48 protein-coding genes, 2 tRNA genes and 2 pseudogenes (2 of these 52 cut by a window edge) are annotated in these 57,671 nt (G+C 39.8%); 39 read left to right on the top strand and 13 right to left on the bottom strand.

Annotated features, from left to right (window positions below):
• The 5 genes from leuS to HW278_RS07230 form a co-directional block, all read left to right on the top strand.
• Nucleotides 1–151 carry the 3' portion of a leucine--tRNA ligase gene (gene leuS, locus HW278_RS07250; protein WP_178977411.1) on the top strand. Its footprint begins 3,209 nt before the window's first position, so only the last 151 of its 3,360 coding nucleotides appear in the window; its start codon lies off the left edge, out of view; the stop codon is at nucleotides 149–151.
• Nucleotides 152–266: 115 nt separating this feature from the next.
• Nucleotides 267–926, top strand: a complete 660-nt coding sequence (locus HW278_RS07245; protein ID WP_178977410.1) for a hypothetical protein — start codon at nucleotides 267–269, stop codon at nucleotides 924–926.
• Between the two features lie 20 nt (nucleotides 927–946).
• On the top strand, nucleotides 947–1,459 hold the full coding sequence (locus HW278_RS07240) for an STM3941 family protein (protein WP_178977409.1): 513 nt from the start codon (nucleotides 947–949) through the stop codon (nucleotides 1,457–1,459).
• Nucleotides 1,460–1,474: 15 nt separating this feature from the next.
• The gene (locus tag HW278_RS07235; RefSeq protein ID WP_178977408.1) at nucleotides 1,475–2,170 is read left to right on the top strand and encodes a hypothetical protein; all 696 of its coding nucleotides are present in this window, start codon (nucleotides 1,475–1,477) and stop codon (nucleotides 2,168–2,170) included.
• Between the two features lie 19 nt (nucleotides 2,171–2,189).
• Complete coding sequence (locus HW278_RS07230) at nucleotides 2,190–2,873, top strand: hypothetical protein (RefSeq protein WP_178977407.1); 684 nt, start codon at nucleotides 2,190–2,192, stop codon at nucleotides 2,871–2,873.
• A gap of 115 nt (nucleotides 2,874–2,988) precedes the next feature.
• Here HW278_RS07230 and HW278_RS07225 read toward each other — a convergent pair whose 3' ends face one another.
• Together HW278_RS07225 and brnQ are read right to left on the bottom strand one after the other, a co-directional pair.
• Nucleotides 2,989–4,215: an IS4 family transposase gene (locus tag HW278_RS07225; protein ID WP_178977050.1), complete on the bottom strand. Its 1,227-nt coding sequence runs from the start codon at nucleotides 4,213–4,215 to the stop codon at nucleotides 2,989–2,991.
• An 863-nt stretch (nucleotides 4,216–5,078) separates the two neighbouring features.
• Nucleotides 5,079–6,365, bottom strand: a complete 1,287-nt coding sequence (gene brnQ / locus HW278_RS07220; protein WP_178977406.1) for a branched-chain amino acid transport system II carrier protein — start codon at nucleotides 6,363–6,365, stop codon at nucleotides 5,079–5,081.
• A 367-nt stretch (nucleotides 6,366–6,732) separates the two neighbouring features.
• Here brnQ and HW278_RS07210 point away from each other — a divergent pair, with 367 nt between their 5' ends.
• From HW278_RS07210 to ilvA, 7 genes are all read left to right on the top strand, one after another.
• Nucleotides 6,733–7,554: a mechanosensitive ion channel family protein gene (locus tag HW278_RS07210; protein ID WP_178977405.1), complete on the top strand. Its 822-nt coding sequence runs from the start codon at nucleotides 6,733–6,735 to the stop codon at nucleotides 7,552–7,554.
• Between the two features lie 98 nt (nucleotides 7,555–7,652).
• Nucleotides 7,653–7,823, top strand: a complete 171-nt coding sequence (locus HW278_RS07205) for a hypothetical protein (RefSeq protein WP_009418193.1) — start codon at nucleotides 7,653–7,655, stop codon at nucleotides 7,821–7,823.
• A complete protein-coding gene (locus HW278_RS07200) occupies nucleotides 7,814–8,116 on the top strand; it encodes a type II toxin-antitoxin system RelE/ParE family toxin (RefSeq protein ID WP_178977404.1) in 303 nt (100 codons plus the stop codon). Before HW278_RS07205 ends, HW278_RS07200 begins: the two co-directional genes overlap by 10 nt.
• A 124-nt stretch (nucleotides 8,117–8,240) precedes the next feature.
• Nucleotides 8,241–9,077 carry a leucine-rich repeat domain-containing protein gene (locus tag HW278_RS07195; RefSeq protein ID WP_178977403.1) on the top strand — a complete coding sequence of 279 codons (837 nt, stop codon included), beginning with the start codon at nucleotides 8,241–8,243 and terminating at the stop codon, nucleotides 9,075–9,077.
• A gap of 699 nt (nucleotides 9,078–9,776) precedes the next feature.
• A complete protein-coding gene (locus HW278_RS07190; protein WP_178977402.1) occupies nucleotides 9,777–10,589 on the top strand; it encodes a leucine-rich repeat domain-containing protein in 813 nt (270 codons plus the stop codon).
• 8 nt (nucleotides 10,590–10,597) lie between these two features.
• Complete coding sequence (locus tag HW278_RS07185) at nucleotides 10,598–11,422, top strand: leucine-rich repeat domain-containing protein (protein WP_178977401.1); 825 nt, start codon at nucleotides 10,598–10,600, stop codon at nucleotides 11,420–11,422.
• Nucleotides 11,423–11,522: 100 nt separating this feature from the next.
• Nucleotides 11,523–12,710 (top strand): threonine ammonia-lyase, encoded by a 1,188-nt coding sequence (gene ilvA, locus HW278_RS07180; protein ID WP_178977400.1) that lies wholly within the window; start codon nucleotides 11,523–11,525, stop codon nucleotides 12,708–12,710.
• A gap of 350 nt (nucleotides 12,711–13,060) precedes the next feature.
• On the opposite strand, the gene HW278_RS07175 is transcribed toward ilvA, so the two are convergent.
• Both HW278_RS07175 and HW278_RS07170 read right to left on the bottom strand, forming a co-directional pair.
• A complete protein-coding gene (locus HW278_RS07175; RefSeq protein ID WP_255493809.1) occupies nucleotides 13,061–13,876 on the bottom strand; it encodes an IS3 family transposase in 816 nt (271 codons plus the stop codon).
• Between the two features lie 37 nt (nucleotides 13,877–13,913).
• Nucleotides 13,914–14,219 carry a transposase gene (locus tag HW278_RS07170; protein WP_255493553.1) on the bottom strand — a complete coding sequence of 102 codons (306 nt, stop codon included), beginning with the start codon at nucleotides 14,217–14,219 and terminating at the stop codon, nucleotides 13,914–13,916.
• 56 nt (nucleotides 14,220–14,275) lie between these two features.
• On the opposite strand from HW278_RS07170, the gene HW278_RS07165 reads away from it, so the two are divergent.
• From HW278_RS07165 to HW278_RS07140, 6 genes are all read left to right on the top strand, one after another.
• Nucleotides 14,276–14,614 (top strand): hypothetical protein, encoded by a 339-nt coding sequence (locus tag HW278_RS07165; protein WP_255493552.1) that lies wholly within the window; start codon nucleotides 14,276–14,278, stop codon nucleotides 14,612–14,614.
• An 88-nt stretch (nucleotides 14,615–14,702) separates the two neighbouring features.
• The gene (locus HW278_RS07160; protein WP_178977399.1) at nucleotides 14,703–15,170 is read left to right on the top strand and encodes an IPExxxVDY family protein; all 468 of its coding nucleotides are present in this window, start codon (nucleotides 14,703–14,705) and stop codon (nucleotides 15,168–15,170) included.
• A complete protein-coding gene (gene pyk / locus HW278_RS07155) occupies nucleotides 15,164–16,630 on the top strand; it encodes a pyruvate kinase (RefSeq protein ID WP_009419067.1) in 1,467 nt (488 codons plus the stop codon). Before HW278_RS07160 ends, pyk begins: the two co-directional genes overlap by 7 nt.
• A 262-nt stretch (nucleotides 16,631–16,892) precedes the next feature.
• Nucleotides 16,893–17,885 carry a gliding motility lipoprotein GldB gene (locus tag HW278_RS07150; protein ID WP_178977398.1) on the top strand — a complete coding sequence of 331 codons (993 nt, stop codon included), beginning with the start codon at nucleotides 16,893–16,895 and terminating at the stop codon, nucleotides 17,883–17,885.
• A 92-nt stretch (nucleotides 17,886–17,977) separates the two neighbouring features.
• Nucleotides 17,978–19,441, top strand: coding sequence for an NAD(P)H-hydrate dehydratase (locus HW278_RS07145; protein WP_178977397.1), 1,464 nt, complete (start codon nucleotides 17,978–17,980; stop codon nucleotides 19,439–19,441).
• A gap of 56 nt (nucleotides 19,442–19,497) precedes the next feature.
• Nucleotides 19,498–19,929: a hypothetical protein gene (locus HW278_RS07140; RefSeq protein WP_178977396.1), complete on the top strand. Its 432-nt coding sequence runs from the start codon at nucleotides 19,498–19,500 to the stop codon at nucleotides 19,927–19,929.
• A gap of 178 nt (nucleotides 19,930–20,107) precedes the next feature.
• Here the strand turns inward: HW278_RS07140 and HW278_RS07135 are convergent, their stop codons facing one another.
• The 7 genes from HW278_RS07135 to HW278_RS07110 form a co-directional block, all read right to left on the bottom strand.
• Nucleotides 20,108–20,722 carry a hypothetical protein gene (locus HW278_RS07135; protein ID WP_178977395.1) on the bottom strand — a complete coding sequence of 205 codons (615 nt, stop codon included), beginning with the start codon at nucleotides 20,720–20,722 and terminating at the stop codon, nucleotides 20,108–20,110.
• Between the two features lie 81 nt (nucleotides 20,723–20,803).
• Entirely contained in the window at nucleotides 20,804–22,129 is a 1,326-nt protein-coding gene (locus HW278_RS07130) for a DUF4302 domain-containing protein (RefSeq protein WP_178977394.1), read from the bottom strand.
• Between the two features lie 12 nt (nucleotides 22,130–22,141).
• Nucleotides 22,142–22,273, bottom strand: coding sequence for a hypothetical protein (locus HW278_RS12580; RefSeq protein WP_255493551.1), 132 nt, complete (start codon nucleotides 22,271–22,273; stop codon nucleotides 22,142–22,144).
• Nucleotides 22,274–22,338: 65 nt separating this feature from the next.
• Nucleotides 22,339–23,679, bottom strand: coding sequence for a DUF4302 domain-containing protein (locus HW278_RS07125; RefSeq protein WP_178977393.1), 1,341 nt, complete (start codon nucleotides 23,677–23,679; stop codon nucleotides 22,339–22,341).
• 13 nt (nucleotides 23,680–23,692) lie between these two features.
• Entirely contained in the window at nucleotides 23,693–24,535 is an 843-nt protein-coding gene (locus tag HW278_RS07120) for a putative zinc-binding metallopeptidase (protein ID WP_178977392.1), read from the bottom strand.
• A gap of 25 nt (nucleotides 24,536–24,560) precedes the next feature.
• Entirely contained in the window at nucleotides 24,561–26,045 is a 1,485-nt protein-coding gene (locus HW278_RS07115) for a RagB/SusD family nutrient uptake outer membrane protein (protein WP_178977391.1), read from the bottom strand.
• A 12-nt stretch (nucleotides 26,046–26,057) separates the two neighbouring features.
• A complete protein-coding gene (locus HW278_RS07110) occupies nucleotides 26,058–29,402 on the bottom strand; it encodes a SusC/RagA family TonB-linked outer membrane protein (RefSeq protein WP_178977390.1) in 3,345 nt (1,114 codons plus the stop codon).
• A 1,237-nt stretch (nucleotides 29,403–30,639) separates the two neighbouring features.
• Between HW278_RS07110 and msrB the strand changes: the two genes are divergently transcribed.
• From msrB to HW278_RS07075, 7 genes are all read left to right on the top strand, one after another.
• Entirely contained in the window at nucleotides 30,640–31,758 is a 1,119-nt protein-coding gene (gene msrB, locus HW278_RS07105) for a peptide-methionine (R)-S-oxide reductase MsrB (RefSeq protein WP_178977389.1), read from the top strand.
• Between the two features lie 230 nt (nucleotides 31,759–31,988).
• Nucleotides 31,989–33,110 carry an Mrp/NBP35 family ATP-binding protein gene (locus HW278_RS07100; protein ID WP_178977388.1) on the top strand — a complete coding sequence of 374 codons (1,122 nt, stop codon included), beginning with the start codon at nucleotides 31,989–31,991 and terminating at the stop codon, nucleotides 33,108–33,110.
• A gap of 67 nt (nucleotides 33,111–33,177) precedes the next feature.
• Nucleotides 33,178–33,417 (top strand): NifU family protein, encoded by a 240-nt coding sequence (locus HW278_RS07095; protein ID WP_009421579.1) that lies wholly within the window; start codon nucleotides 33,178–33,180, stop codon nucleotides 33,415–33,417.
• Between the two features lie 12 nt (nucleotides 33,418–33,429).
• Complete coding sequence (locus tag HW278_RS07090) at nucleotides 33,430–33,924, top strand: hypothetical protein (RefSeq protein WP_053581602.1); 495 nt, start codon at nucleotides 33,430–33,432, stop codon at nucleotides 33,922–33,924.
• Nucleotides 33,925–33,936: 12 nt separating this feature from the next.
• Complete coding sequence (locus HW278_RS07085) at nucleotides 33,937–34,653, top strand: pyridoxine 5'-phosphate synthase (protein WP_178977387.1); 717 nt, start codon at nucleotides 33,937–33,939, stop codon at nucleotides 34,651–34,653.
• A gap of 75 nt (nucleotides 34,654–34,728) precedes the next feature.
• Entirely contained in the window at nucleotides 34,729–35,754 is a 1,026-nt protein-coding gene (fbp, locus tag HW278_RS07080; protein ID WP_015782248.1) for a class 1 fructose-bisphosphatase, read from the top strand.
• 97 nt (nucleotides 35,755–35,851) lie between these two features.
• Nucleotides 35,852–35,924: transfer RNA gene (locus HW278_RS07075), tRNA-Phe, on the top strand.
• A 111-nt stretch (nucleotides 35,925–36,035) separates the two neighbouring features.
• On the opposite strand, the gene HW278_RS07070 is transcribed toward HW278_RS07075, so the two are convergent.
• A complete protein-coding gene (locus HW278_RS07070; RefSeq protein WP_009419037.1) occupies nucleotides 36,036–36,710 on the bottom strand; it encodes a porin family protein in 675 nt (224 codons plus the stop codon).
• Between the two features lie 131 nt (nucleotides 36,711–36,841).
• On the opposite strand from HW278_RS07070, the gene HW278_RS07065 reads away from it, so the two are divergent.
• The 3 genes from HW278_RS07065 (at nucleotide 36,842) to HW278_RS07055 (ending at nucleotide 41,606) form a co-directional block, all read left to right on the top strand.
• Nucleotides 36,842–38,143: a hydroxymethylglutaryl-CoA reductase, degradative gene (locus HW278_RS07065; protein ID WP_178977386.1), complete on the top strand. Its 1,302-nt coding sequence runs from the start codon at nucleotides 36,842–36,844 to the stop codon at nucleotides 38,141–38,143.
• A gap of 1,045 nt (nucleotides 38,144–39,188) precedes the next feature.
• Nucleotides 39,189–40,478, top strand: a complete 1,290-nt coding sequence (locus tag HW278_RS07060; RefSeq protein ID WP_178977385.1) for a leucine-rich repeat domain-containing protein — start codon at nucleotides 39,189–39,191, stop codon at nucleotides 40,476–40,478.
• Between the two features lie 45 nt (nucleotides 40,479–40,523).
• Nucleotides 40,524–41,606, top strand: a complete 1,083-nt coding sequence (locus HW278_RS07055) for an OmpA family protein (protein WP_178977384.1) — start codon at nucleotides 40,524–40,526, stop codon at nucleotides 41,604–41,606.
• Nucleotides 41,607–41,959: 353 nt separating this feature from the next.
• On the opposite strand, the pseudogene HW278_RS12825 reads toward HW278_RS07055, so the two are convergent.
• Nucleotides 41,960–44,028 (bottom strand): annotated as a pseudogene (locus HW278_RS12825) (GDSL-type esterase/lipase family protein).
• Nucleotides 44,029–44,591: 563 nt separating this feature from the next.
• Here HW278_RS12825 and HW278_RS12820 point away from each other — a divergent pair.
• The 11 genes and pseudogenes from HW278_RS12820 to rimO form a co-directional block, all read left to right on the top strand.
• Nucleotides 44,592–44,780: a phosphinothricin acetyltransferase gene (locus HW278_RS12820; RefSeq protein ID WP_317166215.1), complete on the top strand. Its 189-nt coding sequence runs from the start codon at nucleotides 44,592–44,594 to the stop codon at nucleotides 44,778–44,780.
• Between the two features lie 568 nt (nucleotides 44,781–45,348).
• Nucleotides 45,349–46,298 (top strand): annotated as a pseudogene (locus HW278_RS07045) (type IX secretion system membrane protein PorP/SprF).
• Between the two features lie 17 nt (nucleotides 46,299–46,315).
• The gene (gene folB / locus HW278_RS07040; protein WP_178977382.1) at nucleotides 46,316–46,681 is read left to right on the top strand and encodes a dihydroneopterin aldolase; all 366 of its coding nucleotides are present in this window, start codon (nucleotides 46,316–46,318) and stop codon (nucleotides 46,679–46,681) included.
• A gap of 45 nt (nucleotides 46,682–46,726) precedes the next feature.
• Nucleotides 46,727–46,797, top strand: a tRNA-Cys gene (locus tag HW278_RS07035).
• A gap of 47 nt (nucleotides 46,798–46,844) precedes the next feature.
• A complete protein-coding gene (locus tag HW278_RS07030) occupies nucleotides 46,845–47,225 on the top strand; it encodes a hypothetical protein (RefSeq protein ID WP_178977381.1) in 381 nt (126 codons plus the stop codon).
• A 114-nt stretch (nucleotides 47,226–47,339) separates the two neighbouring features.
• Nucleotides 47,340–47,819, top strand: a complete 480-nt coding sequence (locus tag HW278_RS07025; RefSeq protein ID WP_178977380.1) for a regulatory protein RecX — start codon at nucleotides 47,340–47,342, stop codon at nucleotides 47,817–47,819.
• A complete protein-coding gene (locus tag HW278_RS07020) occupies nucleotides 47,809–49,467 on the top strand; it encodes a DUF6909 family protein (RefSeq protein ID WP_106096032.1) in 1,659 nt (552 codons plus the stop codon). The genes HW278_RS07025 and HW278_RS07020 overlap by 11 nt, the downstream gene beginning before the upstream one ends.
• Before the next feature lie 151 nt (nucleotides 49,468–49,618).
• On the top strand, nucleotides 49,619–55,093 hold the full coding sequence (locus HW278_RS07015; RefSeq protein ID WP_178977379.1) for an alpha-2-macroglobulin family protein: 5,475 nt from the start codon (nucleotides 49,619–49,621) through the stop codon (nucleotides 55,091–55,093).
• A gap of 673 nt (nucleotides 55,094–55,766) precedes the next feature.
• Entirely contained in the window at nucleotides 55,767–56,852 is a 1,086-nt protein-coding gene (locus HW278_RS07010) for a hypothetical protein (protein ID WP_178977378.1), read from the top strand.
• 3 nt (nucleotides 56,853–56,855) lie between these two features.
• Complete coding sequence (locus HW278_RS07005) at nucleotides 56,856–57,473, top strand: hypothetical protein (protein WP_178977377.1); 618 nt, start codon at nucleotides 56,856–56,858, stop codon at nucleotides 57,471–57,473.
• 50 nt (nucleotides 57,474–57,523) lie between these two features.
• Nucleotides 57,524–57,671 carry the 5' end (the start) of a 30S ribosomal protein S12 methylthiotransferase RimO gene (gene rimO / locus HW278_RS07000; RefSeq protein WP_178977376.1) on the top strand. Its footprint extends 1,154 nt past the window's final position, so the window shows 148 of its 1,302 coding nt (coding positions 1–148); it begins with the start codon at nucleotides 57,524–57,526; its stop codon lies beyond the right edge, outside the window.

The following is a 57,671-nucleotide window of genomic DNA, read 5'->3' as shown; positions in this document are numbered from 1 at the left end:
ACGCTTTAAACGCGCTTATGCTACCAGTATGAGTGTGGCAGAGATAGAGCAAGCCATTCTCGCCGATCCTCAAACCGCAGAACAGCTACAAGGCAATACTCCTAAAAAGGTAATTGTAGTGCCTAATAGGATTATCAATATTGTAATGTAATAATACAAAGAGGCTTCTCCACTGAGGAGAAGCCTCTTTTTTTGTCGCAACCCTCATATTGAAAGTTTGAAAAATACAACTTCACAGTGAATCAAAAATTAAAAGTATGTATACAATGAATTCCACAATCATTTTCATATTCGTGCTTGTAGTTGTTTTGGTATATTTTATTGTGCAGTACAAAAGTAATTTCGAAAAACGCTTAGTCTATCATACTCCCCGACTTCTTTCCCCCGAACGACAGGAATATATCAGAGGGGCAGAGCAATATATCAAAAAAGCGAGCGTAGTTATAGGCTTGTTTGTTAGCTTTCCATTAATGGTTATATGCGCATTTCTATTAGCTGATGTTGGTATTCCTATCATTTTTCTTCTTCTAATTTTTCTAATAGCAATAGAGTGTTTGGCTATTTATTTACTATATCGTATTTTAAAAAGAAATATAAAAAACCAGCAAGCACTCTTAGAACAAATGAGTGATAGCGACTTTCGGCTATTGCAGAGTGTACAAAAAGAATTATTTCTCTTCAAATACTTTCCTCCTTTTATACTTTGCAAAGATAAGCTGTACTTATTTGTTTCTCTTACCGTTGAGGAGATTGATCCTACAACAATAAAAGAAGTATGTTTTGTTTATGCTAGGGGAGGGAGAGTAATTGTACATATTAAATCGATAAAATCTATTCGAATTACTATGTATAGGAATATATACCCTCTCTTGGTAGTGATTATCGAGAAATACAATCCTAATGCTCAAATAAAAACTTTAAAATAACCTATGAACTAAACAGAAAAATGAAAGATACTATCATTATCCCGTTCAGCAAAAAGAAAATGCTGAAACTCACAGGCATCTATGCTCTTATAATCCTTGGTGTAGCAGGTGTTATCGCTCTTATTTTATCAGCTGATACCCTAAACCTATACTATTTAGCATTCTTTTTAGTTTTATTGATAGTAACCATTATTCTCTTTTTTATGGGAATAAAAGGTCTATTATCGTTAAAGAGAAGCAAAGGAGGTGTAATACTCACTCCTGAGTACCTCAAAAGCAATGTGAATCTTGTAGGTAAATGGGTAGGTGAAATTCCTTGGAACGAAATAGCTGCTATAGGCAGAATGAAATTCTATGGAATACACATCCATATCAAACTCAAACACCCTGAAAACTACTTGAACAGAATCAAAAGTAAAGAGATAAGGAATAGGTTTGAAGGAATTCAAATCGACAATAGCGAACTCGAAATCACTTTTGAGGAATTAGAAAGGCTTATCAATGAGTTTTTTGCTAAATACGGTAATTCTTAACTCTTATCTAAAAAAATGGACACAGTTTACATTATCTGTTTGGCACCCTTAGTGATTTTTATAGGTATCTTTCTGTACCTTACGGTAGTACGAAAAAATGCCTTTGAAGAACGATTAGTGCTTTTCCGTCCTACTCACCAGCTTTCACAAAAGCGTGAAGCCTATATGCAGGGGGCGCACAAATACCGCAAATATGCTTCTATTGCTTTGCTGGTGCTATTTTCTTTTCTTTTATTAATTTTGATTTTTGTAATGTTCAAAGAGGATTTTGAGGAAATAGGCAGTGTATATATGGTAATCTTTAATAAAATTAAGAAACTCATATTGTTTGTCCTTCTTGTCCTTATACCTATTGTTCTGGCGTATTACCTTGCTACCTATGTGCTGAAACGCAATGAAAAAGCCCAACATATGCTGGTAGAACAAATGAGTGATACCGATTTTGAAACACTACTCAAAGTAAAAGATAGTTTGCCTTCTATCAGTAAGTATAGTCCTCCGTTTGTATTGTGTAACAAGAAGTTGTATATTTTTCTCTTCTATGCTATTAGAAAAATTGACCCTACTCAAATAACCGAAATTAATTGGGAAAATAATAAGAATAGTATTTTTATACGCCTCAAATCTCCTAAGAGAACAATGTTTACCCTATCCCCCACAACATTTTCTTATTTCTTGCCAATCGTTGAACAATATACAAAGCCCAAATAAATAACTCTTACTTAAAATTATGGACATAATTTATTTACTCTGTTTTGTTTCGTTGGTGCTTCTCTTGGTTTTTATGTACTTTATAATAGTGCGCAAAAACGAATTCGAAGAACGCTTGGCTCTTTATCGCCCTCAGCGCCAACTGTCACAAAAGCGGGAGGCTTATTTGAAAAAGGTACGTAAGTTCCGCTTGTGGGTTACCGGTATTATTATTGTGATTTTTTTAGCGCCTTTGTTTGTCTATCTTGTGCTGATGATACAAGAAGGTGTAGAGGTGCTACACTTGTTGTTTCCTGATGAAATAATAGGGGAAACCCTCCTTTCTTTACTTATTCCCTTTTTGGTGTATTACCTCCTTTCTTATGTGTTCAAGCGCAACGAAAAAGCTCTGTATATGCTGGTAGAACAAATGAGTGATAGTGATTTCGACTTGCTGTTAAAAGTAAAAGATAGTCTATTTGTTTTCACTCGCTACAATCCGCCGTTTGTGTTGTGTAACAAGCAACTGTACTTCTTTATTTTCTATGCGATTCGTGAAATTGACCCTGCTAAAATCACGGATATAGATTGGGGTTATAGCAAAAATGGTTTATATGTAAAAATCAAATCGCATAAAGTCACAAGGATTACGATGTCGCGCGAGGCATTGTCTTATCTCTTGCAAATTGTTGAACAATATAACCCGAAAATACGAACTTTCTAATTAGCAAACTTGGAAATTAGAAAATTAGCAAATGAGAGAATTAGCAAATGGGGGAAGTAACTTTTTGGAACATCAACTTTGCCAAAGTTTCAAACTAAGGTTGTAAGGAACATTTTTAACTATCTGAATAAGAATACATTTTTGAAGGATCTCCTCCGCAATGGATTACAATTTCTTTAATTATTTCATCTTGTAAACCATAACAAAATCGCCTTTTAGGGATTTTATAGCCTTTCAATCCTTCTTCTTTTATGTATGTCAATAGTAATATTGATGCTATTAATATTACATACATCATCACTTGTATACCATTGAGATTTCTTGAAAAGAAATGTTTAAAGTTAAGCTCTTGTTTTATGAAACGAAAATACTGCTCTATCTTCCAACGATTTCTATAAATTCCGGCTATTTGCTCATCACTAAAATCATCGGTTAAGTTACTTAAAAACAGTATCTTCTCTTCTTTAATTTCTCCTCTCTTCTCATCCTTCTTTAGCAGTCTACCCTCTATCAAACGAAAGGTATTTTTTGTCCTCCTTTGACTTTTAGTGAAAAGATGTACTTTCTGACTGCTAATTAAGCGCAGATGCTCATCTTGCTCAGCTAATTTCTTTACTTGACTCCCTTCTGCTAAAATATACTTTGAGTCTTTGTAAATTCGGGTGACAAAATATTGAGTCTGCTCATCTGAAAGCTCATCCATTACCTTTCTGTCTTTCATTCCTCTGTCGAACACTGCTATATCTTCCTTATTAGCAGTATGTTCCTTGAGAATATCACCAAGTGCTAAATCTTCACTTATCATTTCTTGCTGGTGATGAATTTTACACTTGAATGGTAAGTTTGAAAATCCAATGGTGAATTTTAAGCTTAGCTTTCCTTGCTCATCTTTTTTATTCTTCTGTCCATTTTGCATTCCTAAATGGAGTAGTTTGGATGAGATACTCACTATTGTAGAATCATAACTACTTATTTTAGAAGTAATTCCTTCTTCTAAAAAAGGTGCATACTTCTTTACGCAATAAGCAAAAAGTCTTTCAAAGAAAACTACATTTATTTTAGCAATCCTTTCTGCAATGCTACTGTGTGATATGACTTTAGTAAGTGATATCTTAGCAATCATTTTAAAGAAATTTGTGATATAAAAGTTTTCAAAGGTTCTTAGACTAGCTCTATCATCTGTCAAAGCACCGAAAATTAGCAACTTAAATATTTCTATTCCTTTAAGTTTTTTGCTATATTTATCGACTCCTGTTTCTTTTACAAGAAATTCTAACTCTTTATCTTCTATCTTAGAAAAGATATTTGAAATTCTTTTTCTATTCTTTATTATAGTGGTCATAACTTTTTTTTGCAAAGATAATACTTACACAGTATTCCTACAAAAAAACATAGTTAAAAATCAGTGCTTTATAAATCTTCCTTACAGTTTTGGTTTCAAACTTTGGCAAAGTTTGAGATGAAAAAGCGATAGTTGGGACTGTTAGAAGGATTCGGAAGGAAACAGAGAGTTTCGGAAGAGAGCTGAGAGAAGATTTGGTGAAAAAAGGGTGTAAGATGGGTGGGGTTAGCTTATAGAGAGCTTATAGGAAGCTTATACGAATCTTGGACGATTGGTATAGAAAGGGTGTGTAAAAAATTGATTCATAATATAATACAGCAACGCTAAAAATGTTAAAAAAGAGGTTTCGAGGCGAAAGAAAGAGGAAGAGGCACTAGGCCTTAGGCTATAGGCACTAGGGGGAGTGTGACAGAAAAGGGGGAATGTGGTGACGGAAAAAGTGAAGGGAATGTAGGGTCGTAGCATAATGGGAAATTATCTTTGGCAAAGTGTGTACGAGCTACAAGCTCGCACCAGCGAAGGAAACCTCCCCCTATTCACATACCCAGCTGTCGCTGGCTACCTTCAAAAGGGGGAATGTAGCGACGGGAAGTGGATGCTAAATTTTAGCACAACAAGCAGGTATGAGCCACGCGCGCAGGTGTAGCGCGATGGGTAATTAATTTAATATGAATCGGATATGAGGAAAATGTTATTAAAGTTATATATGTAAAACAAATAAATTGCTTCGCTACTTTAAAATCTCACACAAAGCTAGCGAGTGGTCTCTGCTAGGTATGTGAAAGATTGATTTCACTGATTACAATATACGTACAACTGTAAATCAGTATTATACATCGGACGGACTTTATTTATAAAAAATATTATACTCTCTTCACTATTATTGCCGTTATGATAAATGATAGAAAAGCAGGAATAAACCACTCTATTCGGTAGTCAGCCAAGGGTAATAACGTTTTGAAGTTATTAATCCACGTTATATGTAGCAAATCACCTATGATGAAAAGTCCTGATAATATAGCCGTGAGCGTTACCCCCACTATATAAGGAGCATTGCTCTGCACCCGTTTGCCAAAGAAAAGCACAAATAAGGTAAGTGCGATGGTAATAGGATATGAGAAATCTAACAGATAGCCAGCGTAATGAATGATTTCATCTACACTTCTGATAGAAAGCGCAAACGACACTAAGGAACAAATCCACACTCCCCATTTATAAGGGATACGCCCTTTGCTGATGTTCTCGAAAATCTCACCCATAGCCGATACAATAGCAATAGCCGAAGTAAGGCAAGCAAAAGCTACCGCTACCGATATTACAATACCACCATTGTCGCCTAATACGCTATAAGCTATATGCTTGAGAATATCTATATAGCTAATCCCTTCGGAAGAAGAAAGATTAGAGGTAGCTCCCAGATATAGCAATCCTCCGTAGATAAACACCAAACAGCCAGCGGCTATGACCCCAGAGAGTATGGTTACTTGCTTTTTTTCAGCCTCACTGCGGTAGCCCTCTCGCACGATTGACGAGATAATGAGCCCCGAAAAAATAACCCCTGCAAGCACATCTAAGGTTAAGTAGCCTTTTGAAAAGCCAAACGCAAACGCCTCTCCAAAGCTATAGCCGTTGTCTACCAATTCCTTAGGCGCATTGATGGTGCCCACGACTATCAGGATAGTAAGTGAAAGGATAAGAAAAGGTGTGAGTATTTTACCGATGATGTCTACTATTTTGGCTTTCGAGATAGAGAGCAAAAGCGTGATGCCAAAGTACAGCACCCCAAAAGTAATTTTGCCTATTTGAGGGAAGAAAGGTTGTACTGCCACCTCGTAGGTTGTAGACCCCGTACGCGGTACGCAGATAAGGGGACCTAAGGTAACAATGATTAAAAACACAAGCGCATTTACGAATAACGGAGGGAAGCGCTTGCCTAAATCGGTGAAAGTAAGTCCTACAGAGGCTACCATTACCACCGCTAAGAACGACAGTAGTATGTCCGACACAAAAAAACCTGCAAAAGCCACACCACTTAAAGCTCCTATTTTTAAGCCTATATAAGGGGGAATAACCAAATTGCCCGCCCCAAAAAACATCGCAAATAGAGCAAAACCTGCTGTTAGAATTGTAATGAATTTCTTTTTGTCCATAATAAATTAGGTTTATATAGGTTAGAATGCTACAAAGGTATAATTTTCTTTTTATAAAACAAATCTTTTCTTTAATTTCTTTTTAAAGTTTTTATTAGTAGCTTCGTAAATTATTCTTACTTTTGTCGCCAGAATCTTAATATTTAAATTGAAATGACAGGATTTTCAGCTATTGATTTCGATAGCCCAATCAGAAATTGGAAGAAAGGTGTTTTTAGCTACGCCTCTACAATGGCAAATGAAGGGGACGAGAAATAAATTTTGGGAGATTGGGAATTAGTTTGTATTTTTGCGCATCAATCGAGATAGGACAGAGAGAAGAGAGGGGCTGGTGAGATTTAGAAACTAAAAAATAAAACAAACAAAAATGAATGATTTTTCGACTGCGGATTTTGAAGGACTCATTAAAGAGTGGATTACCGGACTTATTAAATTTGCACCTACACTATTGTGGGCAATTGCGCTTTATTTTATAGGGCGATACATTATTCGGTTTATTGCAAAACTCCTTAAAGGCTTGATGGTACGCCGTGGAGTAGACGTGGCTTTGCAGGGATTCCTCTTGCAAGTAGTACGGTGGATACTCTATATTGCTCTGTTCCTTACTATCGTGCAAGTAATAGGTTTGCCTGCGACTCAGTTTATTGCGATTATTACCAGTGGTTTTGTAGCAGTGGGGTTAGCCTTACAGGGGTCGCTATCTAACTTTGCAAGCGGGATAATGATTCTTATCTTTAAACCTTTCCGCGTAGGCGATACCATTGAAGGTAATGGCGAAAAAGGGACAGTAAAAAACATTGGACTCTTTGCTACAACTCTTAACAAAGCCAATAACGAGCAGGCGATTATCCCCAATACCCAACTTTTTAGCAATAGCATTATCAATTACAGTAGGGAAGAGAAGCGCAGGGTGTACGTATTAGTAGGTATAGGCTACCGTTCGGATATTCAAAAAGCTCGCGAAGTGCTCTTGCAAATTGCGAAAGAAGAGCCCAAAGCCTTGCCTGACCCTGAGCCTGTGGTATACGTAGAGGAATTGGCTGATAGCTCGGTGAACCTTTCACTGCGCTATTGGTGCTTGACTTCCGAGCACGCAGGGTGTATATTCCGTACTTTAGAGACTATCAAAAACCGCTTCGACGAAGCGGGTATAGAGATACCATTCCCACAAGTGCAAGTGCATCAGTAGAGAGGCAATGATTAATGGTTAATGATTAAAAATTGTTCTTTATTCATTGTTAATTGGTCTTTATTTAGTACTTTTGCAACGTAAAAACATAAAAAACTATGGACGCAGAGCTTATAGATAATATCTTAACTGAAGACGACCTCCTTCTTAAACAACAAAAAGAAGCGAAAAAGTATAGTATACAAAAAGGTTTGGAGGAAGATAAGGCAGGGTTACATATTCCTCAAGAAGATGTAGAACAAGAAATGAATGCGATATTATGGTCGTAGTTTGGACTCCTAAAGCAAAGGAGGAGCTGAAAGAAATTCTTGTTTATTGGAAAAAACGGAACAAAAGTAATACTTATTCAGTAAAACTGAATACAGAGGCACAAAAAGTAGTTAAATCTCTTATTGATAATCCATACATCTGGCCTATAGAAGGAGGATATGAAGATGTCCGTTCTGTTTTAGTGTTTTATAATTACTCTATTTTTTACAGAGTAGAAAACAATATTATTCGTATTCTTTCTTTTTGGGACAATCGAAGAAATTCTAATAGCTTAGATTTATTTGATTTTTAAAAAGGAAAAACATACAGATACCGGCTATAAAGATAGTCGGTATTTTTTTGTGAATATTTCGTTGTTAATTGTTCTTTATTTAGTACCTTTGTGGCGTCTTTAACATCATAAAAATGATTTTACAATGAGAAAAGTCTTCTTTTTTGCCTTTGTGGCTATTACTTTGGTGAGTTGTCGTAAGAAAGATGACAACGGTAACGAGGTAAACGTATCGCCTAATGACTACACTCTCAGTGCCGATGGTCTTACCTTAATAAAATGGACTAATAGTAGTACTATTTCTATTGATATGCAAGGGGATAGCAATTTGCGGAAAGTAAACACTATTGCCGAAAATGCTTTTAAAGACCTTAAAAGTTTAAGGGCGATTACTTTTTCGGACAATTTAAAAGAAATAGGTTCTGATGCCTTTTCAGGAACGAACCTCAGTGATGGTGTAAACTTCAACTCTTATTCAGACGTTGTTTTTGGCGAGAGGGTTTTTTATCGTTCGAATATTAGAAAAGTGGTACTCCCCAATACTAAAGCGTTATCTAACCGGATTTTTGCTGAATGTAGAAACTTAAAAGAAGTTACTTTTAAAAGGACGGGTATTATAGGCGATGGGGCTTTTTCGTCTTGTGGAACTCTTGAATTAGTAGATTTAACAGATGCGGGAGTTACTCATATAGGGAAAGAGGCTTTTGCTAACTGTAAACTTTTAAAAAGGGCAATCCTTTCGGTAACTATGAACTTAAAGACGATAGGAGATAAATCGTTTGCGAACTGTACTTCGTTAGAGAATGTTACTATTCTTGCGCTTTACCCGCCGTATTTAGAGGGAGATCCTTTTTCTGGGATAGCTAAAACTAAGTTTCCTACTTTTTATATCCCCAGAAAACCTAAGGATTTATTGGATATATACAAAGGAGATAACAATTGGAAAAATTTAGTTGATAAGATTCAGTTGATACCAAAATAATTAGGTGCGAGCCGCACAGGCGGGGGAGAAATGAGAAAATGAGGAAATGAGGAAATGAGGAAATTAACAGATTAGTAAATGGAGTAAATGTCAATAATACCAGAAATGCTAATAATACTTACCGATAATCAACTTTGGCAAAGTTTAAAACTTTGCCAAAGTTTGAGATGAAAAAGTGATATGCTGGGACTGTTAGGAGCTTTCGAAAGATGTCGGAGAAGAACGGAAGAGAGCTGAGAGAAGTTTTGATGAAAAAAGGGTGTAAGAAGGGTGTGGTTAGCTTATAGAGAGCTTATAGCAAGCTTATACGAATCTTGGACGATTGGTATAGAAAGGGTATATAAGTGATTGACTCATAATATAATACAACAAGGCTAAAAACGGTAAAAACAGGGTTTCGAGGCGAAAGAAAGAGAAAAGGCAATAGGACTTAGGTCATAGGCACTAGGGGGGAGTATGACGGAAACGAGAAGGGGTAATTAGAGAATTAGCAAATTAGAAAATTAGCAAGGGAGAGCACGAGCTAAAAGCTCGCGCCAGCGGAGGGGAAGAAATGACGAATGACAAGAGATGAATGACGGAGGTAATGTGAGGTTATAGCGCGACGATCAGATGAGAAATTAGTGGATTAGTAAATTTGAAAATGAGAAAATTAGTAGCTTACAAAAATAGATAAATACGATAAAAAATAATTATACAATGAGAAAAGTTTTATTATTAGCTTTGGCAATGGTTGCTTTGGTGAGCTGTCGGAAGAGTGATGATGACAGCAATGGTAACTCTACCGCTGATTATGAGCTCAGCGCTGATGGGCGTACGCTTATCAAATGGAAAAACGCGAATACTACGGTGCTTGATATGCAAGCTGATGAGAAGCTCAGAAACGTGAACACTATCGGGAAAGAGGCTTTTAAAGAACATCAGAACTTACAGTCGATTACATTTCCGAATAACTTGAAGGAGATAGAAAAAAGTGCTTTTGAAGATGCAAACCTCAGCGGTGAGGTTGTCTTTAACACGAAAGCTACCGTTGATTTTGGCGAAAAGTGCTTCTACCACACTCATCTGAAAAAGATAACATTCCCCAATATGAGTGTGTTAGGTATCAATGCTTTTTCAGTTTGTAGGGATTTAAAAGAGGTTACTTTTAACAAAGTAAAGAAATTAGGTGATTTTGCGCTGAGAGATTGCAATGCTGCCTCGCTTACCTTCGAGGGGACGGGGCTTACTGAAATAGGACACGGCACTTTTGTGGGGATGTGGAAGCTAAAAGAGATTACTTTACCTGAGACGCTTGCCAGAATAGAATCAGATGCTTTTTGGCAATGCATAGTGCTGAAAAAGCTTACTATTAAAGCGGTAAATCCACCTGCCTTACATATTAATAGTATTTTTGGTACGAAAGATAAAAGTGTGATACCTACTATTTATGTGCCTAAGGGTTCGGTAGAACAATACAAAAAAGCGGCAGGGTGGAAAGATTTTGCGGAGAAAATACAAGCAATTAATTAAATTAAAGAATGAGAAAATTAGGAAATTTGAAAATGAGAAAGGTTTTATTATTAGCTCTTATAGGGATTGCTTTGGTGAGCTGTCGGAAGAGTGATGATGACAACAACGGTAACTCTACCGCTGATTATGAGCTCAGCGCTGATGGGCGTACACTCATAAAATGGAAAAACGCGAATACTACAGTGCTTGATATGCAAGCTGACGAGAAGCTCAGAAATGTGAACACTATCGGGAAAGAGGCTTTTAAAGAACATCAGAACTTACAGTCGATTACTTTTCCGAATAACTTGAAGGAGATAGAAGAGAGTGCTTTTGAAGAAGCTAGCCTTAGTGGTACCGTTACCTTCAATACCAACGCTACAGTAGTTTTTGGCGATAAAGCTTTCTTCAAAACAAAAATTAGAAAACTCTCCCTTCCTAATGTAAAAAGACTGCCCTATAGCGTATTGTCAATGTCTTATAATCTCGAAGAATTACACTTCAATAAAGTAGAAATATTAGGATTTGGCGCTATTGGGTGGAATTATCTAAAAGAAATTAACTTAGAAAATACTGGACTCACTGATATAGAAACTGTGGGAATTTCGGGGTGTACGGAGATGAAGAGTGTTGTCTTGCCTGCAACACTGAAGACTATAGGGTATGATGCTTTTTGGTATTGCCAACAGCTTAAAACAGTAACGATTAATGCGGTAAACCCTCCTGCTTTAGTAAATAACCCGTTTAGGGCTACTCGTATAGAAAAGATATATGTACCTAAAAACTCGGTAGAGCAATACAAAAGAGCTACTTTCTGGAGTGCTTTTTCTGATAAGATTCAAGCAAAACCATAAGTGTGAGCCACACGGGTAGGTGTGAGCCACACAGGCGATTAATAGGGGTACAATTATACTATATTGAAGAGACATTAATTATTAACACTATTTGAAAATTATGAACTTTACCACAGCACGTGAGCACCTCAAGAGTGTGCTCCTCCCTACACACCTTATTTATAGTCCGCTCTTCTCAGAAGAATCTGGCAACAAAATCTACATCAAGCCTGAAAACCTTCAAAAGACAGGAGCTTTTAAGATTCGTGGTGCTTATAACAAAATCCTTAAACTTACCGAAGAGGAGAAAAAAAGAGGAGTTATTGCTTCTTCAGCAGGAAACCACGCACAAGGCGTTGCCTACGCAGCACGTGAATTGGGTATCAAAGCCGTGATTGTAATGCCTAAAACTACGCCTCTTATCAAAGTGCAATCTACCAAAAAGTACGGTGCTGAAGTAGTGCTCTACGGCGATGTATACGACGATGCTTACCAAAAAGCGAAAGAGCTGGAAGAGAAAGAAGGCTACGTGTTTGTACACCCTTTCAACGACCCTGATGTGTTGGAAGGACAAGGTACTATCGCCTTAGAGATATTGGAAGAACTGCCTAACACCGATGTGATAGTTGTACCCATAGGCGGTGGCGGACTTATCTCGGGGATTGCTTGTGCTGCTAAACAGCTTAAACCCGATATTAAGATTGTAGGTGTAGAACCCTCAGGAGCTGCTTCGGCAACTGAAGCACTGAAAAAGAATAAGCTTGTTACCCTACCCGAAGCCAATACCATTGCTGATGGAACTGCTGTAAAGCGCATAGGAGAGCTTAATTTTGACTTTATTAAACAATATGTAGATGAAGTGGTAACAGTAGACGATTACGAGCTTACTGAAGCTTTTTTGCTATTAGCAGAAAAGCACAAGCTTATCGCTGAGAACTCAGGCGTATTACCTTTGGCAGCACTCAAAAAACTCACCGACCGCGGTAAAAACGTTGTGCCTGTAGTGAGTGGAGGCAATATAGATGTGCTAATGATATCTTCGATGATAGGCAAAGGATTGGTGAGCAGAGACCGTATTTTTAACTTCTCGGTAAGCATTCCTGACCGCCCTGGTGAACTCGCTAAGATTACTCAAATTATTGCAGAAGTGGGAGCTAATGTAGTTAAACTCGCCCACAACCAGTTTAAGAACCTCTCACGTTTCCGCGATAAAGAAGTGCTTATTACGGTAGAAACCAACGGTACCGACCATATTCAGCAGTTGGTAAAAGCTTTTAAAGATAAAGGGTATGAAATTACCGCTAAGTAGTTGTTATCAGGACAAACGCTTTTAGATTAAAAACGTAAATTCGATGTAAGAAAAATGACATTAAAGTTATATGTCTAAACAAGTAGCTTCGCTACTTTAAAATCTCGCACAGATTACACGGATTTAGATATCGATAGATTTCAATATTATGGAACAAAAATCCACTTTATAGCAATTTAGGGTCTAATCCCTTAATAAGTTTCTCTCACCGCTTACACCTTTCCTGAGCCTCTCCGAAATTCTTAACCTCTTTCCCATTTGCTAATTTCCAAATTTGCTAATTCCCTAATTGTCACGTCCTAAAAAAGGTTGTCATAATTAATTATTGTTTTATTAGTCAAATTTTCTCATTAAGCTACCTTTTGAAAGTACACCTGATCAGGAGTTTTTAAGTTCAATGCATAGTGAGGACGTTTTTGATTATATGTCTTTATAGCCGAACATACCGCACTAAGAGCTTGTTGTTCAGTATTAAAAGTAACTCCTAAATTAAACTCTTGCTTGAGAATCCCATTGATACGCTCCGCGTGAGCATTTTCATAACAGTGATTCTCCTGAGTCATACTAATTTGAATGTGCTCTTTTTGCAATAACAATATATACTCTTTGCAACAATATTGAACTCCTCTATCCGAATGATGTATTAAAGACTCTGACCTTTTCTTCCCTTTTAAAGCCTTCTTCAAAGCCTCTAAACACCCTTCAATAGATAGACTATTACTTAACCAATATCCCACTATCCTTCTTGAATATAAATCAGTTATAAGCGATAAATACCTAAAACCTTCTAAGGTGCGAATATAAGTTATATCACTTACCCATACTTGATTTTTAGCACTCACTTCTACATCTTTAACAAGATTTGTCCACTTTCTAAAAGAATGATTAGAATAGGTCGTACGGGTATAACTCCTCTTCCTTTGAATGAGTAAATCATTATTATTCAATATCATAAAGAACTTATCTCTCCCTATTTTTGCTACCTGATGTATCTTATCTGATAACATATAATAAAGCTTCTTTCCTCCTATCTTGGGCAGTTCTCGACGTATTTCCTGTATCATCTCAATAATTATACTCTCTCTGAGTGCTACCTCCTTAAACGATTTAACTGCTTTATAATGAGCTTGTCTGCTAATACCAAAACACTTGCAAAGAGCGCTTATCTTTTCTGTTTTGGAAAGTACTTCAATAACTCTTGTTCTAACTTTTTTTTATTTCATCGCCCATTCCTGTTTCCTGACCAAGAATTTGAAAATAAGTCTTATAAACTTTATTCTCTAAAGTCGTTTCAGCAAAAGCCTCTTTAAGGGCTTTTAACTCCTTTTTAAGAGCTTGAAGCTCCCCGATTTCATCAATTGTTTCCACGCGTACTATTTTATTTAATAAGTGATTTTTACCATACTTTTTGAGCCATTTTTGAATCGTTGTACTTCCTCCAATGCCGTACTTACGTCGGCAGTTTGCAATACTCAATCCGTTTCTCTCAATCTCTTCTACGATACTCAACTTAAAGCAATCACTGTACCGAACTGTTTCTTTCCTCCTTATTGTCATATCTTTTTATGGTTTTTAGTGTAAACCTATTTCAGGATATGACACCTGTGGCCTCAGGATTAAAATTGGGTAGTGTACTCCGTTTGAACCCTGTGAAGAATTATCAGGGAAATATTTTCGTACAAGTAGCTGGCTTTCTGCCTTTGAGTACCTTAGTAAAGCCATCAATAGGGGAAGTGAAGGTAGGGCTGTCCATTCCGTTTTTAGTGAGAAATAAGTATAGTATGTTTTTATCGGCTTATACTTCTTACACGAGTTTTGATGTAGCAGAACCTCTCCTTTGGAGTGAAACTCCTGAGATGATGGAGTATAGAGGGATAGGGTTTAGCTTTGGAGTGCGGTTTTGATAGTAGAAGAAGCTATCGTGTTAAAATTATCAATGGTTAATTGCTAATTGTGAATTGTTTTGTATCTTTGCACCCGAAATGAGTGGTTATGGCAAAACTGAAGCTATCGACAGAGTTTTTTTGCGATTATAAACTTATCGCTCTTCACACCCATTTGGAAGACTATCAGCTGGCGTATTTTTTAAATAAAACGCTACATTTGCAGTTGGCTAAGACAAAAGGAAAGGCTTGTTTGACGGTGTCTTCGGGAGGGCAGTTTTCTTATTATACTTGGGAGGATACCTCTACGGATATTACTTGGCATTGTATAGCTAACAAACTGCAAGACACACAAGCTCCTACCGCTGTGGTTACCCTTTTTGAAGAACTGCCACAGGTCCAATATTTGGTTGAGAACGAAAAGAAGGTGGATTACTTTTTGAAGATAGATACTGAAGGGCGGCTGGATATACCGAAAATTTTAAATCGGCTTCGTGAAGTGCCTGCCACTACCGCACGAGAAATAGCAATTGATACCCTAGATAAAAAATATAAATTGATTTTTCAAGAATGTTAAATACAAAGAAAACAAAGATTGTAGCGACCTTAGGTCCAGCGACCGAGAGTCCTGAGGTGATAAGAGATATGATGGTTGCGGGGGTAAATGTATTCCGCATCAACTTCTCGCACGCCGATTACGACGATGTGCGCAACCGCGTGCAAATGATTCGCCAAATCAACGAAGAAAACGGCTTTCATACCGCTATCCTCGCTGACCTACAAGGTCCTAAGTTGCGTGTGGGGGTAATGGAAGACGACGCTACGGTATACCCTGGTGACCGAGTTACTTTCGTTACCGGAGAGCCCTTCGTAGGTACTAAAGAGCGCGTGTATATGAACTACAAAGCTTTCCCGATGGACGTGAACCCAGGAGAGCGTATCTTGTTAGACGATGGGAAGCTCATCTTTGAAGTAGAATCCACCAACCGCGAAGACGAGGTAGTAGCGGTAGTAGTGCAAGGCGGTCCACTGAAATCTAAAAAGGGCGTGAACTTGCCTAACACCAAAATATCACTCCCTGCGCTTACCGAAAAAGACGTGCGTGATGCCCTTTTTGCTATCACACAAGACGTAGACTGGTTTGCGTTATCGTTTGTGCGTCACCCTGAAGATATTCAGGATTTAAAAGACCTCATCAAAGAGAATGCAGGTCACGAAATTCCTATCATTGCCAAGATAGAAAAGCCAGAAGCCTTGGTGAATATTGATAAGATTATGGCAGCTTGTAATGGGATTATGGTTGCCCGTGGTGATCTTGGAGTAGAAATCCCTGCTGAAGAAGTACCTCTTATCCAAAAAGAATTGGTGCGCAAAGCTAAATCACACCACATTCCGGTAATCATCGCTACCCAAATGATGGAAAGTATGATTTCCAGTTTGACACCTACCCGTGCTGAGGTAAACGACGTAGGAAACTCGGTAATGGACGGTGCTGATGCGGTAATGCTTTCAGGCGAAACTTCGGTAGGAAAATATCCTGTACAGGTAATCCAACAAATGACTCGCATCATCAAGAGTGTAGAGGATTCGAATTTGATACAAGTACCACTTGTTACACCTTTTATCCGTTCGTTGCGCTATGTAACTAACACTATCTGTTTTCACGCAGCCAAGATGGCGAACGACACCAATGCCAAAGTGATTACTTCGCTTACAAACAGTGGGTATGCTGCTTTTCGCATTTCGTCGTACCGACCTAATTCGCACATTCTCATCTTTACTGCCAACAAGCGTATCCTCACCCAGTTGAACCTTTTGTGGGGGGTAACTACTTTCTACTACGACCGCTTTGTTTCTACTGATGAGCTTATTGAAGACATTAACCACATTGCCAACGAAAAAGGCTACGTGGATATGGGTGATATAATGATAAGTCTCGTGTCGATGCCAATGCAAGGCAAGGGAATGGTAAACACTTTGCGCGTATCGGAAATCGACTCGTGTGCGGTGAATTTTGAGAAGAAAAAGAAGAAATAATTTTAGAGGGTTAATATTTGTGAAAGGTCGTTTGGCAAAGTGCTGAACGACTTTTCTTATTATTGGTTGCAGTATGACAGGCGATTACTTGGGCGAGCTGGACTGGTTATACGAGGCTGAAGACTGACAACTAATTGTTAAATTGATAAATTTGCTTTATCTTTGCACCCAAAGAGGAACAGATATGCAGTTTTTTGGTGTGGGATATAGCTGATTTGGACAATAATCTAAGAGCTAAAACTAACGACTAATAACAAATACTATGATAAAGAAAATATTTATTTTTACGAGTCTGCTATTAGCAATGGCTTGTAGCGACAAAAAAGAGAAAGAAATAGCAGCGATTCCGATGAACTTTGATTGGATACGTCTTGATTCGCTCTTTATGAAGACTCCCGACGCAAAAATGGGTGAGTTAAGTGCACAGTATCCTTATTTTTTCACTCAGAGCGTTACTCCCGAAGAGTGGTGTGAGATACGAAAGGGTTCTATCTTCCCTGATATTCCTGCTTTTGCGAATCTGCATTATGCCGATTTGTACGGAGAAATTGAAAAGAGTGTAGGCACACTTTCTGCTGAAAAGAAAGAGATTAAGAACTTGTTTCAGCATATTAAGTACTATTTCCCTAAGTTTGAGCCACCTAAGGTAGTGATGCTCATCAGTAGGGTAGCTTATGAAACCCGAGTGATTTATGCCGATAGCCTCTTACTTATCGGTACAGATAATTACTTAGGAACTCAACACAAATACTACCAAGATATGGATAAGTACATCAGGGCTGATTTAGACAAGAAAAACCTTGTGATAGATGTAGCTGATGCTTTTGCCGATAAACTGGTACCTCGTGGCATACATCTCACTTTCTTGGACAATATGATTTACGAGGGCAAGAAGCTCTATTTAGAAAGCGAGTTATTACCCAAAAAAACACCCGCTGACCTTTTGCGATATGACGCAAAGAAATACGCTTGGGCTGAGGCAAACGAAGCTGAGATATGGCGTTATTTTATAGAAAAAGAATTGCTGTATCAAACAGATAAGAAACTACTCACCCGCTTTTTGTATCCAGCTCCCTTCTCTAAGTTTTACTTAGAATTAGACAACGAATCACCAGGACAAATAGGTAGATTTATAGGGTTGCGCATAGTACAAGCCTATGCCAAAAATCACAAAGAGAAATCTATGTTGAAAATCTTAGCAATGAAACCCGATGAGCTCTTTAAGCAATCACTCTATAAACCTGATAAGAATTAAAAGCGAGTTACACACGCAATTTAATTTAGAAATTAGCAGATTAGTAGATGAGCAAATGTTTTGATTAGCTAACTTCTTTTTACTTTAGAGAAATGAAAATTCTAAACACACAACAAATGCGCGAAGCTGATGCGCATACTATCTCTGCTGAAGGTATCACCTCGTGGCAACTGATGGAGCGCGCCGCAACCAAACTCTTTGAGTGGATAAAAGAACACCTCCCCAAAGAGCGAACTGTTACCGTATTGGCAGGTACGGGGAACAACGGAGGAGATGGTCTCGCTTTGGCGCGTATGCTCATAGCTGATGGTTGGCAAGTGAATATTTATCTACTTTGTTTCAGCGAACACCTATCGCCCGATTGCCAGCACAACAAAGAACTCTTAGAAGCACAAGGAATTGCGATTGCCGAAATACGAGCCGAGCAAGCAAGTAATATTACGTTTGGTAAGATAGTGATAGATGCTGTTTTTGGCATTGGACTCAACCGTCCAGCTCCTAAATGGATACAACAAATATTTGGGAATTTAAATAACTCTAACAGCTATATATTAAGTGTAGATATGCCCTCGGGTCTGCCTACCGAACGTATTCCGTCTCCCGAGGAGATTTGGGTACACCCTCACCAAGTGCTCACTTTTCAAACCCCAAAATTGCCTTTCTTCCTTCCCTCCACAGGTTGCTATATCCGTAAGTGGGAAGTGCTCAACATAGGTTTAGACGAGCATTTTTTAAAGACTCTTCACCCGGATTTCTACTATCTAGAATCCGATATTCAGCAATTACAACGACGACGTACTAAATTTTCGCACAAGGGTACTTATGGACACGCATTGCTTGTAGGGGGAAGTTATGGTAAAATAGGGGCAGTAGTGCTTAGCGGAACAGCCGTATTGCGCGCAGGGGCAGGTCTGCTTACCGTTGCTATTCCCCAATGTGGTTATAACATACTGCAAACTGCTCTGCCCGAGGCGATGGTACTCACCTGTGAGGAAGAAAAACACTATAAGACAGCAGAGATTCCTTTTACGCCCTCTGCCATAGGTGTGGGTATCGGTTGGGGTACGCATCCCGAAACCGCCTCAGCACTCTTTGGTCTTTTTCAGCAGTACCCCGATATTCCTTTTGTAATAGACGCCGATGCGCTGAATATCCTCGCTCAACATCCTGAACAATTAAAAAACCTTCCCAAAAATGCAATTCTCACACCACACCCCAAGGAATTAGAGCGTCTTATAGGTAAGTGGGACGACGACCTGCACAAGCTCACCAAAGCTAAAGCCTTTGCTAAAGAGCACAAAGTAATACTTCTCATCAAAGGAGCCTACACGATGATAACCGATGGAGAAAAGTATTGGATAAATTCCACTGGAAATGCAGGAATGGCAACGGCAGGTAGTGGCGATGTGCTTACCGGAATGCTTACGGGCTTACGAGCTCAGGGTTATAGTGCGGTAGAAGCTGCTTGCTTAGGTGTCTTTTTACACGGTTTACAAGGTGACCGTGCAGCAAAAAAAATGGGTATGGAACGCCTTATTGCACGTGACCTTTTATAGCCTTGGCACGGTTTTTGCCCATATGTTAGCAGTTTATCATTAAAAACTCACAAATAATGAAAAGACTTATCCTAAGTATGGCAGTAATAGCAACGTTTCTCATCAGTTGTGGCAACAGCAAAAACGCTGTGAGTTACACTCCCGCTGAGAACTATTTTGTGAATAATACTTTTCAAAATACAAAAGTAGAAACTTTAAAAATCGACTCACAAGCTGATTTTGACCGTATCTTTGGAGGTGCTACTACTATCACGGCGCGCCCTACCGCTATTGATTTTAGCAAACAGAGCATTTTAGCTATCGTGGCCCCTGCCAGCAATAAGGAAGTAAAAATAGTGGTAAAAGCCTTAGAAACCACACTTACAGGTGGTATTTTGGTGAAATATACTATAGATGAAGGTAAAGATTTAGGTCATACAGCCCAGTCTTCTGAAATACTCATCGTAAACAAAACCGATAAAGAAGTAGAGTTTAGAGAAGTATTTTAAAACATAGAAAAATCCCATCGCTATTATTTTATATAACAATAGGGGAGACAGTTTACATAAACTGTCTCCCCTCTCTTTTTGATCAATATTAGTCGGGTATAACCAAATACTATTTCCTCTTTTATATCGCCATACTCCCCTCTTTACGACCCTTGCATCTGCGAGAACTTACGCTATTTTAAAGCGTATAAATATAACTAAAATTGATGACAGCGTGGTAACGAGTGATGTAATTACCTTTGTTCCAAAAAGAGCCTCCTATTTCGCCAAAAATTGCTAATTTGCTATGATCGGAAGCGTATAAATCTATTCCTCCAAAAAGATGATAACCGAGATTGACAGTACCTCCTATCCAACCTTTGTTGTTCACATCCTGAGTTTTGAATTGTCGCCACAAAGGAGTGCTGAGATGAAGTCCGGCACCTGTAACAATACCAATATTAGGGCTCACAGGAGTAACCACAGCTAATCTCAAGGGCACATCAAGGGTAGAGACTCTGAGCATTGCGTAGTTACTTTCACTTTGCTGAAAACTTCCTTGTGAAAACTCGCTGACTCCAAACCCCATTTCAAAGCGGAAGTTTTTTTCAGGAGAGTAGAGCACTCGCATTTGCAGGCGTAGCAAATCACCTCTCATTTGGAAATCACTGCTCACCATTTCAGCAAGCCCTAATCCTGCATCGAATTCACAAGACCATTTCGCATACGGAATACTATCTTTAACGGTTCCTTTTTCTTGGCTAAAAGCGCTAACAGTAGCGCATAATAACAGGGATAATAATAACTTTTTCATTTTATATTTAGTTTTTTAAGCTTTCAAGGATTGAAAGTCAGAATTGTCAGACCAATCACACTCCGTCCAATAACTGACCCCTTATTTAGGTACTCCCCAAATAGGGAAAGCGTACAAAGGAAATTCATAGCTTTGCAATAGATATACGGGGTTATCTTCTTGAGGTTGAACTTTTATATTTAATTTTTTAATATAGAAGCCCTGTGTACCAAGGTCGTAGATGGCACCTAACGCACGTTTAGCTTGCTCTAAGATAGCCTTGTTTTTCTCATCGCTCCAAGCTTTAGCATCGCTAGTACTCAAATTTTTATCACTGTCTTTTAAGTATAAACGTTTGTTTTTGAGTTCGTATTTACAACTTATTTGTAGTATAGAGAATCCGCTATCAGGGAATCGATGTCCTATTTGTATATTACAATCATCAGTGCCATCAAACATTATTCTAAGCATAAAGAGGTCGGTAGAAGCATTGACTTTTAAGACATCTTCATAGAAGGCTTCACTCATATATTCATTATTTTTGAAAGCTTGGCTTATAAGAGCAAACCCTTCAATAGTGGTATTGACATCTTTATAATCGTCGTTGTCAAAGAAATTAGGAGGTACTGAGGAATAGAAAAGTTCGGCAGTAACCCCATTTACTGTTGCCTTATACACCGGAGGCATATTACCTGCAACGCGTTCCAACTCGGTAAAAGGTTGCCCTCCTAAAGTGAAAGTGCGATTGAAAGCAACGCCTTTTTCAGTTGCTAAAACAGCTACTTTACTTTGGGTATCTTTCAGCGCCAACACTCTATTGGTAAACTGAATAGGGTAAGTAGTAGGAGTGCCCGTAGCGGTGCTTACTTTTAGATAATAATGAGTTGCATTTTCCGTAATCGGAGTGATATTTCTGTACAAAGCAGGGGTGCGTGTCCAGTCGGCAGAGGTGGCAGGCTCAAAGTAAATAAAAGAATTGCCTTTTACAAGTAGATTCTGGAATTTGAGTTTGTTACCATCTTTACCTGTGTACAAAAACTGATATACCTTCCCCGTATGGGCATAGCCTATTTCCCCTTGTAAGGCATCGGCTAACAGATGGATTTGATTCTGCCCTATAAAACTGAGCACCAAACCACGTGCCTCTTCTTGGGTACTATAGCTACTGATAGTGGGGGTAGTAGTGCCACTGAGGTCGGAGAGCATAGATACTTTTCCTTGAGTGTCGAACTTCATCAGGAACTGATAGCCTCCAAAAGAGTCGTCAGCAGAAATATAAGTAAGTTTCCATCCTTCGGAAGAAGCAGTAAGTTCTTTCATTAGAGTGGTGTTTTCCACTGGGTCAATAGGGTTATCTACAGCATCGTTGTCGTTCTTAGAGCAGAACGAGAGGCTCATAGCGAACAAGAGTAGGATAAACTTTTTCATAAGATATTTATTTTATGGATGTTTTATTTTCCAAATAGATAGCACAATAAGCAGTAATAGGGCAGTAATACCTATTACTGAGGGCTCATAGAAAATATGGGTAATGAGCAGGAGTACGCATACTATAAGGATAAATTTGTACATAATTAACATAAGAATTTGAAACACATTAGAGGTTACTTTTTGTAGACTCTAATGTGTTTCTTTTTTTAATTACTTGCATAAGCAAGGAAAGAAAATGTAGGTATACTACGACTTGTCAATGAGTATATAGTATTAGTATACTTGATATTTTTTGGATATTTGTCTATATAAAAACCTTCCGAAGAGGCAGACAAAATGTTATTGATAGCTGAAGTAACTTTTGCAAAAACATCGGCATTCTCCGGAGCTCTCCAAAGAGCAATATCAGTAGTACCATTCGTTGTGAATTGTGGATTCGATAAAAACAAACGTTTGTTTTTAAATTCGTAATCATATGTATATACAATTCTAGACAAGTTAGATTTATTAGGGAATGCATAAAGCAATGTAACATCACATTTTCCAGTATTTTTGTCAAAAACAAAATAAATTCTACTGAACGATTTAGTGTTATCTATTTTCAAGACATTTTGGACAAATGTTTCTGAACTATACTGAGCTAAAGGATCTCCAAAGAATAGTAATTGTTTATATTTAGTTCCTATGTCTTTATAATCATCACTGACAAATTCATCAGGAGGAAACTGAGAGAAAAAGGCTTCAGCGGTTACACCATCTACGGTTGCTTTGTAAGTAGGAGGAGTAGTGCTGTTATCGCATACTAATTCTGTAAAGGCCTTACCTTGTAAAGTGAGAGCAGGGTTAAAAGTAATACCTGCTTTACTGGACGAAACAGTTGCTCGTAAAGTGGTATTGGGGTCAGAAAGAGGAGTAAGAAGTATGTTTCTGCTATCATACTCCATATTATAGTAAGTAGTTACGCCATTATTCTCCACTTTAAAATAGTATTTATCACTATTTTCTTCAAGAGTGTTTACATTTTTAGAAAGCGTTTCGATATCCGCCCAATCTTGTGCGGTAGCGGGCTCGAAATACACAAATTGTTCGGTTTTTTTACGCTGGGTTCTAAACTTGAGTTTATTACCTTCTTTACCGAAGTATACAAACTCAAAATCACCTGCAAAACCTACTCCTGGTATTCCTTTCTTTGCATCGGAGAGTTCGTGAAGATAATTTTTAGTTGTAAAAGAAAGCAAAGTGCCTTGCCCCCATTTAATTTCGTATTTACTACTTTTAGGGGTACCTGGTAAGGTTGCATCGGAAGCCATAGACACAAAACCTTCGGGGGTAAACTTCATCAAGAAGATAAAATTCCCGAAATTTTCATTGGTATGATATACGAACTTCCAACCTTGCTGAGGAGATGTGAGTTCTTGGCGCAATTCAGCTTGGTTTTGCTCAAAGCGTTGCTCAGGGGTTTTGCCTCCGAAGAGGTCATCGGGTTCATTTTTTCGGCAAGCAAAAAGTGCCAAAGCGATAAAGGATAAATATAATAACTTTTTCATCGTGTTTTAGGTTTTATTGTAATACAGATAGCATTTGGTTTTCTACTACTTCTTGTAGCTGGTAAATATCGATATTCCATTCACTTTTGAAGTACTCTACTACGAAAGCTTCTTTTTTGCGAATAAAGGCTCTACCTTTTTCATCACTAATAGCATTTACTTTAGCATCCCAAGCGGTTTTGCTCATACTGAGCATACCAGAGGTCATCTCGGCAAAATCTTCGATATCATTGAGCATAGAATATGGGGTGATAAAGCCTGCATTATTCGCATCGACTAATTTTACGTTGTACCAGTTTGAAGTATAGCCAGAAGGAGTGATTTTTCCATACTCTTCAGAGTAAGGTTTTTTCTGGTTGATAATGTGGCAATACTCGTGGTGAATGGTATGGAAATACTGACGAGTACCGCTGTGGTTGTGAGTGTCGAGTTGGTCTACATTAAAAAGGGTGATCTTCATACCACTATCGGCAAACCCAAGGGTAATAGTACCATCGCTGTTTACATTATAACCTCCGATAAGCGAGATTTGGCGCGGAGCAATACTTTTGATAAAGTCTTGTCCTGCCACTTGGGTATAAGCATCAATCCATACTTTTTTTACGATTTCGAGCATCGGTTGCACTTTTGCTTCGGTAGGAGGGTAAAAGTATTTTCCCATTTCAAAATCAGCATCTATATAGTTATAGGTAACTATAATGTTATAGGGGCGCTGGAAATTGTCGTAGATATAGGTGTCTAACGGAGTTTTAGCCGTTACACGAGGCTGAATTACACTCTCGGGGTCGAGGTTTTCTTTGTTGTTGCAGGCAGCTAATGATAGAGCCAACACTGCTGTGATATATAATTTTTTCATACTATTAGCAAATTATGATTAACAATTAACGAGGGTTTGAGGTGATACCATTGGAGATAGCATCTTCAGGGATTTGCAGTTCACGGCGAGGATCTTTTTTAGGAAGCTCTAAGGTTTCGCTACCTTTTTGGTGAACAACTTTCATACCGAGGCGTTTGTTATCGATCCAACGCAAACCTTCGAACACGAAAGCAGCTCTTCTCACATCTACTACGCATTGCAACCATTCGCGTTGCTGGGTAGAGAGGGTGTAGGCCGGGTCGAACTCAGTACCTTTATTTTGATAAAGCCTATTCATAGTAGCTTCATCTAAAGCAAAGTTAGGACGAATGTTTTGTGACGTTTTCTTTCTTAAATACAGTACTAAATCAGTAAGGAATTTAGCTTTTTCACCTTTCATCACGTAAGCTTCCAAACGGTTTAGGAAGACCTCGTCGTAAGAAATAAGTACTGCCATATTGTAAGGGTAGCCATTTCCAGTTGAAACATTGGTGTATTTGAAATACTCTTGGAATTTAGGGATATTGCGATAGTCCTCATTTCCAAAAACCGGATAAGACCAGTCTAATCCGAAGGGGTGAGAGTCTGCACTCAATATTTCTTCAGATTTTTCTAAGGTTAAGCCGTATTTATTGAACGCAAAATTTCTACTATATACAGAAGAAGCTCCTACTATCAAGGCATTAGCAGGTTCATCGGCGCTGGCGTAGAGCAACCTTTGTTGTGCGTAAGTACGAGAGCGTTGTGCCTTCACGTCGCGTAGTTTGTTATCGGGGTTAGCCCCTAAGGCTATGTCAGCGTGTTCTATTACCTTATCCCAATCACCTTTTACTAAATAGAAACGGCTTGCAAAAGCGTGAGCAGCTTCTTTAGTAAAATGGAATTTAGGTTTAGTATATTTGCTATTATCGATAAGAGATATGCCTTCAATCAAGTCTTTTTCGATAGCATCGTAATAATCCTTTAAAGGGATACGTTTGTATATTTCAAAAACTTTTCTTTCGGCTTTGGTACTATAGGGTAAACCTAAATCGGAAGTGGCAGTAGCGGGGTTGTAGGGCTTACACCAGAATAGCCCCAACATAAAGTGTGCATAAGCACGTGCGACAAGAGCTTCGCCTTTGAGGTAGTTCAGGTTGCTGTTGCCACCGAGTTCTTGTACAGCTTCCAAAGCATAATTAGCAGTGGCTACTGCTTCATAAGCTGCGTAGAAATAATGAGCAGGCGTATCTCTTGTATTGTACTCATTATTGGTTTCCCAAGCGTACATTTGATTGTTAAGCACAGAAGAAGGAGAGAGTTTTACTTTATCGCCTGCGTTATCGCTCATTGTTTCGCAAAACTCTGCATACAAAGCATTGGGATAGGCGGTAGCTAAGAGCTCTTGCACTTTTTCTGGAGAGTCGAGTTCAGTACGTGCATCAGGTACTTCGTCGAGGAACTTGTCGCAACTGCTAAGGGGAAGCCCCAAAGCAACTGCTATGATAGGGATATATATATTCTTTTTCATTTACTTACGTTTTTAGATTCCAAGGTTGATGGTAAAGGTATATTGAGCGGTTACCGGATAAGCTACCCCTCCAGAACGGAAGAATTCGGGGTCTTGACCGTTGAGGTTCTTATCGGAATAGATAAGGAAAGGGTTAGCTGCCTGCAAGCGCAAAGTAAGGTTGTTCACCTTCAATTGCTCTAACACTTCTTTGGGGAAAGTGTACGAAAGCGAGATGTTTTTCATACGTACAAACGAACCATCTACTACACGTTCGGTAGAATAATTGTAAGCGTTGTACACGCGTCGTAGAGTTCTATATCCTATTTCGTTTACAGTTCTCTTATCGGCAATACCAGGGATATTGGTAATGTGTTCATCTCCGGGTTGTATCCAGCGGTTTCTCATTTCTTTAGGGAATACGCTGAGGTCGTTATAATCGATTGAATACTGGTCGGGTTTACGGAGCTTATTACCTGCTTGAGCGGTGATAAGAGTAGAAAGTTCCCAGTTTTTGTAACGGAAAGTATTAGAGAGACCAGCAGTGATATTAGGTTCTACCGCTCCTTCTTTTTTGAGGAACGACAAGATATTGTCGATTTGTTGGAAATCGATATCTTCAAACTTAGTACTGCCATTGCGGAGGTTGAACAAAGGTAAGCCTTTATCGTTCAATCCTTTGAAATCAAAAGAGTACAAGGTATTGCGAGCACCTCCCACTATATTTCCTCCTACTTCTCGTACTAAGTTATAAACGTTAGGGCGGTAGGTAAGTGATGTAATTTCTTGGTTAAAATAAGCGAAATTGATACCGGTATTCCAACTAAAATCATCGGTTTTGATGTTTTTAGTATCCAAAGCAAGCTCAATACCTTTGGTAGTCATAGCTGCATTGTTTGCCAATTTCAACAATTGTCCTCCTATCCCTGAGGTACGCACGTAGTCAATCAGGTCTTTAGAGTTCTTTTGGTACAAGTCCATAGAAAGATTCACACGGTTTTTAAACAAACCGAGTTCTACCCCGAAGTTAGTTTCATATACTTTTTCCCAAGTAAGTTGGGAGTTTTGGAGTTCGGCGATATAGATAGTGTTTTCTCTATCATTGAGGTTGTATCGGTTAGCCACTTGGTTTTTAAAGATAGCCAAGGCGTTGCTAGCTGAACCTAAACCAGCGATAAGTCCGTAGCTAAGGCGGAAAGCGAGGTTAGAGATGGTGTTATTATCTTCGAGGAATTTCTCGTTAGTAGCGTTCCAGCGCACACTAGCATTCCAAGTAGGTAACCAGCGAGCGCTTCGACTTCTACCTAATTGGTTAGAACCTTCATAATTCAGTGTTCCTGCAAACACATAGCGTTGTTGGTAACTATAAGTACCTTGCAAGAAGAAAGCTATACCGCGTTCTTTGGTAAAACCTTTTTCGAAATAAGGTGAGTTATCTTGAATTGCTTTTTGGATAGCGCGATAATCGGTAAAGGCGGTGCCTCCACGTGCAAACTGATAACCATAGCCAGTGAAAGTTTGATTATCACGGTCGGTATGGCGATACTCTTGTCCTAAGAATACTTTCACATCGTGTACATCTTTAAACAAACCTTTGTACTCTAAAGCGTTGCGGAAATAGTAACTTTGGAGGTTGTTTTCAGTAAGCTTATAAATACCTCCGTTAGGCAATACTATTTGTGGGATTCTGTCGGGATTTTCAGGGTCTTCAAACAAGAAAGGGTTGGCTTTAGCAATCACGGTAGTGCGATTGGCGCGATAAGCCCCTACTACGTTAGTGTTTTCTTTCATAGAATGTTCGTTCGAGCTCTTTACGTGACGAACAGAACCGAGGAAGTTGTATTTAAGACCTTTGGCTAATTTTATTTCTAAATCACCTTGAATTTTATACTCAAGTACGTTCAAATCCATATAGTTATTAGCGAGCTCGTTGAGGATGTTCATAGGAGCATAGTTATAGCTGTAATACTCATACTTACCATCATCGCCATAAGGGCGTAAGGCGCGTGTGGTGTTGAGCGCATAGCTAAAAGGGTTGATATCGAAATCACGGTCGTAACCACCGCTCACGGTATTAGCTGAACGGTTATAAGTACCAGGAGCTCTTTGGGTACGGATAGAGCCTTGAGTAAGGATTCCCACTTTCACGTTTTGTGAAAGATTATAAGTTGTTTTGAGGTTACCGGTTACGCGGTGTACGCGGTCAGCAATCGTCCAACCGGGATCTACAAAAAAGCCCACAGAACCGTATACAGTTGCGTTTTCACCTCCTCCTGAAAGGCTCACCGTATGGTTTTGAGTAAGCGACGGACGGAAGAGCGTTTTGAACCAATCGGTATTAGCATATTCATATTTGCGCAAGAAGGCGATGCGAGCGGCTTCGGTATTTTCTAAGCCATAGCGACCGGTAGCAGGATCATACGTATCAATAGCGCGATACATTATATTATAAGCCCCACCGTAACGCGCTTGGGTATATGAAGAAAGAGAAAAGTAGCCTTTTTGTTCCAATTCGCGGTAGATACCCATTGACTCTTGAGAGTTCATAATATCGTACTGATTGTAGTTAGGAATCATACGAACGGATTGCTCCAATTGGTAGTTTATCTGTGTTTTTATGTTTTTCTTACCACTTTTGGTAGTGATAATCACGGCACCGTTCAGAGCGCGTGCTCCATAGAGAGAAAGAGCTGAGGCGTCTTTGAGGATTTCGATACTCTCGATATCGTTGGCATTGATACCTGATATAGCAGAGCTTACGAGGGTAGAAGCATCACCCGAAGCGAGTTGTTCGAAGCTGAGGTTTACTACCTCTTCTTGTACGGCACCATCGACCACCCATAGCGGTTTGGTATCGCCGAAGATAGATGAGCCCCCGCGAATGGTAATTTTAGGTGAAGTACCAAAAGTACCGGAGATGTTCTGCACGTTTACCCCTGCTGATCGACCTTCGATCATACGACCTACATCGACCACACCGTCCATTTTGATATTGTCGGCTTTGAGGGTTTGTGAACTACCGGTAAAGAGTTTTTTGTTAATTTCTTGGTAACCGGTGAGTACCACTTCTTTAAGCTGTTGGGCTTCGTCTTGAAGGGTAACGTTAATCACTTTGGCAGTACCTACTACTTTCTCTACTGAGGCGCTCCCCAGCTGAGAAAAAACTAATACGGCGCTGTCATTGGGTACTTTAATAGAGTATTTACCATCGAAATCGGTGGCGACCCCGTGAGAAGTACCTTTTACCAGTACTGAGGCACCGGGTAGTGGAGTGCCTGCTTCATCTTTTACTACCCCTGTTACGGTGCGTTCTTGGGCAAAGGCAACACCAAAGAACAGCACAGTGCATAACAGTGCATACATCAATTTTTCTTTCATCGCTATTATATTATTTCGTTCAATTAATTTTGCAAAGGTTCAGAAAAAAAAATTATAAAAGCAAATTTTATGGGTAATTTTTTTCTATGTTAAATAACCAAATGTGTATAATTTCCTAATGCTATTTTTTGAATAAAACAAGTGCATTTTCTGAAAATACCCTATTTTTTTTCATCATTTTGCTGAATTCTTTGCAATATTTTCAGAGAATCGCCAAAAACATTGCGTTTTTTTCAGTTTTTCACATATTGCTTTGCAAAATACTTATTTTCAAGTATATAGGGACTCATAATTCGCTTTTAAGCGCTATTTATTAAACTGTAACTTTCTGTGAAATTTAACTTTATTTAACATTTTGAAATATTATTCTTTTATTGAAATTGAAGTGTTTTTAGGCTAATGAGAGTTTGAGTGATTAGTAAATTAGGTGCGAACCGTACGGGCGGGAGAAAATTAGGAAATTAGAAAATTAGAGAATTAGGAAATGAGGAAAAGAGGTACGAGTCGCACGGGCAATTTTTTGGAGCATCAACTTTGACAAAGTTTTAAACTTTGCCAAAGTTTGAGATGAAAAAGCGATGTGTTGGGGCTGTTAGGGGCATTCGGAAGGAAACGGAGAAATTCAAAAAAGGGGAAGTAGGGTTTTTGATGAAAAAAGGGTGTAAGGAGGGTGTGGTTAGCTTATAGAGAGCTTATAGGAAGCTTATACGAATCTTGGACGATTGTTATAGAAAGGGTATATAAAAAGTTGATTCATAATATAATACAGCGATATAAAAAATGGCAAAAAGAGGGTTTCGAGGCGAAAGAAAGAGGAAGAGGCACTAGGCCTTAGGCCATAGGCAATAGGGGGGGAGTATGACGGAAAGGAGAAGGGATAATTAGGGAATTAGCAAATTAGAAAATTAGTAAATGGGGAAGTGTGAGGTCTTAGGCCATAGGCAATAGGGATAACATCCCACTTTACACACACTCCGCTCTCGCAGACTTCCGTTCAAAAAGAGGAATGTTGTGACGGAAAAAGGAAGAAATGACGAAGGGCGAGGGGCGAATGACGAGGGACGAATAAAGAAAAGGGTTATATTAACTAACAATCCTTCCGCTAAGGCGTTTCTTATAGCCTACACCTCATTTTCTAATTTACTAATTTACTAATTAGTCTGGCATTATTTTTGAAGCTCTATTGCGGTAAAATAAATCATCAACAAGAACTCATCAATTAAAAAAATCATTAAGAATGAAAACCTATTTTTTCTGCCTTATGGCAATAGCTTTCACAACAGGGTGTGCTAACGGCAATAGCCAAAGAACACCCTCACTTATCACTAACGACGAAAATTCAACTCATCAACAAGCAGAAATGAAAAAAACAAACAAATCAAAATCTACTGACATCTATTTTGCAGGAGGTTGCTTCTGGGGTACCGAACACTTCTTTAAACAAATTCGCGGAGTACTCGCCACCGAAGTAGGCTATGCCAATGGCAAACTCTCCAAAGCCCCCAGTTACGAACAAGTAAGTACAGGCAATACAGGTTTTGCCGAAACCGTAAAAGTAACCTACAACCCTCAACTCATCGACCTCAACCAACTGCTCGACCTCTATTTCAAAATCATCGACCCTACTTCTCTCAACAAACAAGGCAACGACCGTGGCACGCAATACCGCACAGGCATCTATTACGTAAACGAAACCGAAAAACCGCTTATCGACAAAGCTATTGCCACACTTGCCACTCAATACAGTAAACCCATAGTAGTAGAAGTGCTCCCTTTAAAGAACTTTTATAAAGCCGAAGAATATCATCAGGCGTATTTAGATAAGAATCCGCAAGGCTATTGCCATATTTCACCAGCCTTGTTTGAAATAGCACGCAAAGCCAATCCAGTCAAACAGAAAGGCTTTAAAAAACCTTCTCAAGCCGACCTTCGTAAGCAACTCACCCCCGAGCAATACGCCGTTACCCAAGAAAGCGCTACCGAGCGCCCATTTGCCAATGCCTATTACAACGAGTTCCGCGAAGGTATTTATGTGGATATTACCACCGGCGAACCCCTCTTTATCTCTACCGATAAGTTCGAATCAGGCTGTGGCTGGCCAAGTTTCTCTAAACCTATTGATAAAAAACTCATAGAAGAAAAAACCGATAAATCTCATAATATGACTCGTACCGAAGTGCGCAGTAAGTTAGGCGACGCACATCTCGGTCACGTTTTTAACGATGGACCTAAGGATAAAGGAGGCTTGCGCTATTGTATCAACAGTGCCTCATTGCGCTTTATCCCCAAAGACGATATGGAAAAAGAAGGTTATGGCAAATATATATCCCTCTTAGAGAAAAAAACTAAAAAATAAAAAATTAATACTCTCATTCTAAGAAAGGGGAAGGCTACTATTTTAGGTCTTCCCCTTTTTACTTATTACTTATCATACACTTAGCCCAAGCTATACTTCCTCCTATCTTTAATTTCGCTTCTTCGTCCTACAAACAATTTTTTAAATTTGCTTTTCTCATTTTAAAGTTCTACCTTTGCAAAACTTTTAACCATTAACCTTTCATTAACTCTTAACTCATAACTAAAAAGATGATTATTCAAAAAAAAGACGTATTAGAAGCGCTCCGCAAGATTACCACTCCTGGTGAAGGAAAAAATATGGTAGATAGCGGTGCTGTACAAAATATAGTAGTTTTCGGTGATGAAGTGGTAGTAGATGTAGTGATAAACAACCCCAGTCTGCAAGCCAAAAAACGCACCGAAGTAGAGGTGATGAAAGCCATTCACGGCGAAGTAAACGAGAAAGCCAAAGTAGTGGTAAATGTAAAAGTAATCGCCCCCGAAGTTACTGAAATTAAAGGGAAACCTATTCCAGGTATTCAGAATATCATAGCCGTTGCCTCAGGCAAAGGAGGCGTAGGAAAGAGTACTGTTACAGCCAACTTAGCAGCAGCACTTGCCAAAATGGGCTTCAAAGTAGGTGTACTCGATGCCGATGTATATGGTCCTTCTATCCCTATGATGTTCGATGTAGCCACCGAGCGTCCGCGTTCAGTAACCATTGAGGATAAATCGTTTATTCAGCCCATCGAAAACTACGGGGTAAAAATACTCTCAATTGGGTTCTTTACCAATGCCAATCAAGCAGTGATATGGAGAGGTCCTATGGCAGCCAAAGCCCTTAACCAGCTCATTTTCGAGGCTTATTGGGGCGAATTAGATTTTCTCCTCATCGACCTTCCCCCAGGTACAGGCGACATTCACCTGAGCATTATGCAAGCCTTACCTATCACAGGGGCAGTAGTAGTGAGCACTCCACAGCCTGTCGCCCTTGCCGATGCTCGTCGTGCGGTAGCAATGTTCGGACAAGAAAATATCAATGTGCCTGTGTTGGGTATCGTAGAAAATATGGCTTACTTTACCCCTGAGGAATTGCCGAACAACAAGTATTATATCTTTGGTAAAGAGGGAGCTAAACACTTGGCAGGAGAACTAAAAGTGCCTTTCTTAGGCGAAATACCCTTAGTACAAGCCGTTCGTGAAGCAGGCGATACAGGGCAACCCATAGCGTTGCAAGAAGACAGTCCGCAAGCAAAAGCCTTCCACTCCTTAGCACAAGAAGTGGTGAAGAATGTAGTCACTCGCAACGAAAACCTCCCACCCTCTGAGGCTATCAAGATTACCAATATGGCAGGGTGCAGTAGTAAATAATAAGAAACCAAAAGAGTTATACTTACCCTTTTACCTTTTATCTTTTAACTCTTAACACCTAATATCAATGAACCCAGAAGAACTTAAACAAGAAGTAATAAAAGCTTTAGATAAGATACGTCCCTATTTGCAAAACGATGGGGGAGATATTTCTTTAGTGGATATCGAAGATGGCAAAATCGTAAAAGTGCGATTAGAAGGTACTTGCACTAACTGTTCAGTAAACCAACTCACACTTAAAAGTGGAGTGGAAATGACTATCAAAGAGTTTGTACCTCAAATAGAAAAGGTAATCAGCGTGGAATAACTAATCAGTATAATGGCAACGAATAAAGAATCGAGAAAAGAATATTGGAAACGCAAGTGGCTCAGTAAATACCGCTTGGTAGTAATGGACGACAGTACTTATGAGGAGAAAACCTCCTTCCGCTTGAGTCGTCTTAATATCTTTGTGTTTGGTTCCTTGTTTGCCTTTGTGCTCATTACGCTCACCACCGTGCTGATTATCTATTCACCTTTGCGTCAGTATATCTTAGGGTATACTGCCGTAGAAAACAAACGCGAGACTTTAAACTTGCTTTTTAGGGTAGATTCCTTAGAAGGTAAAATACAAAGTAATGATGAGTATCTCGCTTCACTGAAAAAGGTGCTTGTAGGTAATATCAAACCTCAACAAGACAAAGATACTACCAGCTTTAACATCTCCGACCCTAAATACAACCCTAAGGCTTACAGGACAACTCCTACAAAAAAAGATTCTATTCTTCGTAAAGAAGTAGAAGAGGAAGAGACTCAACCTCAAGACAGTTTATAATACAAAAAAACAATGACAAAACTAAGTGTAAACATTAATAAGATTGCCACCTTGCGCAATGCTCGTGGAGGCAATATCCCCGATTTGTTACAAGTAGCCAAAGATGTACAACAGTTTGGTGCCGAAGGTATCACTATTCACCCTCGCCCCGATGAACGTCATATCCGCTACCAAGATGCCTTCGATTTGCTAAAAGTAGTAACCACCGAGTACAATATTGAGGGCAACCCTATCCCTAAGTTTATAGATTTAGTGTTACAAGTAAAACCTACCCAAGTAACTCTTGTTCCTGATGCCGAAGATGCTATTACCTCTAATGCAGGTTGGGATACTGTTAAACACAAAAGTTTCTTAACCGAAGTAGTTACCGAATTTAAGCGCAACGGCATTCGCACCTCTCTTTTTGTAGACCCAGTGGAAGCAATGGTAACGGCTACCGCTACCACAGGAGCTGACCGTGTGGAGCTTTATACTGAGAAGTATGCTCGTGAGTATGCTCGCGGTGATAAAACCCAGATAGCCCCTTATATAAAAGCAGCCTTAGAAGCACAAAAAGTAGGATTAGGACTCAATGCAGGACACGATTTGAGTCTCGACAATGTGAAGTACTTCAAAGATAATATTCCTAATTTATCAGAAGTATCCATAGGGCACGCACTTATTTGTGAAGCACTCTATTTAGGTTTAGAAAATGTAATACAACTCTACCTAAATAAATTGGCAGATTAGTAAATTTGTCAATTAGCAAATTAGGAAAAAGTGCCCCTTAGATTAGCCAATAATTATACATTAAATATCAACAAAATGAAAACACATCTTACCTTAGGGGAGTTCATCATTCAAAATCAGAAGGACTTCCAACATTCAACAGGTGAGCTCTCACGTTTGCTGAGTGCTATCAAATTAGCCTCTAAGTTAGTAAACCGTGAAGTAAATAAAGCGGGGCTTGTTGAGGATATTTTAGGCGATATGGGCAAGGAGAATATCCAAGGTGAAGTACAGAAGAAATTAGACGTCTTTGCTAATGATCTCTTTATCCGTGCGCTTACACAGCGCGATGTAGTATGTGGCATAGCTTCCGAAGAAAACGAATTCTTTATACCGATTACGGCTTCTGAAAACAGTCCTAATAGCAAATATGTGGTGCTCATCGACCCACTGGACGGTTCGAGCAACGCCGACGTAAATGTAACGGTGGGCACAATCTTCTCTATCTACAAACGTATAACTCCCATAGGTACACCTGTGCAATTGGAAGATTTCTTGCAAGAAGGCAAGAAGCAAGTGGCGGCAGGGTATGTGGTCTATGGGCTTTCTACTATGTTAGTCTACACTACAGGACACGGAGTAAACGGTTTTACACTCGACCCTTCTATCGGTACTTATTACCTTTCTCACCCTGATATGAGGTATCCCAAAGATGGTAATATTTATTCGATTAATGAGGGAAATTATGTGCATTTTCCACAAGGAGTAAAAGATTATATCAAATATTGCCAAGCATTAGAGGACGACCGTCCTTATACCTCTCGATATATAGGTTCTTTGGTCTCCGATTTTCACCGCAATATGCTCAAAGGTGGGATTTATATTTACCCGCAAGGTACACGTACGCCAAGAGGTAAATTACGCCTGCTTTATGAGTGCAATCCTATGGCTTTTCTTACTGAGCAAGCAGGAGGTAAAGCTTCAGATGGTTATGGACGTATAATGGACATCAAGCCTACAAAGCTACATCAGCGGGTGCCTTTCTTCTGTGGTTCGGAAAATATGGTGAAAAAAGTAGAGTCGTTTATGGCAAAATATCCAAAAGACAAACCTGAATATTAGTAAATTATAAAATAAAGAATAAAAAACTTGCAAAATATTTGCTCAATATTTTGCAAGTTTCGAAAATAGTATTACTTTTGCACCCGTAATGAAAGAAGGTACCTTAGCTCAGTTGGTAGAGCAAAGGACTGAAAATCCTTGTGTCCCTGGTTCGATTCCTGGAGGTACCACGAGATCTTCTTCATAGAGGAAATTTTTCATATTTTTAAGGATTAGGAATTGCAAAAGCCTCAGCGTAATGCTGAGGCTTTTGTTTTTTATTTTATACTATACTTTCCTATTTAAAATATTCTGTATCCTACTGAAAGGCTAAACACTTGGTTTGAGGTACTCTCAGAACGGTTAGGGAGCACATCGCTGAAACCTATACCGTACTGAATACCTGCTGTAAATCGTTTGATTTCTACGCCTGTGGCTAAGTTTAATCCAGCATCAAAAGGGCGTAAATCATCAGAAGAACGATTACCTATGCTGAGGGAATGGCGATTGGTTACTTTATAGTCCTTTAACTTATCTTTCTTGTAGTAAGCCCATTCTTCACGACTATTGCCCCACAAAGCAGCTGCTACATAAGGACCTGCTTTCCAAACGAGTTTTACATTCCTGAGTTTAAGTTTATAGCCTACATAAAAAGGCATCTCTAAATAACCATAAGTGTAATGCAACTCACTGATTTGTTTTTCTTTACCTTCTTTATATTTATACTCGTAGGCTTGCCCTTTGGTGTTGAGCATTAAACCTGTTTCAAGAGCAAATCCGGTAGGGAAGTTCAAACTGAACAACGCCCCTGTATGAAAACCTGGGGTAAAAGTTCTATCACTATTAGAAGAATCGGCGTAATAAAGTCCTGCTATATTGCCTCCTATTTTCACTTCTAAACCTGGCTTTACTTGTGCCTGTAACATCGCTATACTGCTGAATAACATTACAGCTAAAAATAGTTTTGTTCTTTTCATTCTATATTGATTTTTGTTATTTAAAGTACAAAGATACAAAATATTTTGTAAATGAACAAACTTGCGAATATATTAATTATTATTACCTTTGCCTCCCAAACTAAAAGCTGAACACTAATACTTAACAACTGATGAAACAGATAGACGGTTTTTCTAAACTTACCAAAGCCCAAAAGATTGCCTGGCTTTGCGATACTTATTTCCCTAATATAGAGAATGCTGCATCTTTTTTTGAAAAGTACCACAACGCTGATACTGACCTTCAAAAACTGCACGACGAGTTTATTGAAAATACAGTCTCTAACTACTATCTGCCCTTTGCGGTAGCACCTAACTTCCTCATCAACGGGCGCACTTATACTGTACCTATGGCTATTGAAGAGAGCTCGGTGGTGGCAGCTGCTAGCAGGGCAGCTAAATTCTGGCAAAGCCGTGGCGGTTTTCATACCGAAGTGCTTTCTACCGAAAAAACAGGGCACGTACATTTCTTCTTCTACGGTGAAAAAACTAATTTAGAAAACTTCTTCAACCACATACAACCCTTGATGCTCGCCAAAACGCAACCCATTACTGCCAATATGGAAAAACGCGGGGGCGGTATTACTTCTCTTACCTTAGTGGACAAAACCGATGCTTTGGCGCACTATTATCAGCTTTCGGCTACTTTTGAAACCTTAGACGCGATGGGTGCGAACTTCATCAATTCGTGCTTAGAATCCTTTGCACAGACGTTTAGAGAAGAAGCGGAACGGGACGCCTCTATCGGTGATAAGTATGAAATCGTAATGTCGATACTCTCGAACTATGTGCCTAACTGTTTGGTGCGCGCAAAAGTGCAATGCCCTATTGAGGAGTTGGAGATTGCCAACTTAAAAGGTGCTGAAGCTGCGAAGAAATTTGTGCAAGCACTCGCTATTGCCAATGCTGATGTGTACCGTGCTACCACTCACAACAAAGGTATAATGAACGGTATTGACTCGGTAATTTTGGCTACGGGTAATGATTTTCGTGCCATAGAAGCTGGTGCGCACGCTTATGCTGCTCGTAGCGGACAGTACAAGAGCTTATCGGGTGCGTGGATAGAGGGTGATACTTTCTTCTTTGCCCTTGAAATCCCTTTGGCTTTGGGCACCGTGGGCGGACTTACTACATTGCACCCTTTGGTAAAAACGGCTCTTGAAATCCTTGAAAAGCCTAACGCCCGTGAGCTAATGCAAATAGTGGCTTGTGTGGGGTTAGCACAGAACTTTTCGGCTGTAAGCTCGCTGATTAGTCTGGGAATCCAGAAGGGGCATATGAAAATGCACTTGAACAACATTTTTAACCAATTAGGGGCTACCGAAGAGGAAAAACGCGTACTTTCTTCTTATTTTAAAGATAAAACCGTAACATATAACGATGTAGCCGAAGCTCTCAAGAAAATTAGGAAATGAGGTGCGAGCCGCACGGGCAAATCTTTGGTAAAGTGTAGCGACGCAAAATTTGTAAACCAATACTGATGGACTTTAAATAAACTTCAAACGAAACTACAGTGGGTTTTCAGTGGGTCTACAGTGGGTCTACAGTGGGTCTATAGTGGGTCTATAGTGGCTCTACAGTGGCTCTATAGTGGCTCTACAGTGGCTCTACAGTGGCTCTACAGTGGCTCTACAGTGGCTCTACGATGATGATTAATTAAATTATAATTGAAAATTAATCGAGGTTATAGAGCTACTATCTTCTAATATCTCTCGTTCTACTGGTTAGACTTATCGGACATAAAATAACTAACGTGAGTTCGATATAAGAAAAGTGTAGCCTACACTACAGAAATCTTACAAATCTTTACAAATCAAACAAATAAATAGCAAGCGACCTAAAAGTCTCGGACTGATTACACGGACAGTCTTTCAATTGACAATTGACAATTGATAATTGACAAATGTGATGCGCACGGATTGGTAACTGCGTTGCTGGATTTTCACGAAGCAGTAACAGAAAGACGATTGTAAATTAATGTTGTATATATCGAACTGACGTTAAAAATAGTATCAAGACTACACCTTGTGAAATAACAATGAGGAATAACGAGGGAAAATTATAGGAAGAAAATGAGGAAAAAAATAATGGAAAATGAGGAGAAATAGAGAAAAAAGGGCTGAAAAGTGAGGAAAAAATGGGAATTATATAAAAGAGTAATTTTTTAGTATGTTTTGGGCACTACGTCAAAAATACTACAAGATTTAGTAAATAATTAGAGAACAATAGGTTACAAATGCAATTTTAGGGAGTTTTTAGGTGATTTTTGGTAAAGCAAGACCCTTTGCGAGCCCTTATTTTACGTGGATAAATAATTTCCCTTAACAATTGTTAAAAAACTACGTCATTAGTACGTCATTGAGGTAAAACGCGTTAAATTAATCTTAAAAAGTTTGGCAAATACTTGACAGCCCCCTTAACTTTGCAACGTTCAATTTTTACTAAAAAACGAAAAGAAATATGAGAAAAAACATCTTTGCATTAGTAGCTTTTACAGCACTTACTTTAGTAGGATGCAAATCAGAAGCCGATGACGGTGTGGGCGAGAAACCGCGTTCTAGCACCGAGACCAACTTTTTCTTCCGCAATGGTGCTACGCACACTATCCATATGCAAGAAAAAGAAAAACGGACCGTTACTATTGACGGTGCAACTGATAACTTCACTTATGAAGTTCCTGTGGGTTATTTGAGTGTAAGCAAGAGTACAGACCCCTCTCCCTCACTTGTTATTGAAGCTGAAGACGGCAGTACAGGCAGTCACGATATTCGTATCACCGATAAAACTGCTAATGGTGTAGGCATTACTGCTACCCTTACTGTAATAGTGGGCGAACGTGACAGAGGTTGGGACGGCAATAATTTTGTTATTGAGAATATTGACGGTGACAAAACTACCAAAGACGCTAAGGACTATGTAGACATAGAAGTTCCCGAAGGCTTTACTTACGATACCTCTACTTTAAAACCAGATGGTGCCGGCGAAAGGGTAACTGTTAAGCAAACAGGTAATTTATTAAAAGTAACGGCTAAAAACCATTACGATGAGACAACTCCTATTACCCTTAGATTGAAAAAGACCGATGCGGAAGACCGCGTGGTAACTATTAAACGCGTAACTAAATTTTGGAGAACCAACAATAATGGTATTGCCTTAGAAGGACTTTCTAGCAATGTATACGTTACCCAACGGAGTTTTGATATGTTGCAAAACCCACCAAAAGTACCTTATACAGTAAAAGAGGTTACGTATGGTTATAATAATTCCAACGTTTCTATAAGTGGATTCGAACTTTTCCGCAACCCTATTATTACAAAGATAGACCTTAACAATGTAGAAGTTATTAATTCATATGCTTTTTATTATTCTCAAAACTTAGTAACTGTTGTGGCGGATAAAGTAAAATATATATATGATGGAGCATTTGCCGGAACGAAAATCAAACGTATCAATTTACCTGAAATAGAGAGGATTAATGGTAGTAGTCCGTATTACTATACCTTCCCTACAACCTTACAGTCTATTACAATAGGAACCAAAGTAAAAACTCTTGACAATTACCTTTTCCTTAAAGAGTTAAGAGAAGTGCGTATAGCCTCGACTACACCAGGAGCTATTACAATGCAAAATCAGGTAATACAAGAAGGTAACAATACGACATTGTATGTACCAAGTGCCTATGTAAATGACTGGAAGCTTAAATTCCCTTGGGTAGAACAAACGTTTAAAGGGGGAATAAAAGGAATGTAAGAAAAGCGCGTGTAGCGACAAACTAATTTCTAAAACAAAACGAGAATGAACAGAATAAAAATACTTATGGTTGCTACCTTAGCAACCCTTAGCACAGGTGTGTTATCAGCACAAGATAACTACCGCCCTTGGCTCGTAGGAGTGGGCGTGAGCACCGTAGACTTTAAAGTACCTGAAAGAAGTGTAGTAAAAGACTGGTTCGGGTATCCTGATATGAATGTGGGCTTCCGCGTGAACGCTGCTCGATATATCAAAAAAGGTATTACTGCCGAAGCTGGTTTTGCTTATGCAAGCATTAAGAAAGACCAAAATTACTTCCCCGATGTAGAGGAAACGAAACTCACCAATGCGAAGAGTTATTGGGCTTTTGATGTACGTGGTCGTTATCACCTAAACCGCTTATGGAACGGATTGCCTTGGCTTGACCCTTATCCACAAGTGGGTGTAGGCATTGCCTCAGTAGATAACGAGAGCAAGTTTAAGTTTATTGCTGGTGTAGGAGTGAACTTCTGGTTTACTGATGTAGTAGGTGCCAATGTAAACACTGCCTACAACGTAGGAGGTGGAACCGGTCACGACTACTACCAATGGGGTGCTGGTGTAGTGCTTAAATTGCCTCTTACTGCCCGTGAGAATCCTATTGTAGACCACGTAGAACGCACCAAGGTAAAAGAACCTAAGGTAAAGAAAGAGCGCAAACGCGTATCGGCTAACAAAGCGATTACTCGTGTGGAAACGGCAGAAGAACGCGAAGCTCGTACCCAACGCGTGGTGAAACAGATAAACCTTTATGCTAAGACTATCTTGTTCGACACTGATAAATCGGTAGTGAAACCACAGGCTGAGTTTATCTTGGATAACATTGCTATCATTATGAACGAGAACCCTGATTTTAACTTTGTAGTAGAAGGTCATACTGATAACACCGGTACTCCTGAGCATAACCTCAAACTCTCACAAGACCGCGCTGATGCCATCAAGCAATACCTTTCTCGCCACGGTGTAAGCAAAAAACGCCTCGACGCCAAAGGTTATGGACAAACACGACCTATTGAGAGCAATGAGACCGAACGCGGAAAGGAAATTAACCGTAGGGTGGAAATAAACGTAGTGAAAGATAATCAGTAGTAATGGCAGTCTCCCACAGAAATAGGCGATAGAACTTCATCACAATGATAAACAAAAACTGTTTTTAGCCTCTGTGGGAGTCTTTTTTGAAAAACATCATTTTAAGACCAAAGATAAGAAGGTTTTTTTCATAAGGTGATATTTTTCTTCACCGCAACTAGTTAAATTATACAGTAATGAAGGCTTCCTGATGAGATATCGGGAAGCCTTATTTAGTCGTAGCACGACAGGCAATAGAATTAGAAAATTAGAGAATTAGGAAATGAGAAAATTAGGGAATAGAGGGAATAGAGGGGAAACGCGACGCAAAAGCAATTGCTTTATACTAATCACTAATCGTTAACCTCTAACCATTATTCTTCACTTGTAAAGGTACTGGCGGGGAGGTTGGCTTGGTTTACTAAATTGGCGTCGGTAACAGGGGTAAAAGCGTAGCGCACGACTTTAGGGGTAGCGACTTGATTGCTGGTTACTTTCACTTCTTCACCTACTATTTCGGCGGTAGCAGGATAAAAAATACCATTGCCGTCAGAAAGTTCAAAACCGCGTAAGGGCTTACCATCGGCGGTGTGTAAGCCTTGTGCATACTGAAAAGAAACTGTGGCTACTTTCCCACTGAAAGTCGCTGAACGGAACAAAGGTCCTGAAGGGATTATATTTGTCTTGCCATAAGTATCATTCAAAGCCCATTGCGCTAAGCGTTCGCCTATGGGTTGTTTGTTCTTTGGGTGTACATCGGTGGGGTGACCGTGGTCGTAAGATACTGCCATTCCGCTGTGTGGTATGTCTTTCATCAATCGACGTTGACTGTCTCTAAACCAACCCCACGACGGACGATTGATACTGGATAGCTGTACGTAGTAAAAAGGCATTTGTGGATTGCCAAACTCAGTGCGCCAACTCTTCACCAATAGAGGAAATAACTTGCTATGAGCGTCCTTGTTATGCGCATTCGATTCGCCTTGATACCATATTACCCCTTTGATAGCATAATGATTTAAAGGGAGTATTCCTGCTTCGAATAAATAAGCAGGCTCATAGGGGTGACGTTGGAGTTTATCCGTAGACTTTTTGATGTTCTCGGAAGCACGAGAGCGCACCCAATCCATTATAAAATCATTCTCACGCCAATTATAAAGAATACTTGGGAAGTTGTATTCCAAAGTACGACGGTCTATCCACGCTTCGGTAGGTGAGCCCCCACAGCATTGCAAATGAGCCCCACGGGCATATCCAAATCTTTTTGGAGAGTACGCCCGAAGTAATAAGCTACCGCAGAAAAATGGCTTACTGTTTTAGGAGAGCATACTTGCCACTGAGTAGGGCGGTAATATTGTAAATGGTTCAGCGAATCTAATACTGAGGGATTCCATTCTACGGGGTCGGTACGCCACCGTTCTTTCATATCAAATAGGCGGATATTAGGATTATCGGCTTGCGGAATATCCTTTTCGCCCGTAGAAGTTTGGTTCATATAAAACTCCATATTCGATTGCCCTGAGCAAAGCCATACTTCGCCGGCTACTACATTGGTAAAGGTGCGTTTTTCTTTTCCTGCTGTGATTTGGAGCGTATAGGTTTCTTTGGCAGTAAGTGGCGATAAGGTTACTTGCCATTTGCCATTGCTATCGGCGGTAGTGGTGAGTTGTTGTTTGCCTATCTTCACAGTGATTTTAGTATCTGTATTGGCGATACCGTGTAGGGTGAGAGGTATGCCGTGTTGCAACACCATATTATCGGAATAGATAGCGGGGAGGTGCAAACCTCGGTAATCGCCTGTAATGGCACTGTAAACTACCTGTGCCAAGATAGCCGCCCCTTGAACATTAGGGTGTACCGCATCGGGGAGCATTTGAGGAAAGTGATATAGAGGCTCGTGGAAGTCGATAAGTTGCACGCCCGCTTGCTTGGCGATGCGCTCTATGGCTTGTTGTATTTCGGCGTGCCAATCGCGGGTGCCAGATTCGAATCGCTTATGCCGATGTGCGAGAGGGGTCATACGAGCAATGAGAACACGCGCTTTGGGGTTCGCTTTTTTAAACGAAGCGATGAGAGACAGATAATCTTTTACGAAATCATCGCGGTAGTTAGGCCAGTTGCGGGGATCGGTATCGTTAATACCTAAGTGAATGACCACAATATCTCCTGCAAAGGCAAGTGCTTTTTTGTATTCTTCTTGCTGAATGTAAGGCTTATGCCCTTTGCTGAGCAAAGTAGCTCCTGAATGACCGAAGTTCTCCACCTCATAGCCTTTTCCTAACTGACGTTGGAGCACCGAAGGATAACTGTTTTGTTCGCGGTTTTCAATGCCATAGCCATAGGTAATACTATTGCCTACACACGCCACTTTAATAGGCTTTTTTTGTGCACAAGCAAAGGCGGTAAGGAGTAAGAGTGCGATAAAGAAAAGTTGCTTTTTCATTGGTTAGTATACTTAGAAAGTAAGAATGTTTTATATTAAGCTACAAAGGTAAGAAAAAAAGTGTTAGGTTGTATACAATTAAAATTAGAGAATTTGGAAATTAGCAAATTAGAAAATGAGGGTGCGAGCGCACGGGCAGTCGTAGCACGACGGGCTATTAACTTTGGCAAAGTGCATACCGCAAAAGCGATGTATTGGGACTGTTAGGAGCTATCGGAAGGAAACGGAGGGTTTCGGAAGAGGGTTGAGATAGGTTTTGGTGAAAAAAGGGTGTAAGGAGGGTGGGGTTAGCTTATAGAGAGCTTATAGGAAGCTTATACGAATCTTGCACGATTGGTATAGAAAGGGTATATAAAAAATTGATTCATAATATGATACAACGATGCAAAAAATGGTAAAAAAGGGGTTTCGAGGCGAAAGAAAGAGGAAGAGGTGATAGGCCTTAGGCCACAGGCACTAGGAGGGAGTGTGACGGAAAAAATAATGAAATGACGAATGACGAGAGACGAATGACGAAGAAAATGTGATGAAAATCTCTCGCGGACTTCCCTCGGAGAGGGGGAATGTGGCGAGTCATTTATTGGGTAAGCCCCCGAACCCCCGAAGGGGGACAAGCTGGAAAAGGTGACAAACTTCCCCCTTTACACATACTTCGCTCTCGTGGGGCACATACCCAGCCATCGCTGGCTACCTTCAAAGGGGGAATGTGTCGACGGAAAGGAGAAGGGATAATTAAAAAATTAGCAAATTAGAAAATTTGTAGTGAGAGCACGAGCTAAAAGCTCGCGCCAGCGGAGAGCAAAGTTGAACCTCCTATAAAGCAACCTCCAATGAGGTCGAGCAGACAGAATGGTTCGGACTTGTGGGACGAGTGGAGGGAGAATAATGACGGAAGGGTGATTTTAGAGTGATGTGGGTGAGATGTTTTGTGGTTTATAGAAAAAAATCATCATTTTGAAACGTTAAAATTGTTTAGGTGGAGTCATTAAGATACGGTGTTTTTTACACATATGAAAAAACGCATCAAAAGCCGTTTTTAGCATTATAATCTTCATAAAAAAGTATAAATAGGCTATTTTTATATGTTAATTATTCACAAAACATAAAAATATAAAAAGCTGAAAAACAGCTTTAAAAATGTTAATAAAAATATAAATGTGTTAAATATGCACATTTTTTTTGTAAAAAAATAGTGCAGTAAAAAAATAATGAGTATATTTGCTGAAAATTTTGCACACTATAGCTACGTACTATATAGGTGTTGTGAGATAATTAGTAATTTTATAGCAAGAAAATAGTTTAAGTAAATTTTTATCGACAATGAAAAGAATAGTATTGTTAATGCTCGCACTATGCACTATGGGGGGAAAGCTCTTTCGCAAGAGTTGAACTTGCCACAAATGAACCAATATTTGGCAGATAGCGAATTTCTTATTGCCCCTACCTATGCAGGTATTGGGGACTTTGTGAGAATACGTCTTTCAGCAGGTACTCAATGGGTAGGCGTTAAGGGCGCTCCTGATTATCAATCGCTTGCGGGAGATATGCGTTTAGGAGAACGCAGTGGCGTGGGGCTTATGCTTTATAATGACCGCAACGGGAACACCAAGCAAATGGGGGGTAAAGCTACGTTTGCGCACCACCTTACACTTGACCGTTATGACAACCACTTTATTTCATTTGGTATTTCGTATGCCTTGAACACTTTTAGGATTGATATCGACAAGTTCGACAATATTCCTGACCCACAAGTTACTAACGACCGCTTTACTGTGAATCACAACTTTGATGTAGCGGTGCTTTACCGCTATAAAAGATGGTTCGTAAACCTATCGGGTTTGAACATCTTAAACAAGGATATTGAGCGTTTCTACAAAGAAGAGCCTAAGGCTTTGCGCAACTACCTTGTTTACGCAGGATACCGTTATAAAAAAGACAAGAACAGTCGTTTTGAAATAGAGCCTTCAGTACTTTATCAGTACTACGAAAGCGACGGGCGTTCTACTACTGATTTTAACCTTAAATTCCGCTGGATGGATTTAGACGATTATTATTGGGTAGGGGTGAATTATCGCTCGTTAAATGACCAAATCTTCAAACCACTAAACATTGGTCCTATGGCGGGGCTCAAACGCGGAATGGTGTACTTTGCATACTCTTACCAACTCCACTTAAACGAACTTATCAGATACAACTCAGGTACTCACGTGGTAACCTTAGGTCTTGACCTATTCCAAGGAGTAAGTAACTGTAAATGTGCACAGCGATAGTAGTATAACAATATAGAATGCAACATATTATCTTAAAGAATATACGCGTTCGCGCCAATCACGGGTGCCTTGTTGAAGAGGGTATTATAGGGAGTGATTACCGCGTGGATGTGAAGGTGAAAGTTCCTCTTGAAAAAGCTATTAAAAGCGACCGGCTTGCTGACACGGTAGACTATGTACACTTGAACAGGATTGTAAAAGAAGAGATGGCTATACGGTCGGAATTATTAGAGCACGTAGCGGGTCGCATTATAGACAGGATATTCAAAGAGCTTTCTGAGGTTCAGAAGATAACACTTGAAATTGCGAAAATCAATCCCCCTATTAATGGCGACGTAGCCTCGGTGAGTGTAAAAATAAAACAGAAAAAACTTGCTAATTAAAAAAAAGGTAGTAACTTTGCACGCTGATACTACAAAACATAAAAAGGCATCGTGGCCGAGGGGCTAGGCAGAGGTCTGCAAAACCTTTTACAGCGGTTCAAATCCGCTCGATGCCTCACTTTTTAAGTAAACAATTAATCCACAAAATAAAAATTTCAAAAAGATGACAAACGTTTTAGACAAATTTATTCAGGATGTAAAAAATAACATTCCTGGTTTTATCGCCGTTTCAGTAACTGAAGTACGTTCAGGTGTTTCTTACGGCGCAGAATCAGTAGATCCTAATTTTGACCCTAACTTAGGTTCTGCTTATAACTTAGAGGTAGTGAAGGCTAAACAAAATGCTCTTCAAGCATTAGGATTGGCTTCTAAGGAAAAAATAGATGAGATTGTTATTGTTCTAACTGACCAAAATCACATTATTGATGTGTCAGCAAACGGCAGTTATTTCATTTATTTAGTAGTAGACTCGACCAAAGCAAACTATGGTATAACAAGAGCTTTACTTTCTAAGCACAAAAAAGACTTAGAAGCTATTTTCTAATCACGACTCTAATTCCCGTATAATTAAGTTAGTAAAAGATTAGTAAGAAAGTTATTAAGAGAAAGCTACCGTATTGGTAGCTTTTCTTGTATCTTTGCCCAATTACAAAATATAATGGAAGCTACTGCAAAGACCTATACCATACAAGAGGCAAAAGAGCGACTGGAAGCCTATTGTGCCTACCAAGAGCGTTGCCACCGCGAGGTAGTAACAAAACTGCGTACTATGGGTATGATACCTTTGGCTATTGATGATATAGTGGTACACCTGATACAGAACGGCTTCCTAAACGAAGAGCGCTTTGCTAAAAGCTTTGCCCGTGGTAAGTTTCGCATCAAAAAATGGGGACGCGTGCGCATAGAACGGGAACTAAAAACTAGAGGACTTTCGGATTACAATATTGAAGTGGGCTTAGAAGAAATTGACGAAGAAGAATACATAGATACTTTCGAGATAGTGGCTGAGAAAAAACGAGCTACCATCAGAGAAAAGAACCTTTATAAAGCTAAAGCTAAACTGGCTAATTACCTACTGTACCGCGGTTGGGAGCCGGATTTGGTTTATGAGAAAGTAGAAGAATTATATGAAAAGTAGAGCACAGGAATCAACGAACGCTATAGAGCGTATGTATGTAACGATGAGACACCTCTTTTCAAGGGGTTTCTATAAACCTATGGGTATCTCGGGCGAGGCACTACGCGAATCACTACTGGTATTGCGTCCAGAAATCTATGGTAGTATTGCAGAGAGCAAATCGGAACTGAACGGGCTTATTTACGTACTTGACCGTCTGCCTGAAGGGATTGAGCAGTGTAAATACATCAACCTAATTGCTGATGAGGGATACCGCCAATCGCACTTCAAGCCTATTATCCCACCGAAGCGTCGCCGCAATTGTTACCGTATAGACCCTGAGCAGATGAATATTGAAATCACTCGTGGTCGTTCGGATATTTACGACGTGCTTACGCACCTTACTTTCTTATTTATAGAGTCACACAAAATCGCTGACCGCATTCTGTTAGACGACAATAAAATTTCGCACGATTGGGCAAAATTAGAAGCCAATATACAAAAAAATAAACTCACCCTTGCCGAGCGTGAGGCTACCTTTATACACATAGGCAACCTTTTAGGGCGCACTTTTGAAGAGGTGCTGGGAGCTTACAAAGCCTTAGCTACTCCTACCCTACCCGACCGCTTTATCCACATTATTTACTGGTTAGGCAAGCTCGCTCTGAACGAACGCGTGAACGACGATAAGCGCACTATCACCTTTAGCACTGTATTGCGCGAGCGTATCGGGCATCACCTACACGGAGAGATATGGGCGGAACACATCAAGCATATATTACTAAAAAATGGACTCTTAGAACGCCCGTTACACATCATCAGTGCCAATATGCACAGCGTGATGAACAGCTTGTTTGCTGAAAAAGCACTTGCCAAAGAAGTGGAAGTAAACTCACGTATAGAACTCTTCGAGCTCCTAAGTCTGCCCGAAAGTGAACCTTTACGCAAAAAAGTGAAGGAATACGCTCATAAACACGGAATGATTTCGGTAGACGATACTTCTGGTACGAACATCGATGTGCAACTGTTTGACACTGCCAAAATAGACTTTACAGATACACCATACGAAGTACATCACCTTGAAAAGGGTGAAAAACCTGTGATATTAGTAATGGACTACGCTTTTGGTGAACAAGCCTTTGAGACCATAGATGAACTCCTAAAACCTTATCACAAAGGAGGCAAGACCTATTTCTTAGACGTGCTTTCTATCTCAATTATGGGTAAGGCAGGCATCTTGGAAGGTGAGAAAGGAGACCTGATGATTCCTACTGCACACATCTTCGAAGGTACGGCAGATAACTATCCTTTCCACAACGAATTTACGAAAGCCGACTTTGAAGGTAATGGGCTGAAAGTGTTTGAGGGCTCTATGATTACTGTGCTAGGAACTTCACTACAAAACAAAGATATATTAAAATTCTTCCTACACTCTACGTGGAATGCAGTAGGCTTAGAGATGGAAGGTGTACATTACCAAAAAGCCATACAGTCGGCATCAAAAATACGCAAGAGCATACGTGAAGATGTGAAAGTGCGTTATGCTTACTACGCTTCCGACAATCCTTTGGAGACTGGTAGCACTCTTGCCTCAGGAGGCTTGGGCACTACGGGAGTAAAGCCTACCTACCTCATCACCTTTAAAATATTAGAGCAGATTTTTAACTAAGTACGAGCCACACAGGCAGTCGTAACAGTACAAACAATTAGAGTGAGCGACACAAGTATTATTTTTAGAGGGTACGCTTTTTCAGAAAGCATTTGCTAATTTGATAATTAATTCCTACCTTTGTACCTTAAAATATTAGTGTCATCAAAATATGAAAAAAATAAGCTTTGTACTGATAGCGTTGTTGGTCGCTATCGCTTGTAAGAAGAATGTAAATTTCAACAGCGACCCACTAGCTTTTAAAGATTATATTTCAGGGTATACCTCAGGGCTTATCTCTGCTCACTCAGGAATAAAAATACTACTGAACGAACCCTTGTCGCAAGACAAAATGGACAAGGTGAGCGACCTTAACCTCTTTGAAATTTCGCCTAAGGTGAAAGGAAAAGTGGTGTGCGTAAACCCTACACTTGTAGAGTTTATGCCTGAAAAACCTTTGGCTCAAAACACAGAGTACCGCGTGTCGTTTCACGTAAAGAAGCTCTATGCAGTACCAAAAAAGGAACTGGAGATTTTCAACTTTACAGTGAAAACTTTTCAACAAGCCTTTCGAGTAAGGTCAAACGAGTTACAGTCGTACAACCGTGATTATTATTTTCTTAGTGCTGAACTCTTGGCTAATGACCAAATACCTTACGAAACCGCTAAAGAGATTTTAAAAGCGACTCTTGATGGGAAGAAAGTAGGAGTGAAGTTCCAGTCGCAAGGCACTAATAACAAGTTTGTGATTATCTTCGACAGCTTGCCTCGTCTCAACAAAGAACAAACTCTCCAAATAAAATGGGACGTTAAAGACATACCTAAAGAAAACCTTATACCTTTCTCTTATACTATTCCGCAAAAGGGGGTGTTCAAGGCACTAAACGTTAAAACCGATGGTGCCAACCAGGCTTTCAGTGTAAACTTTTCTGACCCCTTAGAAAAAGAACAAGATTTTACAGGACTCATAAGCCTCAGCAATACCAATACTGCACTGAAATACAGCGTAAACGGCAACGTAGTGAAAGTCTTCCGGGAGGAACAAAAAGAGGGTGACTACAAGGTGCACGTTTCTAAAGGTATCAAGAATATCTATGGCGACCGCTTGGAAAAAGAAGCGACTTTTGACATCAAATTTTTACAGCAAAAACCCGATATTCGCTTCCTTAAGAGCGGTACTATCCTACCGAGCTCACAGAATTTGAAAATCAACTTCCAAACTATCAACTTGCGCGCGGTGAATGTAACAGTATACCGCATTTTCGAGAACAATATCTTTCAGTTTTTGCAAGATAACGATTTGGGCGGAGGCTCGTACATACAGCGTGTAGGCAAACCTATTGCACGAAAAGTACTCAAACTGAACGACAGTGCGCTCTATCCGCTGAACGAGTGGAATACTTATTCGCTCGACCTTGCTTCGGTGATTACACCCGAACCAGGGGCGATTTACCGAGTAGAATTAGGAATGACCAAAAACTATTCACTCTACGCTTGTGGTGCTAAAAACGAAGAACCTCTTGACCTTTCGTTTGAACAAAAACCATTAAATGACGACGATGTAAACTACTCTCAATACTATGATTACGACGAAGAATTCTATTGGGAAGAAGACGAGGATAGTCCTTGTAAAGACAATTATTACTACGGCAGAACGGTGGGTACCAATGTGCTTGCTTCCGACCTTGGGGTGATTGTAAAGAAAGGACAAACGAACAACTTTACCATAGTAGTAAACGACTTGCTCACTACCAAACCGGTAGTTGGAGCAATAGTAGAGGTATTCAGCTACCAACAGCAGAAAATACAAGAAGGCAAAACCGATAGTAAGGGAATATTGCGCTTAGACCTCAGCAGTCGTGCTTACTTTGCTAAAGTGAAAAAAGACAAGTTCACTACCTATGTGAAGTTAGACGACGGCGCACCACAGTCGGTAAGCAAATACGATGTAGATGGTATGCGCTTACAGAAAGGGCTCAACGGCTTTATCTATACCGAACGTGGCGTATGGCGACCCGGTGATAGCATTTATGTGGGTTTTATATTGAATGACTTTGCCCAAAAGACCCCTGAAAAACTGCCTATCAAACTGCGCTTTACTGACCCTTACGGAAAGGTGATTGCCGAGCGTATGCAGAGTAGCAACCCTACCAACCAGTATGTATTTGGACTAAAAACCAACTCCGATGCGCCTACGGGCAATTGGAGTGTGAGTATCTCGGCAGGAGCTACGAAATTCAGCAAACGCATCAAAATTGAAACCATTAAGCCTAACCGCTTGAAGATAGAGAACAACCTCAACGGTAAACTTATCAGTCAAAAGGGCGACAATGTGCGCTTGCAAGTGTTGTGGTTACACGGCACTCCTGCAGGTAATACAGGTGTGAGCGTGAAAGCGAAGTTCTACCCCTTAGAAACTGCCTTCAAAGGTTATGAAAAATACGTGTTCAACAACCGTGCTTATCAGTTTGAGAGCGAAGAGATGAACGTATTTGAAGGGCGTACCGATAGCAACGGGAATGCGAATTTCTACTTCAGAACTAACGACTTAGATGCTCCTGGTATGCTAAAAGTGAACTTCCTCACCCAAGCCAACGAAAGTGGTGGCGATTTCAGTACCGATGTGAGTACAGCCTCTTTCTCACCTTATAGTGAGTACGTAGGTTTACGCTTGCCCGAAACCAACAAATACGATTATTACAACACCCAACAAAACCACACTTTCGATGCAGTAGTACTCAGCGAAGAAGGCAAACCACTCAGCCATAAAGACGTATCGGTAACCGTGTATAAAGTAGGCTGGAACTGGTGGTGGGACGCTTCGAACCAGAATATCTCTACCTACAATAGCAGTAGTAGCAATGCTATTTACACCACTAAAAACATCACTACCGACAGCAGTGGTAAAGCACGTTTTACACTCAATATTCCGGATGCCGACTGGGGTCGCTATTTTATTATGCTCACTGATGACCAAAGCGGTCATAAATGTGGCACGACTGCTTATTTTGATTGGGGTGACTGGAGTGGCAAATCGCGTGGCAGTGAAGGTAGTGAAGCGGTAATGCTCGCTTTGGGTACTAACAAAAAAGAATACAGCGTAGGTGAAAAAGCTAAGATTAGTTTTCCGTCAGACAAAGGCGGTCGCGCGCTCATCTCGGTAGAAAACGGGAACGATGTACTCGAAACTCACTGGGTAGAGACCGCTAATAAAGAAACTACTTTTGAGGTACCTATCACCAATAAGATGACGCCTAATGTGTATTTTTATGTTACCCTCTTGCAACCACACAACAAAACGCTCAATGATGCACCTATACGCCTCTATGGGGTGATACCGGTGAAGGTGGTAGACAAGAATACCGTCCTCAATCCTATAATCCAAATGCCCGACCGATTGACTCCTAACCAAAAGGTACAGATTAAAGTAAGTGAGAAATCGGGTAAACCGATGACATACACTTTGGCTATCGTAGAAGACGGACTCCTAAACCTCACCCGCTTCAAAACTCCTAACCCTTGGAATACTTTCTTTAGCAAAACTGCTCTTGGAGTAAAGACTTGGGACGTATATGACGATGTAATAGGTGCTTATGGAGGTACTATCAACCAAGCGTTCAGTATAGGAGGAGACGAAGATTTAGGCGGTGCCGATGCACAGAAAGCAAACCGCTTCAAGCCATTCGTAATATTTAGAGGTCCGTTTGAACTGAAAAAAGGAGCGGGCAATACCCATACCGTGAAAATTCCTAACTATATGGGCTCTGCTCGTGTGATGGTAGTAGCCAGCGATGTGAAAGGCAACGCCTATGGTAGTGCTGAGAAAAAGGATATACCTGTGGTGAGTCCGCTATCGATTTTGGGTTCCTTACCACGCAAAGCAGTGCCTAATGAGAAAATCGTGTTGCCGGTAACCGTTTTTGCTATGGAAAAACAAGTGAAGAACGTATCGCTACAAGTAGAGACTAACGGTTTGTTTAAAGTAGTAGGCACACGCAACCAACAGTTGCACTTCGAGAAAACAGGGGAGCAAATGGCATACTTTGAACTTGAAACCACCTCGCAAACAGGTATCGGTAAGGTGAAAATCATTGCCACTTCGGGTAAGGAAAAAGCGACTTATGAGGTGGAAATGAATGTGTACAACCCTAACCCTGTAACTTATGTAGTACAAAACGCCGTATTGCAAGGCGGACAGTCGCATTCTCTCAATATCAATCTCTTTGGTGAAAAAGCCAAGACTGTATTAGAAGTATCGAGCTTCCCAGGGGTGAACCTTACCCAGCGTTTGGGTTATCTTATCGCTTATCCGCACGGTTGTAGCGAGCAACTCACCTCAGGGGCGTTTCCTCAACTTTTCTTAGCTGACTTTGTAACCCTTTCTAAAGAAAAAGCCGATGAGGTGAACCGCAATGTAAGTGCTACCATTAGCAAATTGTATGAAAACCAACTCTCTAATGGAGGCTTTACCTACTGGAAAGGAGGTAAGTATGCCGATGATTGGGTAACCTCGTATATAGGTCAGTTTTTTGTAGAAGCCGAGAAGAAAGGTTATGTATTGCCCTCAGGTAGCAAACAGCGTTGGCTCGACTATCAGAATAATGAGGCGCGCCAATGGCGTTACGAGGGTAAATATCAAAACGATTTTGCCCAAGCCTATCGCCTCTATACTTTGGCTCTTGCCGGAAATCCTAACATAGGCGCTATGAACCGCTTGCGTGAACTCAGTGAGCTCACTCCTAACGCTAAACGTACTTTGACAGCAGCCTACGCTCTTGCCGGACAAAAGCAAACCGCTGAAAAGCTCTTCCAAACCACTTCCATAGACGACGATGCCGATAACTATTACGGCTCGGTGTTGCGCAATAAAGCAATGGCAATGGAAACTGCTTTGCTTATCGGTAGGAAAGAAGATGCAGGACGCTGGGCATTGGAGATTGCAGAAAAACTCTCGACTAACGATTGGCTCAGCACCCAAACTACAGCCTATTCGCTTTATGCAATGGCAAAATATGTACAAAAGAACAAGAGCGGTAGAAATATAGCAGCTAGTTATACTTTGGGTGGTAAAACCGAAAACTTAAAATCTACCGAGCCAATACTACAGAAGACGCTTGTTGCCAAAGGCAATGAGACTTTACAAGTGAAGAACAATGGTAACCAAACCCTTTATGTACGCCTCATTACCAGTGGTATATTACCTGTAGGCAAAGAGCTCGCTATGCAAAACGGACTGGCTCTTAACACGACTTACCGCGATAACAACGGACACACACTTGATGTGACTAATTTGCGCCAAAGCACTCAGTTTGTAGCTACTATTGAGATTACGAACCTCACAGGGGAGAGAGTAGACAATGTAGCACTCACCCAAATTATCCCTTCGGGCTGGGAGATTGTAAACACTCGATTTACTGACTATGATGAAGGTGATGGCAACGGCTATATAGACTACACTGATTTCCGTGACGACCGTGCGAATTTCTACTTGTCGCTGAAAGCCAAACAAACGAAGTATATCAAGCTCAAGCTGAATGCTTCGTATGCGGGACACTATTATCTGCCGGGTACTTATGCTGAGGCAATGTACAGCAACCGCTACAACACCCGTACCAATGGTAAATGGGTGGAGGTAATTAGGAAATGAGATAATTAGAAAATGAGGGAATGAGAGAATGAGAAAATGAGAAAATGAGAAAATGAGAAAATGAGATAATTAGAAAATGAGATGTGATATAGAAACTGCCTGCAGTAATGTGGGCAGTTTTTTATTTGAAAGATTTCTGGAAAGCTCGGAGGTGCGAGGTCGTAACACGGCAGGCAATTGTAGCACGGCAAGCGGGGAAAAATTAGCAAATGGGGAAGCGTTGAGGGGTTCGGAAGGTATCGAAAAAGTTCGGAAGAGAGAAGGAAGAGTTTTTGGTGAAAAAAAGGTGTAAGGAGGGTGGGGTTAGCTTATAGAGAGCTTATAGGAAGCTTATACGAATCTTGGACGATTGGTATAGAAAGGGCACATAAATAGTTGACTCATAATATAATACAGCGATACAAAAAATGGTAAAAACGGGGTTTCGAGGCGAAAGAAAGAGGAATCCTCACCCCGTCCCTCTCCAAAGGAGAGGGGGATATAGTGACGGAAAGAGAAGGGATAATTAGAGAATTAGCAAATTTGGAAATTAGCAAATGAGAAGTGTGATTAATTGGAGAATCTCTGAAAGAGGTTGGATTTTTGTTATTGTGTAAAAGTTTAACATTCCTTTAATAGTTGAGAATAAAAAAAAGCATTACTTTTGCCCCAAAATTTAAATACATACAACATTATGAAGAAATTTTTATTGAGCCTTTTGGCCACAGTTGCCCTCGTAAGTTGTGGCGACAAAAACGATGATGCTCCTGCATATTCTGCAGAGGAAGCAAAAGCGGCGGTTACCGCTACGATGAACAGTTTTTATGACTGTCTTAAAAAAGCAAATGACGGCGGTTTTGCTGACTTCTTTTACAATACTGTATTCAAAGAAGCAGGTAGAGACCAATATGGTAAAAAAGAAACGTGGTTTGACCAATTAGGTGACCAATTCGACCGTCAGTTTGACTTGAACAAAGACAATGGTTTTAACTATCAAGAGCTCAAAGGTACCTACACTTGGAATAGCACTACTAAACAATGGGACAAAACGGCTAATACTACCAATAACATTGTTTGGTTGTTCCCTGCTACGGCTAGCAGTACTACCAACAATGCCCGTGGGGTAGTAGAAAATTATGAAGATTTTAAAGCTACTTTTGAAGGAGGAGATGTAAGTAAACTTCCTATAAAAGGTCACGCTGTTGTTACGGTAGATAACGTAAAAATGCTTGAAGTAACAATTGGCAATGTGAGATATGAACAAAACGCTAATTTTGCAGTGCCTACTTCAGCAGATATTACTATTTTTACCAATCCATTTACCACTACTATCAGACTTACCAAACAAACCGCTGAGAACTTTATCTTTGACTTTGCCTTCAGTTCTCCTCAAGGCTGCACAACTGGATTAAAAGCCAATGTAAAACTTACTTCTGGTAATTATGATAGCTTTGCTACTTTTGAAGAAGCAGTTGATAACATTCACGTGTTAGCTATTCAAAATGACTTTCAAATTATAGCACAAGCAGATGTAAAATCAGTGCATAAGTTAGGTAAAAAAATAGGAGACTTAACAGTGGAAGAAGCAAATACTTATGTAAAAGCAGAGCTCTATAAAAATGGTCGCAAAGTAGCTGATGTGAAATTCGATAAAGAAAACGACGAAGAGGTAGTTTACTTTATTTTCTCTGACGGTTCTAAAGAAAAAGCAGAAAAATACGTATCGGACTTTGAAGATAGAGTAACCGAAATATTCAAACGTTTTACTAAAACTAAATAAGTAATGAGAAACTTCTTATTATTCATTTTAACTATAATTAATGGCATTGCTCTCGCTCAAGAGGGCAATGTTCTTTTTAGGACTACTGATAGTATCGTCGCCACTACCTCTCCTACGACAATTGTGAATGATATACCAGAATGTAAGCATCAAATAGGCATAGGGCTTTCCAAATTTGTAAATGCCGCCTTCCCCAGTGATAGCAATGCTTTTCTATTGGAATACCGCTACCTAAAAACGCCTTCTTTTGCCTATCGTATTGGGGGAGATTATCGCGCAGAAACTGCTAAGGATAGCAGTTATGAACTCGCTTTGAAGATAGGTGTTGACAAACTCTTCAAAGACTATAAGAAATGGCAATTTTACTATGGAATTGATGTTTGGGGGCGTTATCTTTATTACAAAGACCGCCAACAACACTTTACTAATATTGCTCTTAATCCTTTTTTCGGGGTACTATTTCGCTTGAGCAAGAATTTTTCGGTAGCTACCGAGCCAGGTTTTTTTGTGAAATACAGCATTCGTCGCGATCGCCGAAGCTTCGACCCCGATGCTCAAACCGAGTGGTTTGAGAGTCGTTTAGCTAAAATAGGCTTTGTACAACTGAATTTCCATTTTTAAGCGTGAACCACAAAATTATTCTTATCTTTGCACCCTGAAACTAACAACAAATGCGAACAAGAAGTATAAAGAAAAACACTATAAACGTCATAACCCTTGGGTGTTCTAAAAATGTGTATGACAGCGAAGTGCTGATGGGGCAACTTAAAGCGGGTGGTAAAGAGGTGGTGCACGAACAAAAAGGCAATATTGTGGTGA

The sequence above is a fragment of the Capnocytophaga sp. oral taxon 902 genome, assembly GCF_013394735.1.
Taxonomy (GTDB): domain Bacteria; phylum Bacteroidota; class Bacteroidia; order Flavobacteriales; family Flavobacteriaceae; genus Capnocytophaga; species Capnocytophaga ochracea.
Note: the sequence above shows the minus strand (reverse complement) of the source record. Positions and strands in the feature narration are given on the sequence as shown.

What these genes read in the sequence shown, in the direction of transcription:
- HW278_RS07245 (WP_178977410.1), top strand. Translation starts at nt 267, where the DNA reads ATGAATTCCACAATCATTTTCATATTCGTGCTTGTAGTTGTTTTGGTA.
- HW278_RS07240 (WP_178977409.1), top strand. Translation starts at nt 947, where the DNA reads ATGAAAGATACTATCATTATCCCGTTCAGCAAAAAGAAAATGCTGAAA.
- HW278_RS07235 (WP_178977408.1), top strand. Translation starts at nt 1,475, where the DNA reads ATGGACACAGTTTACATTATCTGTTTGGCACCCTTAGTGATTTTTATA.
- HW278_RS07230 (WP_178977407.1), top strand. Translation starts at nt 2,190, where the DNA reads ATGGACATAATTTATTTACTCTGTTTTGTTTCGTTGGTGCTTCTCTTG.
- HW278_RS07225 (WP_178977050.1), bottom strand. Translation starts at nt 4,215, where the DNA reads ATGACCACTATAATAAAGAATAGAAAAAGAATTTCAAATATCTTTTCT.
- brnQ (WP_178977406.1), bottom strand. Translation starts at nt 6,365, where the DNA reads ATGGACAAAAAGAAATTCATTACAATTCTAACAGCAGGTTTTGCTCTA.
- HW278_RS07210 (WP_178977405.1), top strand. Translation starts at nt 6,733, where the DNA reads ATGAATGATTTTTCGACTGCGGATTTTGAAGGACTCATTAAAGAGTGG.
- HW278_RS07205 (WP_009418193.1), top strand. Translation starts at nt 7,653, where the DNA reads ATGGACGCAGAGCTTATAGATAATATCTTAACTGAAGACGACCTCCTT.
- HW278_RS07200 (WP_178977404.1), top strand. Translation starts at nt 7,814, where the DNA reads ATGGTCGTAGTTTGGACTCCTAAAGCAAAGGAGGAGCTGAAAGAAATT.
- HW278_RS07195 (WP_178977403.1), top strand. Translation starts at nt 8,241, where the DNA reads ATGAGAAAAGTCTTCTTTTTTGCCTTTGTGGCTATTACTTTGGTGAGT.
- HW278_RS07190 (WP_178977402.1), top strand. Translation starts at nt 9,777, where the DNA reads ATGAGAAAAGTTTTATTATTAGCTTTGGCAATGGTTGCTTTGGTGAGC.
- HW278_RS07185 (WP_178977401.1), top strand. Translation starts at nt 10,598, where the DNA reads ATGAGAAAATTAGGAAATTTGAAAATGAGAAAGGTTTTATTATTAGCT.
- ilvA (WP_178977400.1), top strand. Translation starts at nt 11,523, where the DNA reads ATGAACTTTACCACAGCACGTGAGCACCTCAAGAGTGTGCTCCTCCCT.
- HW278_RS07165 (WP_255493552.1), top strand. Translation starts at nt 14,276, where the DNA reads ATGGTTTTTAGTGTAAACCTATTTCAGGATATGACACCTGTGGCCTCA.
- HW278_RS07160 (WP_178977399.1), top strand. Translation starts at nt 14,703, where the DNA reads ATGGCAAAACTGAAGCTATCGACAGAGTTTTTTTGCGATTATAAACTT.
- pyk (WP_009419067.1), top strand. Translation starts at nt 15,164, where the DNA reads ATGTTAAATACAAAGAAAACAAAGATTGTAGCGACCTTAGGTCCAGCG.
- HW278_RS07150 (WP_178977398.1), top strand. Translation starts at nt 16,893, where the DNA reads ATGATAAAGAAAATATTTATTTTTACGAGTCTGCTATTAGCAATGGCT.
- HW278_RS07145 (WP_178977397.1), top strand. Translation starts at nt 17,978, where the DNA reads ATGAAAATTCTAAACACACAACAAATGCGCGAAGCTGATGCGCATACT.
- HW278_RS07140 (WP_178977396.1), top strand. Translation starts at nt 19,498, where the DNA reads ATGAAAAGACTTATCCTAAGTATGGCAGTAATAGCAACGTTTCTCATC.
- HW278_RS07135 (WP_178977395.1), bottom strand. Translation starts at nt 20,722, where the DNA reads ATGAAAAAGTTATTATTATCCCTGTTATTATGCGCTACTGTTAGCGCT.
- HW278_RS07130 (WP_178977394.1), bottom strand. Translation starts at nt 22,129, where the DNA reads ATGAAAAAGTTTATCCTACTCTTGTTCGCTATGAGCCTCTCGTTCTGC.
- HW278_RS12580 (WP_255493551.1), bottom strand. Translation starts at nt 22,273, where the DNA reads ATGTACAAATTTATCCTTATAGTATGCGTACTCCTGCTCATTACCCAT.
- HW278_RS07125 (WP_178977393.1), bottom strand. Translation starts at nt 23,679, where the DNA reads ATGAAAAAGTTATTATATTTATCCTTTATCGCTTTGGCACTTTTTGCT.
- HW278_RS07120 (WP_178977392.1), bottom strand. Translation starts at nt 24,535, where the DNA reads ATGAAAAAATTATATATCACAGCAGTGTTGGCTCTATCATTAGCTGCC.
- HW278_RS07115 (WP_178977391.1), bottom strand. Translation starts at nt 26,045, where the DNA reads ATGAAAAAGAATATATATATCCCTATCATAGCAGTTGCTTTGGGGCTT.
- HW278_RS07110 (WP_178977390.1), bottom strand. Translation starts at nt 29,402, where the DNA reads ATGAAAGAAAAATTGATGTATGCACTGTTATGCACTGTGCTGTTCTTT.
- msrB (WP_178977389.1), top strand. Translation starts at nt 30,640, where the DNA reads ATGAAAACCTATTTTTTCTGCCTTATGGCAATAGCTTTCACAACAGGG.
- HW278_RS07100 (WP_178977388.1), top strand. Translation starts at nt 31,989, where the DNA reads ATGATTATTCAAAAAAAAGACGTATTAGAAGCGCTCCGCAAGATTACC.
- HW278_RS07095 (WP_009421579.1), top strand. Translation starts at nt 33,178, where the DNA reads ATGAACCCAGAAGAACTTAAACAAGAAGTAATAAAAGCTTTAGATAAG.
- HW278_RS07090 (WP_053581602.1), top strand. Translation starts at nt 33,430, where the DNA reads ATGGCAACGAATAAAGAATCGAGAAAAGAATATTGGAAACGCAAGTGG.
- HW278_RS07085 (WP_178977387.1), top strand. Translation starts at nt 33,937, where the DNA reads ATGACAAAACTAAGTGTAAACATTAATAAGATTGCCACCTTGCGCAAT.
- fbp (WP_015782248.1), top strand. Translation starts at nt 34,729, where the DNA reads ATGAAAACACATCTTACCTTAGGGGAGTTCATCATTCAAAATCAGAAG.
- HW278_RS07070 (WP_009419037.1), bottom strand. Translation starts at nt 36,710, where the DNA reads ATGAAAAGAACAAAACTATTTTTAGCTGTAATGTTATTCAGCAGTATA.
- HW278_RS07065 (WP_178977386.1), top strand. Translation starts at nt 36,842, where the DNA reads ATGAAACAGATAGACGGTTTTTCTAAACTTACCAAAGCCCAAAAGATT.
- HW278_RS07060 (WP_178977385.1), top strand. Translation starts at nt 39,189, where the DNA reads ATGAGAAAAAACATCTTTGCATTAGTAGCTTTTACAGCACTTACTTTA.
- HW278_RS07055 (WP_178977384.1), top strand. Translation starts at nt 40,524, where the DNA reads ATGAACAGAATAAAAATACTTATGGTTGCTACCTTAGCAACCCTTAGC.
- HW278_RS12820 (WP_317166215.1), top strand. Translation starts at nt 44,592, where the DNA reads ATGTGGCGAGTCATTTATTGGGTAAGCCCCCGAACCCCCGAAGGGGGA.
- folB (WP_178977382.1), top strand. Translation starts at nt 46,316, where the DNA reads ATGCAACATATTATCTTAAAGAATATACGCGTTCGCGCCAATCACGGG.
- HW278_RS07030 (WP_178977381.1), top strand. Translation starts at nt 46,845, where the DNA reads ATGACAAACGTTTTAGACAAATTTATTCAGGATGTAAAAAATAACATT.
- HW278_RS07025 (WP_178977380.1), top strand. Translation starts at nt 47,340, where the DNA reads ATGGAAGCTACTGCAAAGACCTATACCATACAAGAGGCAAAAGAGCGA.
- HW278_RS07020 (WP_106096032.1), top strand. Translation starts at nt 47,809, where the DNA reads ATGAAAAGTAGAGCACAGGAATCAACGAACGCTATAGAGCGTATGTAT.
- HW278_RS07015 (WP_178977379.1), top strand. Translation starts at nt 49,619, where the DNA reads ATGAAAAAAATAAGCTTTGTACTGATAGCGTTGTTGGTCGCTATCGCT.
- HW278_RS07010 (WP_178977378.1), top strand. Translation starts at nt 55,767, where the DNA reads ATGAAGAAATTTTTATTGAGCCTTTTGGCCACAGTTGCCCTCGTAAGT.
- HW278_RS07005 (WP_178977377.1), top strand. Translation starts at nt 56,856, where the DNA reads ATGAGAAACTTCTTATTATTCATTTTAACTATAATTAATGGCATTGCT.